This is a genomic window from Chitinophagaceae bacterium, assembly GCA_016717285.1.
In the GTDB taxonomy this organism is placed as follows: Bacteria; Bacteroidota; Bacteroidia; order Chitinophagales; family UBA10324; genus JACCZZ01.
This window is the reverse complement of sequence record JADKFU010000001.1, coordinates 288,358-346,028: the sequence shown is the minus strand read 5'-3', so window position 1 is coordinate 346,028 and position 57,671 is coordinate 288,358. Positions and strand designations below refer to the sequence as shown.

The window sequence follows — 57,671 nt, the reverse complement described above, 5'->3', positions numbered from 1 at the left end:
TGTTACTACCGTGAATGTGTTGCTATCCTTTAACCGGTTTATGTTCGTGCTTACTTTATCCGGTTCATTATTGTTGAGGAACGGCTGATATTGCTTGCTGAGTACACCGTGTAATGTTTCGCGGTGTAACGGAAACTCCTTTCTTCGATTTATTATTTGCAGAAAAGAATCTGGCTGAGGACTGTATTCATAAAATTGTTTAAGCTTATCGTTACCTTCTATATAATCGGCTACCGCCGTACTAAAATATCCGGTGGCAACATAAGGCAGTACAGATTTTTTCATGCACAAAATTAAGAATCGGAATTAAAGTGCTATTATGTTTTCGTTCCTGAAAAATACCTACTTCTCCATTAACTCATCAATTCAAGACTCCGGTTAATAAAGCCGGTAAGCTCTTCCCCTTTCAATAAATTTTGGGAGAGCATGGCAAGATCCAATGACTGCCTGATCAACTGATGTTGCTTCAGACCATCTGTTTCTAACAACACTTTTGAAATTAACGGGTGATTGGCATTTATCACCAGGTTATAACGATCTTTAAGGTCACCCATAAAGTTCATTCCTCCCATCGAACTCATCTCCCTCATCCGCCGCGTATACTCATCACGGGTAATGAGCATCGGCGCTTCTTTTTCATTCAGCGATTCAAATGCAATGGCAAACTTTTCTTTGTCTGTAATTTTTTCAATCATCTGCCTTAAAACTTCCTCTTGTTCTTTTGAAAGTTTAGAAGGCATCGCCTCATCCTTATCAATCAACTTATCTATAATATCTGCATCCACTCTCGCGAAAGTAGTCTCCTCCAGTTTCTGCTCCAGCATGCCTATAAAATGTGCGTCCACCGGACTATCCATCTGCAACACTTCAAATCCGCGCTCTTTTGCGGCAGCAACGTAAGAATGCTGCTGAACAGCATCTGAAGTATACAAATAGACCACCTTACCATTTTTGTCGGTTTGCAGCGGTTTTATTTTTACAGCAAACTCATCCAGTGTATAATATTTACCGTCTGTCGTCTTCAACAGGCAGAAGTTCTTTGCCCGCTCATAAAATTTGTCATCCGAAAGCATTCCATATTGGATAAATACTTTTACGTCATCCCATTTCTTTTCAAAATCTTCACGGTCCGACTTAAAAAGTTCTTCCAGTTTCTCGGCTACCTTTTTCGAAATGTGCGCACTTATCTTCTTCACACTTGCATCACTTTGCAAATAACTCCGCGAAACATTCAATGGAATATCCGGTGAATCAATCACACCTTTCATGAGCATCAGGAAGTCAGGCACTATGTTTTCAACAGCATCCGTTACAAAGACCTGGTTACTGTATAATTGAATACGATCCTTTTGCTGCTCGAAATTATTTTTGAATTTAGGGAAATAAAGAATGCCTGTCAGGTTAAAAGGATAATCCACATTCAAATGGATATGAAAAAGCGGATCATCTGCAAACGGATATAATTCACGATAGAATAAGGTGTAATCATTCTCAACAAGCGACGACGGTTTTTTGGTCCAGGCAGGTTGCGTGTTGTTGATAATATCTGTACCGAACTTAATTTCAACAGGTAAAAACTTACAGTATTTCTTTAGCAGCGTCTTGATCCGCAATTCTTCAAGAAATTCAATTGAATCCTCTGCAATGTGTAAAATAATATCCGTTCCGCGCTCCTGCTTTTCAACTTCTTCCATCGTATAATCAGGGCTGCCATCACATTCCCAACGAACAGGTTTCGAGTCTTCCTTATAGGATTTCGAAATGACTTCAACTGAAGAAGAAACCATGAAGGAAGAATAAAAACCAAGGCCAAAATGACCTATCAGTTGCGCGTCGCTCTTTTCTTTATAATGCTGCACAAATTCTTCTGCTCCTGAAAAGGCAATTTGTGTAATGTATTTTTCCACTTCCTCGCCCGTCATGCCAATTCCATGATCGCGGATCGTAAGCGTTTTTGCTTCCTTATCGAGCAGCACTTCAATAGTGAGGTTGTTTAATTCACCTTTAAATTCTCCCATTGAACTCAATGCCTTCAATTTTTGCGTGGCATCCACAGCATTCGACACTAATTCGCGGAGAAATATCTCGTGATCGCTGTAAAGAAATTTCTTGATGATGGGAAAAATGTTCTCGGTATGTACCTGAATGGTTCCTTTCGACATAAAAAAAATTTGTGCGAAGCTAACAAACCATTTGCCAACTGGGAGTTGACTGACAATGTGTCGCCGGTGTATTGCTGAAACACAAAACTTCGACACTGCATAAGGAATTCAATTTGTTTCTTTGCGCAGATAAATTTTTGAGGTATGATTCGATGTGCCAATGCGCCGGTAATTCGATTTGAGAATTGTTTGATTATGCGATGACTAATGACCAATGACCAATGACTATCTACTAACGACTCAGGACTAACGACTTTTCCTCACTACTCGCTACTCACTACTCACTACTTTTTAACATAATACCACACCCATAAAATATCCATCCGCTTTCAATCGTCAACACTCCCATACGATGGAAGCCATGACCTTAAATGCAACAATGACGACCCGCCAAAATTCAGAGATCCAGGAAACGGTCCGCAAGGAACGAAAAAGGCTACTTGATTTTATACGGCAGCGGGTTAACAGTGAGGAAGATGCGGAGGACATTCTGCAGGATGTCTTTTACCAGTTTGTGAATGCCTACCGGATGATGGAACCGATTGAAAAGGTTACGTCCTGGCTGTTTACTGTCGCACGCAATCGCATCACTGATTTGTACCGCAAGAAAAAAACAGAAACATTTTCAAGCCTTTTGCCAGTAAGTGATGAAGGCAGTGATGAAGAAACGCCCGGGTATTTCCTGGACGAACTGATGCAGGATATTTCTGAAACACCGGAAGCACAATATATGCGATCGCTGGTATGGGATACCTTGAACGCAGCGCTGGAGGAACTACCTGTGGAACAACGCGATGTATTTAACCTGCATGAATTAGAAGGATTAAGTTTTAAAGAGATTGCCGCTCAAACCGGTCAACCGGTAAATACATTGCTGTCACGAAAACGATATGCAGTGCTGCACTTGCGGGAAAGACTTCAAACATTGTACAATGAATTGTTAAACCTCTAAAAAAATAATTATGAAACGGTGGTGGATTTTGAAAGGAATTAAAATGTTTTTTTTATTTGTTCTGATAGGTGCAGCCATGACTTATCTTGTAATGACACTCTGGAACTGGTTAATGCCTGTAGTATTCGGATTGAGTGTGATTACTTTTTGGCAAGCTCTCGGAATACTCTTATTGTCTAAACTGATCTTTGGATTTGGTCGCGGAGGTTGGGGACACAAGGGCCACTATACTCAACATTGGAATAATCACCGATCTTCCGTCTGGAAAGAAAAGATGGAAGAAAAGCTTAAAACAATGAGCCCGGAAGACAGGGAGAAATTCAGGGAGGAATGGAAGAAACGATGTGGATGGAAATACCAGCATTTTGAAGATGAAAAGAAAAGCGAGTCTCAGGCAGAATAAGAAAAGGATTGCTTTAAAAAAGGGAAGCCGTTTGCTTCCCTTTTTTATTTAGTGAAAAATGTTGATTGAACTGACCATCTAAATTTTGCCTATTTTTAAATATCGGTTCAATGGTTTGTCCAACTCTTCATTTTATCTGCTCATGAAAAAATTGATCTTCTTTATTTTATTTCTGATTGGCGCATTGCAATTCTCTCTTGCGCAGCAAACAATAAAGGAGGGGAAATATTCCATGCAGAAAAGACAGCACAAACTGGAATATAGCAATCCGGGTGATGTTTCAATTCGAACATATACGCATTTAAAAAAAGAAAATCTTATTGCTAAACCCCATTCAAACAATAACTACAGCAAAAAAACTGCAGCTACTTACCGTGAAACTAAAAAATCACGGCAAGCTCGTTCCTATTAAACGGAATTTCATAAAATATTTAAATGCTGTCAACTACCAGCATGATAAAATAAAGTTTTTACTTTTATACTCCCATAATTTTAATTCACAAACTAAATCTTTAAGTATGAAAACATTTTACGCTCACACATTGCGCATCATTTCCTTAGCCCTCGTGTTCGTTGTGACTGGAATATTCAGCTCGCAGGCCACAAAGCATATTGTAACTGTTGCAAATTTTGTGTTTACACCGTCTTCCATGACTATCAATGCCGGTGATACTGTAGTCTGGACGTGGTCAAGTGGATCACATACCACCACCTCCACCACTATTCCTGCCGGTGCTGCCGCTTGGAGCAATGCAATTGATGCAGCGCACCTGAGTTTTAGTTACGTCCCAACTGTTTTAGGCACTTACAATTATAAATGTAATATTCATCCAACTACGATGCTGGCCAGCTTCACGGTAGTATGCCCGGCAGCGCCTTCATTAACTATTTCTGCAGGCGGAGCAACTACATTTTGTACAGGAAGCACTGTCGCACTTTCAAAAACCTCAGTGGGAACTTTCGCCACGCTTCAGTGGAAATTAAATGGTTCGAACATTGCCGGCGCCACTACCGTTACTTTTAATGCAGATGCAACAGGTTCCTATACATTAGCAGGCACCAATAGTTGTGGTAACTCATCTACGTCTAACGCGATAAGTGTGACTGTAAATAAAAAACCGAAAGCGAATATTACGCCTGCCGGTCCTTTAAATATCTGCGCCAGTCAGCCGGTTTTACTAACGGTAAGTTCTGCAAACAATCAAACATACCAATGGAAAAAAGGAAGTGCCAACATATCCGGAGCTACGGGTACTACTTTGTTGGTTACTGCTACCGGTGATTACAAATGCAAAGTGACTAAGACAAGTACCGGCTGCAACAAAACATCAAAAGCTGTGAGTGTAACTGTAAATCCGAATTGTAAAATTGAAGTTCCTGCAGTAACCGCCACCGCATTTCCAAATCCGACTCAGGATTATTTTGTGGTAAATACTTCATCGCTTTCATTACAGAATGGCATCATCAAAGTTTATGACTTAACAGGAAAAATGCTTGAAACTTATACTGTGATAAATGAGAATACAGCGATTGGAAATAATTTAACTTCAGGCGTATATTTCGCTAAAATTGAATCAGGCGGGAAATTAGTGCAGGTATTGAAATTGATGAAAAATTAATGTTTAAATGGTTCTCTCTAAAAAAAGCGCACAACGGGTGCGCTTTTTTTGTTTAAAACTTTACGCTGAAAAAATATGCTTCCCAATTAAAATTCTATCTCACCTGCATATCAATCAATGTGCGGGTAGAATAGTTATTTTTTCCTGAAAAACACTCCGAAGTTTTCTCCCTTATAATTCCAATGCCGTACGCTACGATTTGATATCCTTCACAGCTATCTGATATTTTGTAACAGGTTGAAGACTTCCATTTTGCGTCATTGCAGGATAAAAGCTTCACAATTGTTTTCTGTATCACCACATCTCCTCCGAATACATAATTAAAATTGCTTTCCTTCTCTGTTGGCATCATTACCGGAGAGGGAAATTTAAAACCAGTTCTTTGACGACCCAACTGATAAATGGTATCGCCGCTTTGAAACCACTCTTTTCCATCTGCAAAAACATAGGTGGTCTTTCCGTTCCAATCTTCAGTGCTCACGATTTTATCCGTATCATTGGACACCGTTGTGAGTTGACCATCCGTAAAAACAGAATCGCGATACACCCAGTAGTTGCCCATTGAAAGCGGGAGAATTCCCTTTCCGGTTGCACTTGCCTGCTGAGTACACGATGATTTATCAGCAAGCAGCAACACCAGAAAAAAAGCAGTAAATGAAAAAAGATATCCTTTCATAGCATTACGATTTTTTTGTACAGTTAATTGATGTTCGGGAAACCAGGATTTGACTTAATGACCAATGTCTAAATGACTAACCAATGACGAAAATAACATTAAAAAAAGGGAACTATCAGCGCATTTTCTCCGGTCACCCATGGGTGTATGCGAATGAAATCGGAAGTGTATCAGCCTCCATTGCTCCGGGAGAAATCATAGATGTCTTTGATTCCAGAAACCGATTTGCAGGGCGCGGCTACTACAATGCCAAATCTCAAATTACAGTGCGTGTGCTTACGCGTGACGAACAGGAACAAATTGATCAGCCATTTTTCAGAAAAAGAATTCTTGAATGCCTCGACTACCGACATAAACTTGGTTACAAAGAAAACTTCAGACTGGTCTTTGGTGAATCGGATTTTCTTCCGGGTTTGATCATTGATAAATTCGGAGATTATTTCGTGCTTCAAACTTTATCACTGGGAATGGATCGATGGAAAGATACTATCGTGAATGTGCTCCATGAATTGTTTTCCCCGAAAGGGATTTATGAACGCAATGATGTGCCGGTAAGGAAACTCGAAGGTTTGAAAGAACAGAAAGAATTTCTATCAGCACCATTTACCACAAAATTTGAAATCGAAGAGCAAGGTGTAAAATTCATGATTGATGTGGAAAATGGTCAGAAAACCGGCTTCTTCCTCGATCAAAAGAAAACCGGCAAGCCTTGCAGCATATTTCTGCAGGCGCAGAAGTGCTGGACTGTTTTTGTTACACAGGTTCATTCTCGCTGTTTGCTGCAAAGTTTGGAGCAAAGAGTGTTTTAGGAATGGATGTTTCTGAAAATGCGGTAGCTCAGGCCACAGAAAACGCTGCATTAAATGGTTTTGAAAACATCTGCCGCTTTGAAGCAGCCAATGCGTTTGATCTGTTACCGGTTTGGGCCAAAGAGAAAAAACAATTTGACATCGTAATACTCGATCCGCCGGCCTTCACCAAAAACAGGGCAGGTATCGAAGCTGCTGCAAGAGGTTATAAAGAGATTAACCTTCGTGCTATGAAACTTATCAGGAAAGGCGGTTTCCTGCTTACATTTTCCTGTTCACATTTTATGGAGCCGGGAATATTTTTCGATATGATCTCGCAGGCAGCTTATGATTCAGGCAAAATAATACGGCAAGTGGCCTTTCTTTCGCAGGCAAAAGATCACCCAATCGTTTGGAACATCGAAGAAACGAACTATCTGAAAGGATTTGTTTTACAGGTGATCTAACCGAAACAGCGGACGAAAACATGCCTTCCTGTTTTGTAATACCGTAGCATCTTCGTGGTAATAAAATCAGCTATCAATTGTTAGAGAAGCACGGAGAATTCTGGTGCTAAAATTCTGTCTTGCACCCATATTCGAAGATTAGGTCTTAACTACCCGATAAATTTCTATATTTGCAGCCTTAATTTTTTCTAAAACCCTCATAATCATGCGCGGAAAAGGCCTGGTCACGTTTTTCTCAATAGCGTTGATCCTGATTTGTATTTATCAGTTATCCTTCAATTTTGTAACAAGCAGAGTAGAAAACAGGGCAACCGGTTTGGCAGAAGCTGCAGTATTGCAAGGCAAATCACTGGAATCATTAACGCCTCCGAATACTCCTAATGCTGTCTTTATTAAAGACAGCGTTTTGATGGAAATCAGGAAAAAAAGACAAGCATACCTGGATTCTGTTTCAAACCAGACAGTCTTTAACCTTGGCATTGCAAAATACACTTACCAGGATTGCAAAGATCAACAGTTGAATCTCGGTCTTGACTTGCAAGGAGGTATGAACGTAGTGCTCCAGGTTTCTACTGAAGATCTGATAAAAGCATTGGCGGATAACAGCGCTGATCCTACTTTTAATAGCGCACTTCAGCTTGCGAAAGAAAAACAAAAGACGCAGGTACAAGCGGATTTTGTAAGCCTTTTCCAACAGTCCTGGAACGAGGTGGCACCTCAGGGAAAACTGGCCTCCATTTTTGGAACACGCGATAACCAGGATAAGGTAAAGTTTAACTCTACCAATGATGAAGTAATCAGCTTTATCCGCACGGAATCGAATGGAGCATTCGATCAAACGTTCAACATCTTACGGTCACGTATTGATAAATTTGGTGTTACGCAACCTAACATTACCGCTCAGCAATCAACAGGTAGGATTATAGTTGAGTTACCAGGTGTTGATAATCCGGTGCGTGTGCGAAAATTGTTGCAAGCGACGGCTGTACTGGAATTCTGGGAAACATATGATAACCCAACTTTCATACAATACCTCGATGCAGCGAATACTTCTTTAAAAAACAGATTGAATGCCATTGATACTGCAAACAAGGCAGTAGCTGACAACACAACAGTTACCACTTCAGCAGAATCTAATCCTTTGCTGGAAGAAACCGGTGATACAAGCAAACTCGCTTCCCTGGCCGATAGTAATCTGCTGACGCCGGATTCCAGCGCTCTTGCTGCACAATCTGCGAAAGATCAGGCGAAAGAAAATCCACTCACTTCTATATTACAACCAAATGTTTACCGGACGGCCGATGATAAGGTAGCTCTTGCACCTGGTCCCGTAATTGGTTATTCACTTGGAAAAGATACAGCCAAAGTAAATGACTACCTGTCAACAGATTTTGTGCGTGCAAATTTTCCAAAGGATGTGAAATTCCTTTGGGGTGCTAAAGCAACTGATGAAAAGAGTAATGTTTATGCTTTATACGCGATTAAAATGCAGGTGGGTACTACAAGAGCTCCTTTAGAAGGTGATAAGGTGAATGATGCCCGTCAGGATATTGATCAAAACAGCAGCCCTGAAGTTTCCATGTCTATGGACAATGAAGGTGCAAAGATCTGGAAGGTAATGACGAGCAAGAACATCAACAAAAGCATCGCCATTGTACTCGACAACTATGTTTATTCCGCTCCGCGTGTTAATGGGGAAATTCCAAACGGACGTTCATCCATTACCGGTGGTTTTGATATTAATGAAGCAAAAGATCTTGCTAACATTCTTACAGCAGGTAAGTTACCGGCTCCGGCAAGAATTATTGCGGAAGATGTTGTGGGACCTTCACTGGGTAAAGAGTCGATTGCTGCTGGTATACGGTCTATTGTAATTGCCTTTATCGCCTTGTTGGCATTCATGATTTTCTATTATAATACTTCAGGTATCATTGCCAACATCTCCCTGTTTTTTAACCTGTTCTTTATCATTGGCGTATTAGCTTCTTTAGGCGCAACACTAACGCTCGCAGGTATTGCAGGTATCGTACTTACCATGGGTATGGCTGTGGATGCGAACGTTCTTATTCATGAACGGATTAAAGAAGAATTGGAGAAGGGAAAAAATCTGGCAAAGTCTATAGCTGAAGGGCATTTAAAGTCCTATTCAGCCGTATTTGATACGCACCTTACTACACTCATTACAGGTTTGATACTTGCCTATTTCGGCCTCGGACCTGTGCTTGGTTATGCCACAACATTAAACATCGGCGTAATCATGACACTGTTTACGGCTGTATTTATGGCGCACCTTATTTTTGATTGGTGGCTAGAAAGATTCAAGACCATTAAATTCACTACCAGCATCAGCCGTTTCAACTTTACCAATTTTGATATCCCTTTCGTAAAATGGCGTAAGTACGCTTACGTGATTTCAGGAACACTCGCACTCGTTGGATTGCTGTCTATTTTCACCAAAGGATTTGAGTACGGCGTTGATTTTAGCGGCGGGCATTCCTATGTTGTTCAATTCGACCGCGAAGTAATTACTGAAGATATTCAACAGGAATTGACGAAGGAATTCGGTATTCCACCACAGGTTAAAACATATGGGAGCAACAATAAGGTAAAGATTACAACAGGTTATTTGGTAGAGAATACGACCTCAGTAGCAGATAGCGCTGTAAACTATAAATTATACACCGGCTTGAAAAAATTCCTTGCCAGTGATGTTTCCTTTAAAACTTTCCAGGAAAGAAATCAATTGAGTTCTCAGGTAGTTGGACCAAGTATTTCGGCAGATATTCTTGATCATGCTTACAAAGCCATCATCTTCTCGCTCATCGGTATATTTTTATATATACTGTTCCGGTTTAGAAAATGGCAGTTTGCATTGGGAGCTATCATCGCCCTCGCTCATGACGTGCTGATGGTAATGGGTGCTTATTCCTTGCTGTCAGGTATAATGCCTTTCGCACTGGAAGTAGATGAAACATTCGTGGCAGCTTGTTTAACAGTAATGGGTTATTCTGTTGCAGATACTGTAATTGTGTTTGACCGTGTAAGGGAATTCCTGGGAGAACATCCGGCCGCCGACATGAAACATACCATCAATGATGCTATTAATAAGACCCTGAACAGAACGGTAATCACTTCTTCAACTGTGTTGCTCGTACTACTCATCCTTTTTATTTTCGGTGGTGATGCCATTCGCGGATTCTCCTTTGCACTCTTATTGGGTATTGCTTTCGGAACATACTCTTCCATATTTGTGGCCACACCGATTGTAGTAGATCTAACTAAAATTAAACCGATCAAAGTAACGGAGCCAACTAAAAGGTCGGTAGCCGCCAAGTAACCTTTTAAAAAAGATTTATTGATTAAAGCGAAAGCCCTGCAGCAACCTGCTGCAGGGCTTTCACATTTTAGGCTCTATGGTTTTATGCAGACCTTGCCTTTGATGAATAAGGTAACCATATTATCAATTAACCTTACCGGCCACATCCTGAATATGCTCTTTCAACAGATATAGTATCCTGTTGAGTCAATCAAAATTGGAATGGCTTTGTTATCAAACTACTTTAGACTTGTCAAAATCATTATTCACCGCTAATCAGCAAATCATGAAAGCAACCGTCACCACTGAGCAACAACAATCAAACGGATCAGCAGCAACTGTTACCGTATGGCAAATGATCAATACCGCGATCATCGGTATCTCACCTCAACCGATAAAAGCAGCACATGATTTTATTGAGAATCGTGATTTAGGAGATGAAGACCAGGGGGACATATTTGAAGCCTGATTCCGGATTATAATAATTGATTGGCAGCAGGTATTCCGGCACCCATTTAATGGTTAGATAATGCTATCGCCATTCAGAACAAATTAAATATTCAATCAGATTGCTTAACAAACTTTCCTCTTGCAATTGATTCCTTATTGTGATTGACAATCTGAAAAGAATAATATCCGGAAAATAAACCTGCTGTAATTAATTGAATTCCTGTATTTGTGAAGGTTACCGGCACCTTTAATATGATACCGGTTGCATCATAAACCAACACATCAAATTTATCACCGTACATAAACTGTTTGGTTGATCCACTGCTAATAAAATCATCAACCTGAATAGTAAGGACATCCTTCACAGGGTTCGGAAAGACACTCACCGTATTGGCCATAACCGAACCAATTCCGGTAATCTCCGGCGACAATTTTACAACCCAGCAATCCTGCGTCGTTCCAATCGTGGTGGAGTGATTTCCGGAAACATCCCCATCATTTGAAAATGATAATCCGGCAATAATATAACCACCATCTGAAGCCTGCTGGACAGCGTATGCCTGATCGTAGTTGGTTCCACCCAAGGTTTTCTGCCAGCTTAAATTTCCAGAAGCATCCAGTTTCACCAACCAATAATCTGTGCTTCCATGATTGCCCGATACATCCATATCGTTTGAATGTATATAGCCAGCTACAATAAAACCTTGGTCAGCAGTCTGATTTATCGAATAGGCAAAATCATAATCACTGCCGCCTAGATTTTTTTCCCACTGAAGTTCCCCTTCCGCATTCAGCTTTACAATCCAATAATCAGTGTCACCATTATTACCGCTTATGTCACCATCGTTGGAGCTTGTCCAACCTGCAATTACGAATCCGTCATCTGTTGTACGCTTCACCATCCGTGCATAATCCACGCTGCTGCCACCATACGATTTTTCCCATATTAAATTACCATTCGCATCCAACTTCACAATCCAATAATCTCCTTCGCCGTGATTGCCTGTCACATCTCCATCATCAGATTCTGATTCACCCACAATTACAAAACCACCATCTGCCGTTTGTTGCACGTAATACCCTTCATCTTCATCGCTTCCTCCCAAAGATTTCTGCCATATCAGGTTGCCTGCCCCATCTAATTTAATGACCCAGTAATCCACCTCCCCGTGATTTCCGGTTACATCACCGTCATTAGATTCCGAATAGCCAGCAACTATAAAACCACCATCCATCGTTTGCTGCACAGAGTAGGCTTCGTCTTCACTGCTTCCACCAAATGATCGTTGCCAGACAATATTTCCACCTTCATCCAGACGCACAATCCAATAGTCCTCTTCTCCTTTGTTCAGAATTAAATCACCATCAGCAGACTTTGACTGACCCGCAATCACATATCCACCATCATCGGTCAGTTGAAAATCCCATTGTGCATCATGATCACTTCCACCCAATGATTGTTGCCAAAGCAGGTTACCGCTTTGATCCATTTTTACCACCCAATAATCAGTCTTGCCATTGCTGCCTGAAATATCTCCATCTGTAGACTTTGTGTAGCCTGCGAATACAAAACCTCCATCAGGTGATTGCAAAACAGAATTTGCCGTTTCACCAATCGTGCCACCAAAAGACTTTTGCCATTCAATGACAGGAACATTTTGAGCGCTCAAGGTGATGCTGGCTGCAAGGGCTGCAAAAAATAATATGCTGATGCCTGTTTTTTTCATCCGTTTCAATTGAATATATGTTGGTTTAACAACAAACTCCAAAATTAACACATCAAAGGATAAAATCCTCCTTCCCATTTGACATACCACATCGCCATCGCTTTTCCTGCTTTTAAATATTACCGGCTACAAAATCCACCGTTGGTTTTATAGATTATGCTGATCATTTAAATTACTTACCAATCTAAAAATAAATTTAGACTAATCTAAATTATTTTTATTTTTGTCCTAAATTCATGCTGTATGTTTTCACCCACCGAAGAAAATTATCTCAAGTGCATTTATCTTCAATCGGAGAAAAACGGAGTACAACCGGTTACTACGAACGAGATTTCTGAAAAGATGAGGACCAAAGCTGCGTCCGTAACAGATATGCTTAAACGGTTATCAGACAAGCGATTGATTCACTATAAGAAATACCAGGGCGTGCTCCTTACCAATGCAGGCGAATCCAAAGCGCTTTCAGTAGTCAGAAAACACAGATTATGGGAATATTTTTTGGTGGAGAAATTAAAATTTCAATGGGATGAAGTTCATGCGGTTGCTGAAGAACTGGAGCATGTAAATTCCGATCTTTTAGTTGACAAACTCGACGCTTTTCTCAACCATCCGAAGTTTGACCCGCACGGTGATCCAATACCTGATCAGCTCGGAAAGCTGTCTGCTTCCAAATTCAAAAACCTTTCTTCACTTAAAGTAAATGAAAAAGGAAAAGTTGCTGCTGTAATTGAGCAACAACCGGCTTTTCTTAAACACCTCGATAAACTGCACATTCATATGAGTACGCCGCTGAAAGTTATCGACTGCATCGAATTCGATAAAAGCATGACCATTTCCATTAATCACTCTTCAACCGTTAATATCAGTCACGACATTGCTAAAAATATCCTGATCTCAAAATGACAACTGTAAGTTCAATTCCTTCCAAATCACTTGAAGATGTACATTCTTCAGTGGATACAACTAAAAAGGTCGGCTTTTTCAAATCACTATTTGCATTTATTGGTCCGGCCTACCTGGTAAGTGTAGGCTATATGGATCCGGGCAACTGGGCGACAGATATTGCTGCCGGCAGTGGTTTTGGTTATTCCCTCATTTGGGTTTTGCTAATGTCAAACCTGATGGCTATCCTTTTGCAAAGCCACAGCGCTCGTCTGGGTATTGTTCGCGGACTTGATCTGGCACAGGCATCAAAAGCTTCCTATCCTGCTATTGTGAACATTCCGCTGTATCTGCTGGCAGAAATTGCAATTGCCGCCTGCGACCTCGCGGAAGTATTGGGACTTGCCATCGGACTAAACCTTTTGTTTGGTGTGCCGCTGCTTGTAGGTGTAACTATAGCAGTGCTTGATGCTGTCCTGCTGCTGGTAATTATAAATTTTGGCATCCGTAAAATGGAGGCATTAATTTTTTCACTGGTCTTCATTATCAGCGCTTCTTTTTTTGTGGAAATGTTTTTTGCAAAGCCCGATCCGATCGATATTATGAAAGGTTTTATGCCGGCCATCCCAAATGATATCGCCTTGTACATTGCAATCGGTATAATCGGCGCTACGGTAATGCCACATAATCTTTACCTGCATTCAGCATTAGTTCAGACACGGAAGATTGATCCTTCCAAAGCGGGAAAGAAAAGGGCGTTACGTTTCAACATTATTGATTCTACCATTGCATTGAATATCGCATTCCTTGTAAATGCTTCCATTCTTATACTTGCCGGCGCGGCTTTCTTTAATAACGGTTATTTTGAAATCACAGAAATACAGGATGCGCATAAGCTGCTTGCACCTTTGCTGGGAACACAACTGGCTCCTATTCTTTTCGCGGTAGCATTAATCGCTTCAGGTCAATGCTCCACCATTACCGGAACTCTTGCAGGTCAAATTGTGATGGAAGGATACCTTCACCTTCGCATCACACCATGGATCAGGAGACTACTAACGAGACTTATCGCTGTTATTCCTGCGTTTCTGGTGATCTGGCTTAAAGGCGAAGAAAACACCGGGCAATTGCTGATTCTGAGCCAGGTGATTTTAAGTTTACAACTTGGGTTTGCAATCGTACCCTTGATACATTTTGTAAGCGACAAAGAAAAAATGGGAGGTTTCGCAATTGGTACATGGTCGAAAATCGGATCATGGATAACAGCCGCTATTATCATTTCTTTAAATGCTAAACTGGTGTTGAATGAAGTGGTTGCAATGATTCAAAGTAGTGGAGAATATGTATGGGCTGTCTATTTCATCGTGATTCCAATTATAGCAGGAGCCGCTTTGTTATTGCTTTACATCATTCTTCATCCTTTCTTGTCAAAGAAGAGTGCAAAGCTGCGTGTTCCACACCTGGAACATCTGCCTGTTGATTTTTCAGTGAATGAAAAATTCAAACGTATAGCTGTTACAGTTGATTTTTCAGAAACAGATCAAAAAGCAATTTCACGCGCACTAACAACTGGTGGCAAACAAAGCGCTTATCTGCTGATTCATGTAGTAGAGTCTGCCAGCGCAATGTTAATGGAGAAAGATGTGGCTGACCTGGAGTCAGGCACCGACTATGAAAATCTGAAACAATATGCAGCGGCACTTACCAGGGAAGGTTATCAGGTAAGTTATGAATTAGGATTTGGCCGCCGCTATAAAACAATTCCTAAGCTGGTTAAAAAATTTAACGCGGATCTGTTAGTGATGGGAACACATGGACACCATGGAATTAAAGACCTGCTGTTTGGTGAAACGATTAATGCTGTACGACACAGCATTGGCATACCGTTACTGGCTGTAAAGTAAATGAGGTTAACGAAGTAACTTTCTTATAAGGTTGCAAATGATTTTCTCGCCAGAGATGAACGCAGCGTGAAAAAGTCGAAGCTTTTTTGGAAAACACAACAGATCAGCGCAGATTTTTTCACTTTTACAATATGAAGAAGCTATTCAAACCAGGTGATCAGAAAAAATTCAAGAGGGGCGTACAGGAAATTGATACAGCAGGTTTCTTTAATGGCATGGTACATCCTGTCTATTCAACCTTCAGCATTGCACGTGATGCTGAATGGAGTGGTCGTTTGTTTGTGCTGGATCTCCGTGAAGAAGATGAAGAAGGAATTGGAACTTTCATTTCTGTAAATCACCACGCCCCGGCATTTCCAGGTGAAGAAATTGTTTTTACAGCTACACTTAAAGAAATCCGGAATCATGAGGTAATTACTTCATTTGAAGCAAGATCAGGCACCCGGCTTATTGCAAGCGGAGAACAGGGTCAAAAAATTTTTAAACGTAAAAAGCTGGAACAATTATTTTCTTCGGCAAAAAACAAGAGCATCGATAATGAATAATAACATCAATATAAAAAACAAGAAGGCCTATTTCGAATTTGAATTCATTGATCAGTTTGTAGCGGGCATCATGCTGACAGGGACAGAGATTAAGTCGATCCGCGAAGGCAAAGTCAATATGAATGATGGCTGGTGCTATTTTCAGAAGAACGACCTATGGATCAAGAATCTAAACATTTCCACATATGACAAAGGCACCCATTACAACCATGAACCATTAAGACCACGTAAATTATTGCTGAATAAAAAGGAACTGAACAAACTGCAGGATAAAATTAAAGAAAAAGGCCTGACTGTAATTCCGCTTCGCCTGTTTATCAACGACCGCGGTTTCGCAAAACTGGAAATTGCACTTGCGAAAGGAAAGAAACTTCATGATAAGCGGGATACTATAAAAGAACGCGAAGCAAAGCGTGAAATGGGACGTGAAGGGAAAGGCGGGCGTTTATAAGCAATGGCAAAAAAAATCCTCCACAAGGGAGGATTTCAGTGATGCCGCTTATTGATTATTTTATCCTGCTAAGCGTATAAGATCTCTGGTAAGCTATACTAGTAAATGGATCGATAGTATCCCGTTCAAGTTTCATCTCATTGTTTCTCAGTTCGATAATATCAAACAACAATGATTTCTTGGTGTAAGGATCCAGAATATAGAGTTGCTCCTTATTCTTCAAGTCGCCTACATTGCTTGTAAAGTTCCAGGTAAGAATCGTTACAGTAGTTGAACTGTCCCTGTATAGTGAATCTTTACAAATAGGGGTATTATTTGCAATGTCATAAATGTAAGATGAATCTATAGTCAACTTTTCCTGAAAAACTCCATTCTTTTCAAATGTCCAGATGTATTTGTAATTCAATATCACCTTATCAATTTCACTTCCACAAAAACCAATATACGGTCCAATAGAATCACCTACACGGCGGAGGGAATCCTTATTATTGATTTTGTACTCAGTAATGTTCCAATTACCTGACACACGTGACAGGCGGGAATGAAAGGAGATAAATGGATCTTCAGGACCTTTCGCGCAACTTTGCCACAAATTGAGGATCGTAATTCCAAGAAGAATAAAAAGAATAAACTTCAATTGTTTCATTTTCTAAAATTTAGTTCTAAAAGGTTGCTGTTAAGGAGGTGGCCAAAGATAAAGTAATTTTTTATTGTTCCATTTAAAGTATCAAATTTTGGTATTTTCACCGTGATGGTGCAATGGAGGCAATAATGTTTTTTCCGGGAAATTATTGTGGTACTACTGTCATTCCATTCATTTTCATAAAGTCAACTATCGATTTCGGCAAATAAAAAATTTGATAATTTGCTAAAAAATCAAACTATGAAGCTGGATGCCGCTTATTGGGAAGCACGGTATAAAAATCAGGAAACCGGTTGGGATATCGGTACTGTTTCCCCGCCATTAAAATCCTATTTTGAACAGCTAAAAGATAAATCCGCGAGGATTTTAATTCCAGGTGCAGGCAATGGTCATGAAGCAGCCTTCCTTTTAGATCAGGGCTTCAATAATGTATTTATGCTGGACATTTCCAAAACACCGCTTCTGAATTTTGAAGAGAAATATCCTTCTTTTCCAAAAGCTCATTTGGTCCATGAAAACTTTTTTGAACATAACGGTATTTATGACCTGATTATCGAACAAACTTTCTTCTGTGCACTGGATCCGGCACTCCGGTCTGCCTATGCAAAAAAAATGTATTCATTACTGGCCACGCCGGGCACACTGGCAGGATTACTTTTTGATGATCCTTTGATGAAAGATGGTCCTCCTTTCGGAGGAACGAGGGAAGAATACCTAAAACATTTCCGGCCTTATTTTACCCTGCGCACATTCGAAAGAGCAACCAACTCGATTGTTCCAAGAGCAGGCCGCGAGCTTTTCATGATTCTAAAAAAAGAAAACGGAACCCTGTAAGAATTCCGTTTCCAATAATTTTAAGACTGATAAGGACTAACGTGCTACTTCCATGCTTTTGGTTATGCCCTGATTTGATGCATTTGCCAAACGATAGAAATAAACACCATTACTGAGTGAAGTAATGTTCACTGTAACTGTGCTGGCGTTTTTAGGTACCTGTTGGGAAATCAGGGTACGGCCCAATTGATCCATTACCGTTAAGGTCATGTCTTCAGTGAGACCAGAAACAGGAATGTACGTAATCTCGTTGCCGGGATTCGGGAAATTCTGTCCCATTTGTTCGTTTGCAGCTACAATATTTCCGGTTCCGGTAACACCATAAAACCAATCATAAGCTGTTTTAATGATGGCAGTTTTATTTGTTGGCGTACCCAGCATTTCAATGCCTGGTGCTATGTAAACTGTTTTATAAGTTCCATTATCTCCACGCACTCCGGCAGTTTTTGCTGTGTTGTTATTGTAATAAAAAATGGGTGTGCCAATTCCATAAGGTACAATCTGATCGGGAAAGAAATAGGTGCTTGTATAATAATAGTTGATCAGTGTTGAACCGAGGGCTCCGAATACCGGATCAGCGGTATTCGCGGTAAGCGGCTTGTTGGCAGTACTGCCATCGTCAATAAAATCTGCAAACATATAATCATTGAAAAACTGTTGGGAAAGTGGAGTGGCATGACCTAAATCTGCAGGGTCCGTCCAAACATCCCATCCTATATCCTGGCCGCTAATAAACAGATTTCCGCCATTATCCATAAAAGCCATCAGCTCCGTCACAAAATCATCTGTAAAAGCAGGAAAATACCATCCGACATTGTAATACATATTCTTTACACCAGTCAAAGAACTTTCCTGTGAAGCACGTTGCGCAAGTGATGAATTCAAAAATGCGTAGGAAGTAGAACCTGCACTGGCAAAAGCAGTAGTATAAGATGTTTGAAGAAAGGTAGCCGTTGCAGGAGCCATTGCAGCATTATTCACCACAAGCTCGGTAACACCTGAAAATACATACACTGATTTTACAACAGGATCCTCATTAGGGCTTGTGAGTGACTGAATGGAAAGCGTATAAATTCCCATTGCCGCTGTAGCACCCGGAGTAACGTTGATCGTTACGGGAACAACTGCTCCGGCAGCCATCGTAACGGTTGCAGTTGAGCTGTAAGTAGTACCGTTTGCTACAAATTCACCTGACCAGTCAAGAGGAGCAGTTGCAGTGAGTGTGTAGGAGTAATCCTGTAAAGCAGTACTGTTATTGGTGGCATCAAGAGTAAAAGTAGCAACAGATCCTACAGTGCCTGAGGAAGTAAGTGCAACAGGATCAGCAATGGCAGCACTGGGATCGAAAGATGCACCGCAGTTGTAAATTTCTTTCGTGGATTCGTTTTGAACAAAAGCAATCAATGCGATTTCATCCATATTCCAGGCAGCATTTTCATCATAGGTATAATTGAATACAACCGATCCACCCTGAGCAGCAAGAACGATAACATCACCGGCCGTGGAAGGAAGCATCTCACGAAATACATTCGGGAAATATTTTTCACCGTTATTTCCGGGAGGGCTTGTATAATTAACATTACGTTCCACAATTGCAGTGCGGATTTTCAGATTACCGGCTGGGGGTGTTCCAACAGAATACACCGTGATTGTTACATCATGCGATGTTCCATTGTCAACGTCTAAAACAGTAATTTTAATTGGACTTGTAGCAGCTACCTGATCATCAACATCCTGTTGAACAAAACCACCCGGTGAACTGACTTTCACATTTCCCAAAAGGTGAACTTCCGGAACTCCGCCTACATTATAATAGGTCACGCGTTCATCACTCTGGTTTGGATTAAGATTATACATAGGATCATATCCAGGCCAGGAAGTGTGGTAGGCGATGTGACGCACGGTGCTTGGGTTGGGATCAAGTATACTGGATTGAAATCCCGGATTTTGTTGGGCACAAGGTCCGCAACTGGCTTGTGTAAAATGCTCAAACATGGCATATTTTGGCGCCTGTGCCTGAGATGGCTGCAATGAAGTAAACATTGCTAAAACAACAATTAAGAGTGTAATTTTTTTCATGAAGCAAGTTGGTTTTTGAATGAAATTTTTGGAGGCTCCGCGAAGATACAATAATCAGGAAATCAGCAACATTTTATATAGCTCCCCGGGTGCATAGTTGCACAAAAACAATTGTGAACAAGCATCCATTTATTCCGACAATAATTTTTCCACCAATCCGCGTGTATCATCCTTCCACTGCTCATATTCGTTACCTGTTGCCGGGCCATTTATGCCTGAATAAATTTTACGCAGATTTCCCGTTTTGTCAATAAAAAAAGTAGTAGGATAAGCAAACATACCTGTAAGCATCGGAAGTGTTTTTATGGCATCGGCACCGGGCTCACCGGCCAGCAAAATGGTATAATGCACATTGAACCGTTGTTTGAGTCTTTCAATATTTTGAATGGCTTTCTCCCCTACTGCTTTTTCATATGAAAGGCCAATGATCTCTAATCCTTTTGAATGATATTGATCATACAATGGTGAAAAGAAAGCCACTTCATCCATACAGTTAGGACACCACGATCCCATCACCTGAACAATCACCGCTTTATTCTGAAACTGCTGATCAGCAAGTGAAACCATATTTCCTTTGGCATCAGGAAATGAAAAAGCAAGTTTATCATATCCCGCTTTCAATTGAAGTAAAGAAGCAGGATCCGGCAATTCAAATCCTTTATTCCGATGAGCTATCCAGGGTTCCTGCCAATGGTTTCCAGAATAATACATGCCGTTCAAAACACCGGCGGGATCAATTGTGGCTTTAAACAGAAACGCATGTGATCCGTCAAAACAGGAAAGCAACATTTCATTGCCCTGAACAGTGCCGGCTAAATACCGGTAGTCTCCTGATGTAGTGAGGAATGTGCCGGTCAGGTCGTTACCTGATTGAATAAAAATACCAACTGCCTTTGAACTATCCTCCGTGCCTTTGCTGAAATCAACTTCCCATTTACCAGATATATTATCAACCGGCTTCAAAGTTTCAGAAGTGAAACGATACGCCTTGCCGAATTCCGCTTTAAACGGAAAAACATTATTCACTTTGCGTGAATGATTGATCCATAAACCTGTTAAAGTTTGTGGCGTATACTTCAACCTGAATTCAGAATCGAATACTGGAAGCCGGATAAATACACTGTCATCTGCCATATTTATTTCATCCACTGCAATTCTTTCTTCACCATTCAGGATGATCAACTGAAGTTTACCTCCAATGTATTTTGTTTCGAAATTAAATGGCAACTCGCCACCGTTGGTAGTCAATATACCACGCCAAATTCCGGTCTGTATTCCGGCAGGTTTTATTTCTGCAATACTGAAAAATGATAGCACTGAGAAAAGTAATTGAAGGAAGAGCATGGTGTTTAATTATTAAATAAAGAGTTATTGCTACCGTGAAGAAAACAAAAATGGCGGTTAGTTTTTAACACAAATCATATTGGTGAGTTTGTCATGCCATGTTTGGTGGTAATCTGAAATGAAATAAGCAAGGCAGCTCAAAACAGCGGGCAATCCGGCAAGCACAACCAATATAAGGTAGATCCATGAACGGGCTGCACACATTCTGAAAACAGGTATCTGCCTTGTATTCAAATCAACCAACTTAATGCGCATGATACGCTTGCCAACTGTTCCTCCCGTGCTTTCCATAACAGGTGAATACAACAACACCCAAAGCATGAGCGCGAATGCAGGCATCGCCTGGCGAACACTCATGGTAATAAATTCAACATTGTAAGGATCGTCGCGGGTTATGAAATAGATCGATAAAGCCTGCAAACCATAAGCAGCTCCTGCTATTATAGCTGTATCAATGGTGCGAGCCACAGCACGTTGCAGAAACGAAGCGAGCAACTGCTCTTCTTCACGCTTCACTTCTTTAGTAATTTTATCCAGCAATTGATCGATGGGATCGGGCTGAGCAGATTGGGAAATCATAAGTCCTGATTCAATGAGCTAAATTCGGTTTGTTTATCCGAAAAAAGAAAAGAAGTTCGATCATTCGTGATTGCTTATGCTTTCGCGGCTTTTAAGCTTTCAAAAAATCAAAAAGTAATCACATTCACCGAATATGGTTTGAGTGAAACAGCACTTCCCTTGTTAACTGCTTCCTTCACATCATAACTGTCCAATGAGGATGCCGAAACAGAATTCATAGTAAAAATTTTTCCTGTTGTACTTGCACCGTTAATTTTTATACCGGCTAAATTTACTTCACTACCCGTTTCATTTATCAGCAACAAAGCATAATTGCCATTTTCACTACAACCCACACCACTCACACCATTGAAGCCGGTGATCTCAATGTCATCCACCTTTTTATTGCCTGTAAAAAGAAGGCCGCAGTTTTTCAATGTCTTATAAAAATTGTCTGCATCTCCTTTACCGCCATCTCCACGGTTCAGGCTTTTCAACGACATAAAGCAGGCGTAGCCAATCAGGTTATCATTTGCTTTATTGTAGCGAATCATGAATTCATAAAATTTACCTATATACAAGCATCCCGTCATATTATTGTGAATGCTGCTTTTCGCCTTAATTCCCCATTGACAAACAGAAACTCTCTTACCAGGAAAAGTGCTCTTGAAAATATCAAACCAATGCGGAATCGTTTGTGAAAACGCCTGGTTGATTTCAGCCATGCTTACCGCTGCATCATCCTTTGAATCCAATATGTCTTTATCCCAGAGATACAGTCTTGCTTCGTCACCCTGAATTCCTTTGAGTTGCGAGTTCCATGTTGCAAATTTTGCAGTTTGCTTATGAACCGGTGCAGCATCGACTACTGTAATGATACCGGGAAATTTATGCTCTACGGAATCTATCCACTGCGAAATTTTTTTACGGTAGCTTGTTCCATCCGGAAAAACATGCGCATTGCTGGTGAGATTTTGTTCCATGCCAAAGATCACGCGTTGTGCATTGGCGCGTTTTATCTTCCAATACAACTCAGGCAGCGTGCCGCTTTGTACGTTAGCAGCCACATCGCCGCGAACGTTTAATTTGTGAAGCAATGCACAATACTGGTTGAAAAAATCGACTCCGAATTTTACAGTAGCTACACCATCCAGTATTCCTTCATAAGATTCACCTCTTGCCTCAACATCTGAACGACGGATGTTGTATCCGTCTCCTTTGCCTCCGTTGATCAGGGTGTCATTAATAATCACATGCTCATGATCTGAAGGACTTCCACCGCTATATTGTAAAGAGTTAAGATTGAGCGCTTTCAGCCAGGAAAAATAAGGATCTGCCAACACATTGCGCGCGACCATTCCTTTAGTAAAAAAAATATCAATTACACAACCGGCATGTATTTGTTTATAAAGTGAAACTTCATGGGAAGTGGAAATGGCAATTTGTATATCAGCAGTGCCATTTGGAGTTGCAGCAGCAATATTTTCAGCATCTTCCGATCCTTTACCCGATGCTCCACGATGCTTGCCATGCCCGGTAGATTTGCAACCTATTGAAATAATCAGGATAAAAACAAGCGCTTGCATGCTCCTGATCATTGGCTGTTTCATTTTTTTCATATTAAAAAGTTGTTCAAAGTTAAAATAATGAAATTTTATAAAACCTACTTTTTAAATCCTGAATAGCAGTTTATCTGCTACCTGTTGGTGGTTTTAATCAAATTATTCCTTCGCGGCTAAAATAAGCAATCAACAGAGTAAGGAAAAAAGATTTTGAAGTGTTTGCTTCCCGCGTATTTCTTCTGAAAAATTAAATTCAGGAAATGATTTACATAAATAAAATCACCTCACAGTGTTGAAAATCTGTGAGGTGATTTTATTAAAAAGCCTATTGCAATTTATACTAAAGGCCAGAGCTAAATCCAAACCTTTTCAACTCAGATTTGCCTTTGTAAGTATTATTCTATACTTTTTGGATTGCTGCAACGCCGGGCAATACTTTACCTTCAAAATATTCCAGCATCGCACCTCCGCCGGTTGAAACATAACTCACCTGATCAGCCAATTTGAATTTATTGATAGCGGATACGGAATCTCCACCTCCTATCAATGAATAGGCACCATTCGATGTAGCTTCTGCCACCGCAAGCGCAATGCTCTTCGTCCCTTCCTGAAAATTGCTGAATTCAAAAACACCCATCGGTCCGTTCCACAAAATTGTTTTTGAATCGAGTATCACCTTTTTAAATTCTGCAATCGCTTTTGGACCGATATCCAAACCCATGTATCCTGTTGTGATGCTCATGCTTTCGCACAAACCACGGCTGGCTTCATTACTGAATGCATCAGCCGTAACAGAATCAACCGGCAATAAAATATTTACATTTTTTTCTTCCGCTTTCTTCAACAATTGAATAGCATGATCGAGACGGTCTTCTTCACAAAGGGAATTGCCGATATTTCCACCCATTGCTTTAAAAAATGTGTAAGCCATTCCACCACCGATGATAATGTTATCAGCTTTGTCGAGCAATTGTTCAATGATCAATATTTTATCTGAAACTTTCGCACCGCCTATAATTGCAGTGAAAGGTTTGGCAGGATTCAGAATGGCTTTGTCTGCGTTCTCCAGCTCTGAAGCCATGAGGAAACCAAACATTTTTTTTTCCGGAAGAAAATAATTGGCAACAATTGTAGTGGAAGCGTGTGCACGATGTGCCGTTCCAAAAGCATCATTCACATACACATCACCTAACTCCGACAATTGTTTTGCAAAAGCTTCATCGCCCTTTTCTTCCTCCGGATGAAAGCGAAGATTTTCCAGTAACAATACTTCTCCGGGTTTTAATGCTGCCGCTGTATTTGCAACTTCTTGTCCAACACAATCCGTTACAAACTTCACCGGACGATTCAATAAATTGGAAGTGGTTTCGACAACATGGCGCAGTGAATATTTGTCTTCCGGTCCGCCTTTCGGTCTGCCTAAGTGCGACATCAGAATCACTGATCCGCCATCACTCAATATTTTATTGATTGTTTTTACTGCACCACGAATGCGTGTATCATCCTTGACTACAAAAGTTACTTTGTCAAGCGGCACGTTGAAGTCAACACGAATCAATGCGCGTGTGTCTTTGAAGTTGTAATCGGCAACTGTTTTCATCTTTTACAAGTAATTGAGCCTGATGATTAAAATGTTTGTTTGTAGCATCACATTGATAACAATTTAGGAGGGTGCTACATGGTTAAATGGATAAATGGTCAAACGACTCAATCATTTGAGCCATTTAACCATTCTGCCATTCAATGATTTTATTTACTGATTAATCCGGCGAAAAACTTCACCGTCCGTACCAACTGAGAGACATAACTCATTTCATTATCGTACCATGAAACGGTTTTCACCAATTGTTTATCACCGACAGTCATCACTTTTGTTTGTGTGCCGTCATAGAGTGAACCGAACGTGATGCCAATTACATCTGTGCTTACAATTTCATCTTCCGTATAACCGAACGATTCGTTGGAAGCTGCTTTCATGGCTGCATTCACTTCCTCCACTGTTACTTTTTTATTCAGGATGCTGGTCAGTTCTGTCAATGAACCGGTGATGGTTGGAACACGTTGCGCGTTGCCATCCAATTTACCTTTCAATTCAGGAAGTACAAGTCCAATTGCTTTTGCGGCACCTGTGCTGTTAGGGACAATGTTGGCAGCAGCAGCACGTGCCCTGCGCAAATCACCTTTCGGATGCGGCGCATCTTGTGTATTCTGATCGTTGGTATAAGCGTGAATGGTAGTCATGATGCCCACTTCAATGCCGAATTTATCATTCAGAACTTTTGCCATTGGAGCCAGGCAGTTGGTGGTACAGGAAGCACAGGAAATGATGGTTTCGCTGCCGTCTAATATCTCATGGTTTACATTGAATACTATGGTTTTCAGATCACCGGTTGCAGGTGCAGAAATCACTACCCGTTTTGCGCCGGCAGTAATGTGTGCAGCAGCTTTGTCTTTATCGGTAAAGAAGCCGGTACATTCCAGCACCACATCCACTTCATGACTTTTCCAGGGAATTTCAGCCGGATTTTTATGGGCGTATATTTTTACTTCATCGCCATTTACTGTGATGGAGCTTTCACCGGCAGTTACATTGGCATTAAAACGACCTTGTGCAGAATCGTATTTCAAAAGATGCGCAAGCACTTTAGGGCTGGTTAAATCATTGATGGCTACTACATCTATACCTTCCATTTGGTAAATCTGGCGATATACAAGGCGGCCGATGCGACCGAATCCATTGATGGCTACTTTAACAGTTGACATTTGTGAGTACAAATTTTAGTGAGGAAGAATGAAAATTGAGCGGCAAAGGTAAGGAAAGAAGTGCTCAACAGAAATGAAAAGCCAAAAATTTTAATGGCCGTGTTGTTCTAAAAGAACCAAAAAAATTTATCTTTGCGACCTGATTTTCAAAACGGCGCGTTGGTCAAGGGGTTAAGACGCCTCTCTTTCACGGAGGAATCAGGGGTTCGATTCCCCTACGCGCTACTTAAACCGCCATGGCAAATGCCTGGCGGTTTTTTTATGCGGTATTGGCAAAAATTAACCTGTTTTAATACTCCATAAGTGTTAATAATCCTGTCCAATCCTGATCCCCGAAACCTTTTCTATTTTACTAAGCTGATGGTAAAGTTCCTGCAATGAATACTTAACAGGAATGTTTACATACAACTTCATCTGCGAACTCCTGGCATCGAGTGAATGAGAAATGTTCACCGATTGAATGTTAATATTTGCCTTAACGATCAAATCGAAGACAGCTTCGGTTTCAATTTTTTCCGTATTGAAATCAATCTCTAATATTTTCAAATGCATATCCGGAAAAAATCTGTTCTCCACCCTGTCAAGAATGATCAATACAAATAATATCAGGGCAGTACAAATAACAGCACCTGAATACATACCTGCACCTACAGCAAGTCCGATAGCCGCTACCGTCCAGATAGTGGCTGCAGTGGTGAGTCCGCGAACATTCGATCCCAATTTGAAAATAGCTCCTGCTCCCAGGAAACCAATTCCGGATACTACCTGCGCAGCAATGCGACCTGGATCCCCATTCTGAAAATTCTGGAATGTTTGCGGAATGTAAATTGACAGCAACATGAGAATGGTTGATCCGATAGAAATTAGAATATGTGTTCTGAAACCTGCATGCTGCCGTCTGCTTTCGCGTTCCAATCCTATAAGGCTGCTCAAGGTTAAGCTGAGAATTAACCGAACTAAAATTATCTTATCATCAATCATCGTCTGCGCTAAAAGATCATTCATTCCATGCGTTTTTCATAAAAATATAACTCTGTCAATAAATGCGGAAATTTTTATAGTACGACAAATATGATCGTAATTCCAGGTGCGATCTATCCCAACTTACAAGCAATAATATTTAAGGCGAAGAAATTCCATTCAATTCATTATTGCAATCACAATCACACATTCATCAATTGTGATCCTGAAAAAATTTTGTATGCTGCTGCTATTCCAGATTATTTCCTGTAATTGTCGCAGCATAATTTTATACTTTTCAGCTTTACAAATAATAATCTCATTAGATTATGACACTCATACAAGACAAAGAACTCTTACAAGATTATCATCGAGCCATTGAAAATGAATGGATCGAAACCAATGGATTGGGTGGATACGCAAGTTCCACTGTGATTGGTTGTAATACGCGCCGCTATCATGGATTATTGATAGCAGCGATTACGCCTCCAACTGAACGCATGGTGCTGGTGAGTAAACTGGATGAAACAATTGTATTCAACGGAGAACGGTTTGAACTCGGTTGTAACAATTACGGCGATGCCATTTCACCAACAGGTAACCATTATCTTACTTCATTCACTAAAAATTTATTTCCTGAATCTATTTATGAAGCACACGATGTACAATTGAAAAAAAGTATCGTGATGCTGCATGATGAAAATACAACACTTGTAGTTTATGAAGTGTTGAAATCATCAGCACCTTTTGTGCTTGAATTCAATGCACTAATTGCTTCAAGAAATTATCATGAACTACTAACAGAAACCGATGTAATCAGTCAAACAATCTCTTTTGAATCAGGAATGCTGTCATTGAAAATGAACGCTGACAGTCCCGAAATTTTTATTCACCTCAACGAATGCTCTTTCAATCATGCACCAGACTGGTATCGCCATTTTGAGTACGCTGCTGAGAAAGAACGCGGACAAGACTATCGTGAAGATCTTTTTTCTCCAGGCACATTCAGCATTACATTAACAGAAGGACAAAAAATAACAGTCCTAATTTCTACAGCACCAACCGAAGGCAGAAATGCGAATGAACTGTTGGAAAAAGAAATGCAACGCAGACATTCCATTACAGCTTCCGCCAAAGGCAATGAAGTGATGCAACAACTATTGCTCGCTGCTGATCAGTTTGTAGTTCAACGGGATGAAGACCTGAAAACCATTATTGCGGGCTATCACTGGTTTACCGACTGGAGCCGCGATACGATGATTGCATTAACCGGTTTGTGTTTAATTACCGATAGATTGAAGGATGCCAAAAAAATCCTGCTGGCATTTGCAAAAAATATCAGCAACGGCATGTTGCCCAATCGCTTCCAGGATCACCATCTTCCACCGGAATACAATACAGCCGATGGAACACTCTGGTATTTTATTGCCATCAATAATTATCTGGAAGCAGGTGGTAGTAAAAAATTTGTGTTGAACGAAATGCTTCCTGTCCTGACAGAAATAATTGAATGGCATTTTAAAGGCACGCGTTTTAACATTCATGTTGCTGACGATCAATTGCTTTTTGCCGGTGAAGCAGGAACACAACTGACATGGATGGATGCTAAAGTAAATGATTGGGTGGTTACACCGCGCATCGGAAAAGCAGTGGAGATCAATGCCCTCTGGTACAACGCGCTTCGCATCTATGCACGATTGTTGAAATTAAATGGCAACAAAGAACTGTCAGAACGATTTCGTAAAAAAGCAAAATTCACGAAGAAGAAATTCATTGAAATATTCTGGAATGAGGAATTGCTTTACCTGTATGATGTGGTAAATGATGATATCAAAGACGCTTCCTTACGACCCAACCAATTGCTTGCACTCGGGCTTTCTTATCCGCTGATTAAAGGAAAAAAAGCGAAAAAAATTCTTGATGTGGTTAAAGAAAAATTACTTACACCATTCGGATTACGCAGTCTTTCACCTGATGATGAAAATTATAAAGGAACGTACGACGGCAACATCGTTCAACGCGATGACGCTTACCACCAGGGAACGGTATGGAGCTGGCTCATCGGTCCATACATTGATGCACTTTTCCATTGTTATGGAAAGGCAGCAAAACCAGAGGCTCAGCAAGCGATCCATCAACTACTCCTTCATCTGAACAATGCCGGAATCGGATCCATTTCTGAAATATTTGATGGTGATGCTCCTCATAAACCGCGTGGCTGCATTGCGCAGGCATGGAGTGTTGCCGAACTGCTTCGTGTGATCAGGCAGTACCGGCTCTATGATTTCAAAAGTAATCATGAAGACTTCACGATTGATAAGTGATCTTATTTAAACCGGAATTTACCTGGTTTGAAAAGACAAGTTTCAGGCTATTGCCTCCCAATCTTGAGGTTTACATTTTCGCCTGCAGAAGTGATGAGGTGTGCAAAAAAAATATTTCCCGGTAGGTTAGCTGTTTCAAAAAAAACCACATTATTTCCGGCTTCCTATTTTTTTTCAGAACAGCTTCTCTCGGTTTTTCCAGATACCAGCGAAAGCGAAAGAGCATGCAATTAAAAAATCGGAAGACCATTTGGTTTTCAATTCTACAAACATCAATAATGTGACATACTATTGTTTCACAAATTTTTGCACGAAATTTTGTGTGGGTGTTTTAAACTCAGCAATGTAATAGCCATCAGGTAATCCGGCTACATCAATTTGTTGTGATGATTCACCTGCAATTGCATCGATGTTTTTTTCCATCATTTTTTTTCCGGTGAGATCATAAATTGAAAAGGCTATCATTTCTTCTTCAACCGTAGTAAGCTGAAGGTTCAATATACCGGAAACCGGATTCGGATAAACCATAACAGTAGTAACCGGCACCGGCAAAATCAACCGTTGTGCTTCTGTAGCAAACGTATCGAGTTTCGACCAGTCGGAAGTATAACCATTCGAGCAATTAGTCCGAATGTGAAATTCATAACCACTTTCAGGTTTCAGATTGATAAGCTTTTTAGTGTTGATGGTTGTGCTTTGAAACTTCCACTTTACTTTACCGAGTTTTCTGTATTGCAAATCATAGGAAACAGCATTGTGAACCTGATTCCAGGTAACTTTTACTGAATTATCGGTAAGCTTACTCAATGTTATCAGGTCAGGATTTATGATCTCACAGGGCTTCCAGCTATATTTATGAACCCTGTAACCTCTTTGTAAACCATCCTCAAATTTAAATTCCCAGACTATATTGTTATTCGTATCTACTTCGGTATAGTTCGGAATGTTGGAGGTAGAGTTAATTGTTTTTCCCCATGAAATCAGAGTGTTTCCATTTTCAAGACGTTGCACGCTTCCAGAGCCTGTTCCAAATACATGTGCATCGCCAATCGGTGGATGTTCGTAGTGCCAGATCAAAGTAGCTACTTTATTTATTTCATCCAGTTGATATTCTTTAGCTTCCGAATGCTCCACCGGCAAGTCTACTGCATTATTGAAAAGTGTAACGTTACCATTTGCGATTCTTCGGATATCATGCTGGTAATTCCAATGCTCGGGAATGTTATCGTTTACAAATGTGAACTGGTTATTTTTTCCACCCATTCTCCATACAAATTCTCCTGTTTCCAGGTTAATCTTAGAGATCTCCGACATATTTCTACTTGATATCAAGATATTGCCATCGTTGTCCCGCTCCACTGCATTGCCATGCACATAGTCAATGATTGCTGCGGTAAGATTTTGTGTCGGGTTGATGTCTGTGATTAAGAAATGATCCCAGCTTCTCCACTGAAATATTACCTGCTTTTCCGCGTCCAGTTCCTGAATGATCAAACCCTTCACCAGCGCATTTGTGTTGCCACCAGTAACTAGCTGGCTCATGTCAACTGTTTGTGGATCGAATGCAATTACAAAGGTGTGACCATCAGGATACATCATTATTTCGTGTCCGTTGGTTTCATCCTCATATCCGTTGCCGCATTGTACAGAATCAATCACCGCATAATTGGAATCCATCACTACCCATCCATCAAATTCATAGTTGAAATAAGTCATATACCCATTCTTATTAACTTTAAAATCATGTCCGTTGAGGCTTTGATCACAAGTCCAAACCAATGATCCATCGTTGTTGATGATGGTTGGAAAAGAATTCGTATCCTTTTTATCATCGGATTGATTGTTATGAAAAATCTGGCCGGGAGCGGGATTATTATTGATGGTGACCATGTAGGAGGGCAATGAATCAATGCTGCATCCTTCTCTGAGAACTGATGAAGCTCCATACACGACACCAGCATCAGGCATATCATCATCAGTACTGGTTTTGAGTAGTGCCTTTTGTTCGGATGATAGTTCGTTCATGATATCAAATGAAAATGATGTACCTGATATGGTCGATCCATCTGTTCGCTTGAACAGTGAATGAAAAGTCACTTGCACCGTTTCTCCCCAGTTAAATGACTCTTTCGGTTTTATGATGATCGTTCTTCCCTCAGAAAGATGAGCGGTCCATTCATGCATTCCACTTTTGGACCCTTTTATCTCGAGCAGGTTTCCCTGAAGAATAGAAGATTCATCAATCAATCCTGAAGCCCTGAAGACCAGGGTGGTTTGTGGTTTGTGATACTTTGATCCCGGTACAGGACTAATATTTTGGAATTGGGCGCTGAGTTGAAGTGAAGCTGTGATAAAAATCAGAATCAGGAAAGCAAAAAATGTACTTTGTTTTTTCATGCCGATTGTTTTGAATGCATTGATGTCCTTTTTAATCATGATGAAAACCTTGCTGCTCCGTTGGCTTCCAACTCAATTTAATTTTTGTGTGTGAAGTTTCAGCTTATCTTCTTCATTTTCAGTAGCGAGTGCCAAATGTAGTATTAATCGGAAAAAACTTTGGCCATTCCGATGAAGAAGTTCCCAACAACATTTATGCATTCCGCCGTACAGATGAAGCAATAAATTCAGCAAGCAGTAATTAGGGACGCATGGACATGCAGTTTGGCTGACAAGTAGCTTAAATTATGTTGCATATCATGCAAACAGGTCAGTGTTTCAAAACAATTTTTTGTTCTCCACCATGCATTTATTAGTTTTAGTTAAACAATTCAACCTTACTTTTTTAACATGAAAAAATTTATCCTCTTCACATGTTCCATCGCCATTTCATTTCAGCTATCAGCACAGCAGGCTGACAATTGGTATTTTGGAATTTTTGCCGGGTTAAATTTCAGTGCTTCTACACCTGCTGTGCTCACCGATGGAAAAGTTAACACGCCGGAAGGTTGTTCTTCAATTTCTGACACCTCCGGTGCTCTTCTCTTTTATACAGATGGAAATAACGTTTGGAACAAATTGCACTTCCTGATGCCAAACGGATCCGGACTTGATGCAGGAAGTTCCGCAACACAGGCTGCGCTGATTGCGCAACAACCCGGCAGCAACAATTTGTATTACGTGTTTACACTGGATGAAATTGGCGGACCTCTTGGATTTCGCTACTCCATAGTTGATATGAGCTTGCAAAGCGGCCTTGGTGATGTAATTGAAAAAAATATACTCTTGCAGAATTCCGTCACTGAAAAGCTCACGGCCGTAACCACTTATGATGGCAGTAAAATTTGGGTGGTTGTTCATGAATGGGGATCTAATGCATTTTATTCATATGCACTTACTACTTCAGGAATATCAACACCAGTCATCAGCAATGCAGGAATCATTCACTCGACCGCTGAAATCCAGAATACGTACGGGCAAATGAAATTTGCAAGTTGCGGCGGGTTGCTGGCATTGGCAATAGGATATCAGGACACTATAGAGATTTTCGATTTCAACCTTGTGGATGGTACTGTTTCTGATCCTATCACTATTCCAATTGGATATCACGTTTACGGAATAGAGTTTTCGCCGGATGATTCAAAACTATATGTGACGAATTATAATCCGGAAGCAACCTTACTTCAGTTTGATTTAACTCAAGGCAGTGCCGACGCAATTATCAACTCCAAAGTAACGCTCAACTCAACCGAAGACTTATACGCACTGCAATTGGCACCTGACGGAAAAATATATGTAGTAAAATCTTTTAGCACATATCTCGGCATCATCAATGAACCGGATATTGCAGGAAGCGGTTGTGATTTTGTATTGAATGGAATCAACCTTGATCCAAACTATACCGGTGCATCCGCTGCATTAGGGCTTCCTGATTTTGTTCAGTCTTATTTTGATTATGTTCACAAAGGCTGCGCATTGTCCACTTCCATTGATGAACCATTATCTGAAAATATTGTGGACGTATTTCCAAATCCTTCAAATGGTTTCCTCATTTTAAATACGGCTTCATTGGAAGCAGGTCCTTTTAACATCCTTCTTACAGACCTGGCTGGCAGAACGTGTTTCCTGTCAACAGAAATAAGTTCTTCAGCAACAACAAAAGTAAAATTGGCTTCGCTCAATAATGGCGTTTATATTTTGAAGGTAACACAAGGCAAAAAAGAATTCGTTCAGAAAATCCTGGTAAGTAATTGCAACTGAGTTTACCTGCACCTGGTAAAAAAAAAGCTGCTCCGATCATGGAGCAGCTTTTTCATTCAGTTTCAAAGCGGTTATTGCTTCACCAATTTTATAGTTTGTTCTGTTCCATTCATCACTACCCTTACAAAATAAATACCCGGACTCAACGTGGCCAGATTCAATTCATAACTGAATTCACCTTGTTCTGATTGCAATAATCCGGACTGAATGTTTCTGCCCAATGCATCAAAGACACTCATCAAGGCTTCTCCACCTGTATCATTTTTAAATTGAAGTGTGGTAGTTGCTGATGCGGGATTCGGATAAAGACTAAGCGTTCCGGTAAATTCATTTAATACTTCGCCAACCAACTTGGCCGGAGCTGTAGTAAAAGTTACTAAACCGGAATATTTGCTTGTTGCTTTACTACCCAATGTATCCACTACGTGGGCCACTTTCCATTCGTAAGTGGTAGCTGGTGTCAATCCTTCCAATTTGTAACCTGAATTGTTTGTTCCGGTTTTTATTTTGTTCCAGGTGGGATTACCCTGCACTCGGTAATAAATACTGTCATAGTCAATGCAAACAAGTGTATCCCAATTCAGGGTTGCTTTCGTTGATTTGATATTGGTAGTGGACTTGTTGATAGGCACCGGAACGATTGTGGTTGTTTCACTCGTTCCTTTACCCTGACCGGTAGCTCCATCACCATACACAGTAGTATAATATTTACCGGGAGGAAGTGAGCTGATGGTAAATGGAGTCGTCTTATTTACTTTAATAGGATCACCATACTTCTCACCAAAACGATACAGTTGCACCGTGTAGGGCTTGCTGCTCTTCGCGCATTTATATTCTAATGAACCATTTGAACAGTCAGCACCAGCAACTGATGATTGAAGCGTAATAGTTGCTTTTTCTTTCTGTGAAAATGTCGGTACAAGGTTATAAGCTGTATAGTTGGTTGTATAATACATTATTACCTGCACATAATAATACTGCTTTGGCAGTCCGGTAAAATTTGCAGTTAAACTACCTGCGCTGCTGTATGTATTAAAAATGGGTGCAAGCGCCGTGTCTGAATAAACTATTAGATAGACCAATGGATTTCCGCAGCAAAACATGGGTTCCCATGTGAGCGATACTGTAAGATCACCGCTTCCGGTATAGTTGATTTTCCACCAGTCTTTCAAGTCAATTGCACCACCATTTGAACGGAATCCGACATGACCGGTATTCCCAAAATTAGCCGGCAGCGTGGCCGCCTTTTTTGCTATTTCATTATTTATTCCATCATTGGCATTGGCATATTCTGTAAGAGAGTTTGATAAAGTGTAAGGAATGAAACCGTTTGAATAATAGGCAAACACCTTTACATAATAAGTTCCAGCCGCCAAACCATCTGTATTGTGAGTTAAAGTTCCATTGGTATAATTTGATTTCAATAAAGTAGTTCCATCATTGTCATACAGTTGCAGATAAACATACTGACTATTTTCTGAAGTAATGGTAAGGTTGATTTGTCCGTCTTTCGGTGTTACGATCTTGTACCAATCTTCCACATCTGTTACCAGGTCGTAATAGTAGTTTGTATGTCCTGTGACCGTGCTTCCAACTGCAAAATCCAATGCCTCAGATTTTCCATTGTTAGGTTCCGCATCATTGGCAACAGGGGCAGCAATCAAGGTATCAGAAATTGTATAAGCTATAAATCCACCAGTATAAAAAGGATAGATTTTTACATAATAAGTACCTGCTGCAAGACCGTCTTTAATGTAAGATTGATTACCGTTTGTATAAGCGTTTTGAAGAGACGTGACACCATCATTATCAAATAGCTGATAGTAAACATATTGACCATTTTGAGATATTATCGTGAGTTTCAGCGCACCATCACCTGTGGTTGTAACCTTAAACCAATCCTCTACATCTGTTACACCATTATAATAATAGCCAACCTGGCCTGTTTTGACATTGTTTAAAGGAAGATTTTTTGCTTGTGACTTGCTATTATTGGGCTCAGCATCGTTGGCTACAGGTGGCGCGGTAAACGTGCTGGTGAGTGTATAAGGTGCAAAACCAGAAGAGGTAAATGCAAATATTTTTACATAATAGGTGCCAGCTGCCAGACCATCCTTAGTGTAGTTAGCGGTACCATTAGTGTAGTGACTTCCATCAAGTATAGTGGAACCGTCGCCATCATACAATTGGTAGTAAATGTATTGTGCGTTTTCTACTGCTAAATTTAAATTAAGCGCACCATTTCCCGTGGTAGTTATCTTAAACCAATCTGTAGTGTCCCGAACCAGATTATAATAGTAACCAACCTGACCGGTAGCGCTTCCATTTAATGGTAGCGTGTTGGCTTGTGTGAATAAGCCATTAGGTTCAATGTCGTTGCCTGCAACAGGTGCTGTGAAGGTTGATGTTAATGTATATGGCGCAAAACCACCGGCTGAAAAGGGATAAACATTTACATAATAAGTCCCTGCTGAGAGTCCGTCCTGATCATAACTCACTATACCATTCGTATAGCTAGATTTCAGTACCGTAGTGCCATCGTGATCATACAGTACAAAATAAATGTATTGGCCATTAACAACACTGAGCTGCAGATTGATCTTTCCGTTTCCGGTGGTTGTTATGCTCCACCAATCTGAAACATCATATACACCATTATAGTAATACCCTATATGGCCCGTTGAGCTGCCGGTAGGTGCGAGCACATTGGCTTGCGTGTAAAGCGCATTTGGTTCGGGTTCATTGGCAAGAGATGCAACATTGAGGAAGTTTGATATGGTATAAGCCGGTAATTGTCCAGCCGTGAAGGCATAAATGTAAATGTAATACGTTCCGGGTGCAAGGCCATCCTGTGAAAAAGTAGCCGTTCCATTAGTATATGAACTCTTCAACAAAGTTGTGCCATCGAAATCATACAATTGATAGTAGCAATAAAGACCATTGCTAACAATAAGCGTAATATCCAACTTGCCGTCCGATGTCGTGGAAACTTTCCACCAGTCAACATCTGTAGCGGTTCCAATGGCTCCTGTATTGCTATTGTTTAGCAATAATTTATTCGCTGTATTCCTTGTATCATTGGATTCTGTTTCAGCAGCATGGAGCCAACCTGAAGTAAAAATTAATAATGTGAGCAAAGCAAGTAGTGACCTTTTCATTGTGTGGGATTTTAATTGTGAAATTGGAGATATGAATTAATTTAATTCAAAAGGATCGTGTACAAAATTTGAATTGATCTTGGAAACTTTATTTAAATCAAGAATAAAATTAGGAAAATTCAGCATTGAAGTATATACCACAATCAGGTGATGTGCATACAATTCCTGTTTTCATAACATCTGACCTCTTCATTCTTATTTTTGGAAAAAACCATTCCTGATTGCTTCCAGTGATCATCATGACTAAAATAAAAAGAGCTCCTCCGTTACCAAAGCAGCTCTTTTCATGCAACTTCAAAGTGATTATTGCTTCACCAATTTTATGGTTTGTTCTGTTCCATTCATTACGACCCTTACAAAATAAATACCCGGACTGAACGTGGCCAGATTCAATTCATAGCTGAATTCACCTTGTTCGGATTGCAGTAATTCGGACTGAATGTTTCTGCCCAATGCATCAAAGACACTCATCAAGGCTTCTCCACCTGTATCATTTTTAAATTGAAGCGTGGTAGTTGCTGATGCCGGATTCGGATAAAGACTAAGCGTTCCGGTAAATTCATTTAATACTTCGCCAACCAACTTGGCCGGAGCTGTTGTAAAAGTTACTAAACCGGAATAACTGCTTGTTGCTTTATTGCCCAGTACATCGACAACATGGGCCACTTTCCATTCGTAAGTGGTTGCAGCTGTCAGTCCTTCTAATTTGTATCCTGAATTGTTTGTTCCTGTTTTTATTTTGCTCCAGATTGAAGTGTTTTGCACCCGATAATAAATACTATCATAGTCAATGCAAGTAAGTGTATCCCAATTCAATGTTGCTTTCGTCGACTTTATACTGGTGGTGGAAAGGTTCGTCGGCACCTGTACAAGCACAGTAGTTTCACTCGTTCCTTTGCCCTGACCGGTTGCTCCATCGCCATATACCGTCGTATAATATTTGCCGGGAGGAAGTGAGCTGATGGTAAACGGAGTCGTCTTATTTACTTTAATAGGATCACCATACTTCTCACCAAAACGATACAGTTGCACTGTATATGGTTTGCTGCTCTTACCGCATTTGTATTCTAAAGAACTATTGGAACAATCAGTACCAATAACAGATGATTGAAGGGTTATACTTGCTTTTTCCTTCTGTGAGAATGTCGGTACCAGATTATAAGCTGTATAGTTGGTTGCATAATACATTACTACCTGCACATAATAGTACTGCTTGGCAAGACCTGTAAAATTCGCTGTTAAACTTCCTGTGTTGTTGTAGGTATTAAAAATAGGTGCGAGTGCAGTATCTGAATAAACTTTTAAATAGACATATGGACTTCCGCAGCAGTACATAGGTTCCCATGTTAGCGATACTGTAAGATCACCACTGCCTGTATAGTTGATTTTCCACCAGTCTTTAAGATCAACCGCCCCGCCATTTGAACGGAAACCAACATGACCTGTATTACCGAAATTAGCAGGAAGCGTTGCTGCTTTTTTTGCAATCTCATTGTTGATGCCATCATTAACATTCGTGTACGTTGTGAGTGAATTTGTGAGTGTATAAGGAATAAAACCAGTTGAATAATATGGATACACCTTCACGTAATAGGTTCCTGCAGCCAATCCATCTGTACTATGACTTTGGGTTGAATTGGTATGGTTCACCTTTAATGAGGTAGTAGCATCTTCATCAAGTAATTCGTAATAAACATATTGGCCATTTTGAGAAGTAATCGTAAGGTTGATCTGACCATCCAGCGTAGTTACAATTTTAAAATAGTCAGCATCGTCGCGTTTCAAATCATAATAATATCCCGAATGTCCGGTAATAGTACTGCCTACCGCAAACTCTGTTGCCTGTGATTTTCCATCATTAGGTTCAGGATCATTGGCAACAGGTGCAGGAATCAGGGTGTCGGAAAGTGTATACGGAATAAATCCACCAGCGTAATAAGGATAGATTTTTACATAGTAAGTGCCTGCTGCAAGTCCATCGGTGGTAATGGATTGGGTGGAATTAGTATGGTTAACATTCAGTGAGGTGATTCCATCGTTATCGAAAAGCTGATAATAAACATACTGACCATTTTGAGAGATGATAGTTAGTTTAAGAGCCCCATCACCTGTGGTGGTAACTTTAAACCAATCTTCAGTATCACTAACTCCATTATAGTAATAACCAATCTGACCGGTTTTGACATTGTTTAAAGGAAGATTTTTAGCCTGCGACTTGGTATTATTGGGTTCAACATCATTGGATACAGGCGGAGCAGTAAATGTTGAAGTAAGTGTATAGGGTGTAAAACCACCGGCGTAATATGGATAAATCTGTACGTAGTACGTGCCCGCAGCAAGACCATCCTCAACATAACTTGCGGTTCCATTTGTATGATTGGTATTCAATACCAAAGTGCCGTTATTATCGTAAAGCGTCCAATAAACATATTGACCGTTATTTGAAGCAAACTGAAGGGTCAGTGATCCATTGCCGGTGGTGGTTACACTCCACCAATCAGAGTCATCAGTTAAACCGTTATAATCATATCCAATATGACCTGTCACGCTGCCGGTTGGTGCAAGCACATTTGCAAGGTTGTACGTATCATTGGGTTCAGGTTCATTGGCAAGCGGTGCTACATTAAGAAAGTTGGAAACAGTATAAGTTGGAAGTTGACCTGCAAAATATGCGCTGATATGAATATAGTATGTACCCGGAGAAAGTCCGTCCTTAGAAATAGTCAGTGTTCCGTTGGTGTGATTTTCAACCAACAATGAAATGCCATCATTATCGTATAACCTGAAATTGCAATAAAGTCCGTTCCCTGAGGTAAGGGTAATATCTAACTTACCGTCAGATGTGGTTGTAACCTTCCACCAGTCCACATCGCCTGAAATATCCATGGCGCCTGTATTGCTCGCATTCAGGTTGAGTTTGTCAGCATCATTCCTGACATCATTGGGTTCAGATTCCAAAGCATAAAGCCATTGCGCTGAGAGCATCAGGAATGCTAGTAGTGTAAGTAATGTCCGCTTCATAGTGTTTGATTTTAAGTGAATTTGCATGAGTAAAATGTACTTTAATGAATGAATATGCATCCAATCCATTTCAGGCAGGTGATTGAATTATGCATAAACAAACGAATTTTAAAATTATTATTAGCGCTAAAAATTACCAATACCACAATCGGGTGATACGTAAATCCAATTTTTGTTATGATTTAACTTCCGCCTGCTCTTCTTAAAAACACCATTACAACTTCATTAAAACTATTCCGGGGCCTTTTAAAATACTATAACTTACCAGCAAAATCATTAAGCAATTTATTCTTTTAATCTGCTTCCTTTGAAAGTATAATTCACAGGATTCTCAACTTTTCTTGTCCATATGCAAGTGCCTTCCATTTTGTCATGAATCACTTTGCCTTCCCAGGTCATCACACCGTTTTTTGGACTTTTAACAACGCACAGAAATGTAAGTGTTGAATCGTTTTTCTGTTTCCATTTATATTCATCTGCGACAAACCCATACTTTTCTGCTTCAGAAAAAGTCATTTTCCCTTCGTTAAAAGAAAGTGTTTGATTCGAATCATGTTCCTTTCCAACATATAAGGAAACATAAAATTTAGCACTGTTCAATGGCTGAATCGCAACTTGTGCCATAACACATTGCCCTAAAAGCAACAAAAAAATCAGCGATATTTTCATCAAAGAACCGGATTTAAAAAAAGAAATGGTTTTCATGTTGATCAAAACAAATGGCCCTATCGTAATACCGTTACATTACCTGTTTTCGAAACCGCTTCTCCGCTCACAAAAGAACCTTTCAGCACATACACATACACGCCGATAGGCTGTGGCTTTCCTTCATAAGTACCATTCCACCCAACGTGAAGATCATTTCCAATATACGCATACACTTCTTGTCCCCACCGGTTGAATATTGTTAATGAATAGTCAGCGAGCAAACTACCTAACGGGTGCAGCAAATCATTAACGCCATCACTATTCGGCGAAAATGCTGCCGGCAACAATAACAAACAATCGGGAGTTATCAATACACTGTCAGTTCCCTTACAACCGTAATTATCAACTACCACTGAGTAATAGGTTGACGACTCAGGTGCAGCAATTAATATTGACTCGGTATTTTCCCCTGTTGACCAGGCGTAAGAAGTTCCGTCCGCATCTGCATCCAGCACAAGTGGTTCATTGGGGCAGAGCAAAGTATCTTCCCTTAGTTTTGGATCAGGAACAAAATTAACTGTGATGGAAGCAGCCGATTCACCTTCACCACAAAATGCATCAGCTATAGCAACATGAATGTCATAATTCCCGGGATTACCGTATGAATGCGATGGATTCTGTACATCAGATGTTCCTCCATCACCAAAATCCCACGACCATGAAGAGGGGTTTGCGGAAGAATTATCCGTAAACTGAATCGGGGAACCAACACAATAAGGAGGATCCTGTATTGAAAATCCAACTACAATATTTGGTTGAACAACAATTTGTTGTTCGAATGTATCTGCGCAGCCACCTCCGGCCGTTACAATCAATTGAACTTTGTATGTGCCTGCTACATAGGAGTGCATAGGATTTTGCTGGGTTGAAGTGGTGCCATCTCCAAGGCTCCAGAAGTATGATCCGATGGTACCCACTGAAAGATCTGTAAAGAAGACAGGCGCATCAGCACAAAGGACAGACGGACTCACTGAAAATCCTGCACTGAATGGCGGTGGGCCGATGGAGTAGGTATGGGTGATGAAACATCCGATGCTATTGACGATGATAACTATATACTGTCCACCATCGAGCAAATCGAGGTCATCAGCATCTGCATTGCCGGTGACTTTCAGCGTGTCGCCATTGCTGTCAAGCCAGACAAAAGTACTTGGCCCGAAATTACCTGTTGTGGATGCAGCTATACTGCCGTCTCCACTCGTCGGACAGGATGGATCGACCTGCGAGTAGGTTCCATTAAGTGTATCAACAACAATAGTTACTGTATCAGCTACGTCAAAGCAAGACGAAATTTTCGCATAATAAGAAGTGGTAAATTCAGGGTTTACTGTTATTTCACTTCCGCTTCCAAGAAAGTTTCCCGCTGCATCATACCACTGAGGAAGTCCGGCGGCAAAAGGAATTGTCTGATATGGAATATCTGTCATGTCATAAGAATTTCCGTTGGGTGTAAAACGGATGCCTTCATCTTCAACTTCCCATTGTTCCGGATAATTTCTGCCAGGAACCACAACAGCCACTGTACCATCTTCATTATGTAATCCTTCTATGGCATATCCATTATTCCAGGTTGGGCAAAGCACCTTATGCCCAAGATAGATATCTATGTTGTTTGTGGTTTCATACAGTATCATCTGGCCTGTAAAAGTGAGTGCGTTACACACTGTTGAATACATTGGTACCTCCGTAAAATTATATATGAAATAACGGTTTGGGGCTTCTCCAAATTTACCATAGGAAACACATGGATCAGTAATAACTGATGGATCAACATCATGCCAGGGACCCATAATCGCATTCATTGGATTGAGTGGTGACGGTATTGGATTGGCAATAGTCCATGGAGAATATTGAAGTGCTTTAGTTGAATCAAAAGTGATGTATGCATTGGTGGAAAGAACACATTTTGTATAGGTATTTCCAAAAAAAGTAAAAGAAAATCCCAGGTCAATCAACTGGCTGTGTGTATCATCCAATATCGACAGCAGGTCTCCATAATAGCTTGAGTCTGTAACTGCTGTTAAATGTACATCTATGCCAGGTTCGCAAATTGTATCGTCACAACATACCTGGATAATATCCTGCGACTGAACTTTGTACGATACCATACAAAATATAGCGATGCATGCAAGGAGAAATTTTTTCATGAAAGGAAGATTGAATGGCGTTAAAATTAAAGATTTTCAAACTCAGCAAGCCGCTCCCTTTGCAAAGTAAACTTTTTTGCCATCAGTCAAAAACTATTGGTCGTTTTAAGCATTATTAAAAGTATCATTCCTTCAATCCAAGTGCTCCCCATTGATTTAAATGGAACAATATTCGTCCGTCAGTTCACAACCACAACATCAAAATATTGAATTAACAAGTATTTAATTCCGCTTAGGCCATTTTTTAAATTAGAATTTCACTCAGATTTCAATGCTTCAGTTTTAAAAAAACAAACTTCTCATGTTATAGGATTTTAATGATTTCTGCATGATGGAAGTATTAAACATCAAAGCAGCTTTAGAGGAAAACCTTTCTAAAAGTTATAACTTGGCAACGTAATCACTCCTTGACTCGTCTTGTGGCAATCAACCGGCTTCGTTTCAAATATCGATCACTGGTGCCCCGTTGGGCCATCTTCACCATAGATACGTTAATTGTATCCACGGCACTGCTATTTGCTTTTCTGCTACGATTTAATTTTCAGATCCCGCCACATGAACTTCAATACATGTACCTGTCAATGCCGCTATTGCTGACAATACGGGTAATTGGGTTTTTACTTTTTCGGATTTATGCAGGCATGATTCAATACACCGGTTCTGAAGATGCACAACGTGTGGCCATTATGCTCGCGCTGGGGACCTTAATGGCTGGAATCCTCAACTTTATTTCCTTAGAAATTAGCGGCATTTACCTCGTGCCGTTTTCAGTTATCATCATCGAATTTTTCATTTCTGTTTTTGCCATGTCGGCTTACCGCTTAGGTGTTAAATTGCTATATGAAGAACTTGTCCAGACAAGGAAAGAAAAATCAAACGTAATCATTCTCGGTGCGAATGAATATGGGCTCATTACTAAAAAAACACTGGAGCGTGATCCGAAGAAAGATGTGCAGGTGATTGCATTTATTGATAATAAAAGTGATCTGTTGCGTCAAAAGATGGAAGGCGTTTCTATCTACGATTCTAAAAATGATCTGGAAGAATTGCTGCAGGAGCAACCTGTTGACCTTTTGATTATTGCCATTCCTAATATTCCCGCCAGTCGTAAAAAACAAGTGGTAGATACATGCCTGAAATATAATGTGAGGGTATTGCATGTACCACCTATGTCGAAATGGATCAATGGTGAATTGAGTATGAATCAGATCAGAGAAGTGAAGATAGAAGAGTTACTCGAGCGGGATATTATTCAGTTGGACAATGATCGCATCAGCAGCCAATTATTGGGAAAGCGAATTCTGGTTACCGGTGCAGCGGGTTCAATTGGAAGTGAAATCGCAAGGCAGGTAGCCAGCTTTCAGCCTGAAAAACTTTTTCTACTCGACCAGGCGGAGACGCCATTGTTTGAGTTGCAACAGGAGTTAAAGAATGAATTGAGCGCTGAAAAATTTGAAGTGGTAATCGGTGATGTGCGAAACCAGGAACGCATGGAAAATGTGATCGCCTCCTTCCGGCCACAAATAATTTACCATGCAGCAGCTTATAAGCATGTGCCGATGATGGAGGATAATCCATCAGAGTCTTTGCTCACAAATGTATTGGGAACAATTATTTGCGCTGACCTGGCTGTAAAATATGAAGTGGAGACTTTTGTTTTCGTATCGACTGACAAAGCGGTAAATCCGACCAATGTAATGGGCGCGTCGAAACGCATTGCGGAAATTTATGTGCAATCGCTCAATAAGTTTCTGACTGAAAAGGAGATCGAAACCAATACCCGTTTTATAACAACCCGATTCGGAAATGTGCTGGGTTCCAACGGATCTGTGATTCCTCATTTCAGAAAACAGATTGCTGAAGGAGGTCCTGTTACTGTGACAGATCCGGAAGTAACACGATTTTTTATGACGATTCCTGAAGCCTGCCAATTGGTGCTGGAAGCCGGCGCGATGGGCAACGGCGGTGAAATTTTCATCTTCGATATGGGTGAACCTGTCCGCATCGTTGATCTCGCAAAAAAAATGATTCAGCTTTCAGGGTTGGAATTGGGGAAAGATATACAGATCACTTTCACCGGTTTGCGGCCCGGCGAAAAGTTGGTCGAAGAATTATTGAACACCAATGAAAATACCATTCCTACACATCATCCAAAAATTATGATTGCAAAAGTGCGGGAATATACCTTTGAAACAGTTAATAGAAATATCAGGGAACTGATTGGTCTGTTCGACAATCAGGATAATGTGGAGATCGTATCAAAAATGAAAGAACTCGTTCCGGAATTTATCAGCAATAACTCGGTGTTTGAAAGACTTGATCAACATTCGGTGAGTCAATAAATTGGTCATTAGTCATTCGACAAAGGGAGCGTTTCTCACTTCTTCATCCTTTGTAAGCAACTTCAACTTACGGCAAGGAAATTACTGAATATATTGAATTAAATTCAGGCGATAAAATTCAAACTATGCTCACTAAATCACTATTGATTGCTGCGATGAGTCCTGGTAATTCCACTATGTCTTTCCTATTCCTTTTTATGATTGTGCTCAATTTCAGCAGCTACTCACAGCCAGTACTTTTGAAAGACATCAACAAAGGCAATAGCGAATTTAATAGCAATCCTGGTAACCTTCTGCCCTACAAAGACGGGATACTGTTAAGTGCAACTCCTTATCTATATGGCGAAACGCTTTGTTGGTTTGATACATCTGCTCATTCAATCACACCTCTTGTAAATAGTGATCTGATCCCCTTAAAGTTTCCAGGCCACTTAAGACAACTCGACTCATTGGTAATTTTTGTTGCAGCGAGTGATTTTACAGGATATGAATTATATATTACAGATGGAACATCACCCGGCACTTACCTGTTGAAAGATATTAACCCCGGTACTCCTTCATCCGAAATTGAACGAATAGCTGTATGTGGTTCTTCGATTTTTTTGACGCGAATGATAGTATCCATGGAAAAGAACTCTGGAAATCAAATGGCACTTCTTCAGGAACTCAACTGGTGAAAGACATTAATCCGGGTACTGAAAATTCTATAGTTAATTCTTTTCCAGGTTCGAATAGCAAAATTATAGCAGCTAATGATTCTCTCGTTTACTTTTTTGCCGATGATGGAATTCATGGAAATGAATTATGGAGAAGTAATGGAACTTCCGATGGAACTTATCTGGTAAAAGATGTTTATCCTGGCAGTGGCAGTTGTGGAATAATGGATATCATCACCATAGGCAACCTCCTGTTTTTCTCCGCTGATGACAGCATACATGGTACTGAATTGTGGATCAGCGATGGAACCGCAGAGGGAACTACTCTGCTAAAAGACATAAGACCAAATAAATCCTCAACTCCTCAGGCTTTTAATGTAGTGAATGGCAGGCTTTTCTTTTCAGCATTCAGGAAAAAAACCGGCAGAGAATTGTGGGTAAGCGATGGAACACCCGAAGGAACTAAACTGGTAAAAGATATTAATCCCGGCGAGGACGAATCCGAAATCCAAAGCATTACGGATCTGAATGGGAAGGCTTTGTTTGCAGCGTATGAACCTGCTACAGGAAAAGAACTTTGGATGAGTGATGGAACAGATTCTGGCACTTACCTGATTGCGGATATATACTCTGGCTCAGAGGATGGTATGGGCGATATTTTTCCCATGATTTATGTACTTGACAACACTGCTTATTTCGCCGCTAAAAAATTCTTCTGCAGGACTTGAGTTTTGGAAAAGTGATGGAACCACTTCAGGAACTTATATGATTAAGGATATTTATCCAGGAGGGTTAGGCTCAATGCCTCAGTATTTTGTAATGTCAGGAAACCGGATTTATTTTTCTGCCCATGACGATTTTAATACGAATATTTGGATTTCAGATGGCACTTCCCTGGGCACTTTTGAGAGCAATTCTTTAATCAGGCCGCTTGGATCAGGTCCAAAATACCTGACCAAATCTCATGATAAAATCTTTTTCAATGCCATTGATACTTCCCTCAATTATGAACTTTGGGTGACAGATGCAACAGAAAGCGGTACAAATAAAGTGAAAGAGCTGACGCCTGGTATTGCTGGTTCAAATCCTAATCATCTATTTGATTTTAATGGTAAGCTGCTGTTCAGCTCATACAATGTGGATCCGGGATTCAACGACCTTTTTATTACGACGGGAACAGATTCATCTACTATACTTCTTGGAAAATTTTATGATCCTGATCCTGTTGGAATTAACCCGTTGCAGGAATTTATAGTGTACAATAATGAATGTTACTTTTCAGGATCAACTCTTACTAACGGATTTGAGTTATGGAAAACAGATGGCACTGTTAATGGCACTGTGATGGTAAAAGATATTAATCCCGGACCTGCAAGTTCCTATCCGGGTAACTTTATAATTTATAATGGATACATTTTTTTTAGTGCAAGTGATGGGCAGCATGGCGGAGAACTCTGGCAAACAGACGGAACCGAAACAGGAACAGCCTTGCTTGATATTATACCTGGAAATAGTGGACTCAACCCGGGCCAATCAGTAATTTACCATGATTCTCTTTTTTTCACTGCTACCAGTTCTGACTATGGTCTTGAGTTATGGAAAAGCGACGGAAGTGTTGAAAGCACACAACTTTTTTATGACATAAATCCTGGAGTCTCCGGTTCTTATCCATCTATCATTGGCACCTGCGGGTCCTATCTTTATTTTATGGCCACAGATGGAACATCGGGCTATGAAGTTTGGCGCACTGATGGATCACCCTCCGGCACAATGCTCTTAGCAGATATGAATCCCGGAAGTGCAGACTCTTTTTGGAATCCCGAAATCTTCAATTGCTTTGATTCGTTGCAGTTTTTTTGGGGGAATAATGGGCTGTGGCGTTCAGACGGAACAACAGCAGGCACTTTTCTTCATGCCGAAGATTTCTGCCATAAAAATTGGTGTTACAGCGTTAGCAGCCTCGCTTCTGACAGTAGCTATCTTTATTTTGTTGCCGAAAACGATTCAATCGGATCCGAACTATGGAGAACAAATACCAATGCAAACAGTGTGGAACTTGTAGCCGATATTTATCCGGGATATGTTAGCTCCGTCCCAAACGGACTTTTTTATTTTTAACAATCAACTTTTGTTTACTGCCGAAGACAGTGTATATGGTTATGAATTGTTCAAGATGGATTTAGAAAATACTACAGGCATAAATGCATCATTCCAAAATTCTTCAGACAACAAAGTACTAGCGATTCCCAATCCTTTTATTAATGAAACTGAATTAACAGTAGAAAATGAATTGCATCATGCTATAAAACAGATAACTGTTTTTGACCTCTATGGAAGAGTTTGCTCATCTCTTTCATGGTCTCAGGATATTGCAATAGAAATTGGTAATGATCTTAAACCAGGAATTTATTTTGTAAAAGTCAGCACACCGGAAGAGAATTACCTGGTAAAGATTATCAAAGTGAAATAACATTCTGACTCTACTCACTACTCACTACTCAACTCAACTCCTTCATCATCCTGCTCTCCACCAAATGATGAATGTGAAACGGTTTCACAACCCTCCAATTCACATCATTCAGGTTCTCTCCCATTTGCATATAATTTGACAACCGCGCTTTTTTTCATTTCATCCAACACATGATCGCGGAAATTGAGCAAGGCGATCCAGCCTCCGGCGTCGCGAACGTCTTCATACCATTCTTCATAATAGCAATCATCTGAAGCATGAAAATTAAGCACGTTTTCACCGATCAAAACAAACTTGGTGATACCGTGTTCCATAAATACATCCGCCACTTCACGCTTCAGAAACATGATGTCGTTGTTAATGGTATCATTCCATTCACCAATCAATTCAATCACTACAAAATGATGCGAATAGTCAGCATATAGAACTTTCACGTAGAGTGTGGGCGAACCAATACTGTCCCACTGCGGATGAATAAAGAAATTGTAAATGGTATTTGAATATTCAAACTCGCTGTACTCCTGTCCGAAAAATGGCGACAACTTATCTTCTTCCGAAAGATAGATATCCTGCCAACTGTAGAAAGGTTCAATCTCATGCATAACCAGACTCCTTCAATTTATTATTTGCTTTAAAAATCATTTGGACTTAAACTGAAAATCCACCTCGGATGTTTCTTCAAACTTTGGGTTTTCTTTTGTGTAAGTCCATCACCTTTCGAACACTGCCGAATTCCTGCAGAATACCGCGGGCGCGTTTATAATCCCAGGCAAACTCGCGCATCAGCATTTTTGCGCCACGGTCAATCAATTTCTCATTGGTCAATTGCATATCCACCATCTTGTTATCAAGCACATGGCCAAGCTGAATCATTACTGATGTACTGATCATATTCAAAATTAATTTCTGAGCAGTACCGGCTTTCATCCTCGTGCTGCCTGTAATAAACTCAGGACCTGTAATTACTTCAATCGGATAATCTGCAATCCCTGCAAGCGGCGTATCCGCATTACATGTTATACATGCTGTAGTGATCTGATGTTCTTTACATTTTTTGATCGCGCCAATAACATAAGGAGTAGTTCCTGATGCGGTAATGCCGATTACCACATCCTTCTCACTTATATCATTCGCCTGCAAATCAAGCCAACCCTGCTCCAGATTGTCTTCTGCAAATTCAACGGCTTTCCTGATGGCTCCATCTCCACCCGCAATTAATCCTATTACCAATCCTGTTGCAACACCAAAAGTTGGTGGACATTCCGAAGCATCAACCACTCCTAACCTGCCACTTGTTCCGCTTCCGATATAAAACAGTCTTCCTTCGTCTTTCATTTTTGCTACGATCACATTGATCAATAATTCCAACTGCGGAATTACTCTTTCAACGGAATCAGAAACAGACTTGTCTTCCCTGTTGATGCCAGTCAGTAATTCACGAACGGTCATTTGTTCGAGGTGGTTATATTTTGAAACCGCTTCTGTAGTTTTCTTAAATAGCTCCATGGATTGCGAAGGTAGCGCACGCTTGCGAGATTTGTTATTGAAGAGTACAAATCAAAAAAAATCTCCATGATTTTGTCGAATACGAAAGTTAACTTATCCAAAAGGAACAAGATGGTATGTTTCAAACAGCTTAACTTCATTAGTAAAAATTCCCGGTGCATCTCCATCACGAAAAATCGTTTCTTTACTCCCGCAATTTAATTCATGAACAGAAAATTCAACATTTGGTTACCTATCATTATGGCTGTGATACTGGCAGCCGGAATACAAATAGGTCTCGTATTAAATGGTGCAGATAAGCCTCCCATCTTCAGCAGATCCAAAGCCGGCACATTGGACCAGGTACTTGACTATGTGAGGGCAAAATATGTTGACACCGTAAATTTAAACAACCTTCAGGAAGGTGTTATTGATAAAGTGCTGGAAAACCTCGATCCGCATTCTACTTTCATTCCTGCCAGCGATCTGAAAGAAGTAAACCAGGAACTCGAAGGAAATTTTGAAGGGATCGGTATTGAATTTTTTATAGTGGCTGATACAATAATGGTGGTAAATGTTATTTCCGGCGGCCCCGCTGAATCTGTCGGAATATTGTCGGGGGATAAAATCATTACGATTAACGATTCACTTTTCGCAGGAAGGAAAATTAACGACCGTGATGTGGTGAACCAACTCAGGGGTAAGAAGGGAACAAAAGTAAAAATTGGTGCCCTCCGGAAAATACGGGGACCATTACTCCAATTTACAATAACCCGTGATAAGATTCCAATGTATAGTATTGATGCATCTTATATGATTGATGCGCAAACGGGATTAGTAAAAATCAACCGCTTCAGTGAAACAACTTATGATGAATTTATGAATGCACTGAAGAAACTGAAGCAACAGGGCATGAGCAGGTTAATCATAGACCTTCGTCAAAATGGTGGTGGATATCTGAATGCAGCCACTGATATTACTGATGAACTGCTCGACCAACCCAAACTGATGGTATATACCAAAAGGACGGGTCTATTCAAGAACCGATTACAAGACACGCGTTCTGGGCCAGTTTGAAGAAGGTGCCCTGGCAATTCTGATTGATGAAGGATCTGCTTCGGCAAGTGAAATTGTAACCGGTGCTATCCAGGATTGGGATCGTGGGATAGTTGTAGGACGGCGTTCCTTTGGCAAAGGGCTGGTACAGGAACAATATGGACTGAACGATGGCTCAGCACTTCGTTTAACAGTGGCAAAGTATTACACACCTTCAGGACGTTGTATTCAGAAACCTTACCACTATGACCTGAGCGCATATTACAATGACCTTGCAGATCGATACAGAAATGGCGAATTCTCCAGCAAAGACAGCATTCACTTGATTGACACCACCAAATATTACACAGCTAAAGGCAGATTGGTATTTGGTGGTGGAGGCATCATGCCTGATTTGTTCGTACCTATGGATACTGTAAATAATGGTAATTCCTATCTGAATGCAATCTTAAATCAGGGACTCATACAACAATTTTCCTACAGTTATTTTCATGACAATCCTGACCTTCTTAATAACTACCATGATGTGGATGCATTCCGCTCAGATTTTGAGGTAACCAGGGAGATTATAAATTCCTTTACTGCATTGACAGTAAAAAATAGCATACAACCCAAAGCAGGAGAATTGAACAATGCAAACCACTATATCAAATTGCACATAAAGGCATTTTTAGCAAGAGAGAAATTTTCGCAGGATGCCTTCTTTGCCGTGCTTTACGATGACGATCCAACGGTATTGAAAGCTGTTCAATCAATAAATAATGAGGTAACTGCCTACCATCCATATGAATAAACACGAATTTTTCAATTACCCGGACAGCATACTGCAATGCTAGAAATCAATGTTGTTGGTTTTCCTGCAATTAATACTGAAAGGCTGCGACTTCGCGCAGTTAATCAGGCTGATGCTGAACAAATACTTGCCATCAGGTCTAACGAATTGGTTCTGCAGTATATGGATACAAAAAGAATGGAACGTCTGGATGAAGCATTCGCATTTTTACAGTTCATTGAAACAGCTTATATAAACAAAACCGGCATCACCTGGGGCATTGCGCTACATGAAAACGATAAAATTATTGGTACCATCGCCTATTGGCGAATCATGCGTGAGCATTATCGTGCAGAGATAGGCTATTCATTACTTGCTGATTTCTGGGGAAAGGGAATTATGCTCGAAGCAATGAAATCCGTCCTGCAGTTTGGATTTCAGGTGCTGAAACTACACAGCATTGAGGCAAATGTGAATCCTGCGAATCAGCCATCCATTAAACTCCTGGAGCGTTCAGGATTTGTGAAGGAAGCTCACTTTAAAGAGAATTATTATTTCAATGGCAGATTTCTGGATAGTGCTATTTATTCACTTATAACACCCTCATGACGTATGTAATTTTCGAATACGCCTTTCTCAGCTCCACTAAAAAAGAAAAGCCTCCTGAATCAGGAGGCTTAATTTTTTTAAGTAGCACATTTCCAATTAAGGAAAAAAACCGCGGTCAAACGCGGCCGGTATGCATTACTTCTTAGCAGAATCAACAACAGCTTCCATCGCTTTGTTAGCCGAATCAGCAATCTGTCCCATATCAGATTTCACTGAATCCAATACTTCATTGACAGCCTCCTTAACTTGTGTAGAATCCATCGTTTCAGTTTTGTTTTCGCCGGATGTGCAAGCGGTGAATGACAGGGCTACTGACGCAAGAAGAACAAAAAAAACATTTTTCATTTGATTTAAAAATTTAAGGTTAGAAATTGCGGGGGCAAAGGTAACAAAATATTTAACATTTCGTTAAACTGCCTATTTTTTCTGAAAAACAGGTTTAAGGGTACACCGGTGAATTTAAAATGTGCCCTAAGCTGGTTATCGAGAAACTGACGGTAGCTGGCCTTCACATCATTGGGAAAGTTGACCCAGAATATGAACGTTGGAGTGGTTGCCGGTACCTGAACCACACTCTTTACATCCAGAAATGCCCCACGAATAGAAGGATGCGGAAACTGTTCAATAACCTTTTGCATCTTATCATTCAATTCCTTTTCATTGATCACCCGCTTCCGGTTATCCTGCACTTCCAACGCCGTTTCAATTACTTTGAATACCCGCTGTTTTTCTATTACGCTGGTGAAAATGATCGGAATATCTTTGAAGGGTGCAACTTTTTTACGGATATCATCTTCCATCATTTTCATGGTATTGGTTCCTTTGTCAATCAAATCCCATTTGTTCACCACTACAACCACCCCTTTTCTTTTCTTTTCTGCCATTGAAAGAATGCTCAGGTCTTGCTTTTCTATGCCCATTTGCGCGTCAAGCATCAACACGCAGATATCTGCTTCATCCAGCGCTTTGACTGCCCTGATCACAGAATAGAATTCCAGGTCCTCATTTACCTTAGCTTTCTTTCTTATGCCGGCTGTATCAATCAATATGAATTCTTTCTGAAACAACTTGTAATGAGAATGAATAGAATCACGGGTGGTGCCGGCAATATCTGTTACGATGTTTCGCTCCACTCCCATCAGCATGTTCACCATCGACGATTTGCCAACATTAGGCTGACCGAGGATGGCAATCCTCGCAAGATTTTCATCGAGACTTTCCGCCGGAACTTCTATGTAAGGCACAATTTCATCGAGCAATTCACCGGTGCCACTTCCACTGATAGCAGCGAGAAAAAAAACTTTATCAAAGCCAAGCCCATAAAATTCACTCGCCTGGTACATGCGTGAGGGATTATCCACTTTGTTAACCACGAGAAGAACAATTTTGTTGCTCTTACGGAGCTTTTCCGTGATGTCCTGTTCAAGATCTGTTATGCCGACAACTGCATCCACCACAAATAAAATCACATTCGATTCTTCTATTGCAAGATTCACCTGCTTGCGGATTTCTTTTTCGAATGTTTCATCTGAGTTGGTTACAAAACCACCGGTGTCGATTACATTAAATGTTTTTCCATTCCATTCAGAAATACCATAGATGCGGTCGCGTGTAACGCCGCTGACATCATCTACAATAGCTTTGCGCTCTCCCACCAAACGGTTGAACAGTGTAGATTTTCCCACATTCGGGCGTCCGATGATGGCGACAGTATTATTCATGACTTTTCGTACCCGTAATATTTTAATTGCAGAGGATTATTCCTCCAGTTGGCATTCACCTTTATAGTGAGTCCCAGGAATATTTTTTCTGAAGAAATGCTTCAATATCCTTTCGCGCAGCCATTCCTAAGTTTTTAATCGCGCTTCCGCCTTTTCCAAGCAGAATTGCTTTTTGAGATTCACGCTCCACAATTACTTCAGCCCGGATGTGAATAATATCAGGTTGATCTTTCCAATCAACTACAATTACCTGGCATGAATAAGGAACTTCCTTGTTGAATTGTTCGAATATTTTTTCCCTGATCAGTTCAGAAACAATAAATCTTTCAGATCGATCTGTCAGTTCTTCTTCCTGGTAAAAAGCAGGTTGCTCTTTCAGATGCATCAGAATTTCAGCAAGTAATATTTCAAGCTGCAGATTTTGCAATGCAGAAATATTCAATATTGTTGCTGACGGAAAACTAACTGCACAAATCGTTTCAAAGTCTTTCAGCTTTTCTGGTGTAACTGCATCAGATTTATTGATCGCTAAAATCACCGGCATTTTAATGCCCTGAATTCTCGCCGCAACTTCCTGTAATTCTGTTTCCGGTGCAGTTGGATCAACAAGAACAACCAACACATCGGCATCTTCCAGTGATTCATCCACCATCCGCATCATGCTGTGGTGCAAACCGTATTTCGATTCGATGAGGCCGGGCGTATCGGAGAATACAATCTGGTAATTCTTAGTTGTGAGTATGCCTTTTATCCTGTGCCGTGTTGTTTGCGCTTTGCGGGTAATGATAGAAATTTTTTCACCCAACAATGCATTCAGCAAAGTCGATTTGCCTGCATTGGGTTTGCCGATAATGGTTACGAAGCCGGAGCGAAAAGTCATTGTATTTTTACGGGAATTTCGAAAGCGAAATTTGGAAAGTGGAAAGTTAAAATGAATGTCAGATTCGCTGAAATAAAAAATCCTCCAGCAATAACTGAAGGATTTCTTTTTGTTGCGGAGGCAGGACTCGAACCTGCGACCTTTGGGTTATGAGCCCAACGAGCTACCGCTGCTCCACTCCGCGATGTAAATTAATCTCCTATTTTGAACCCGCCGGTCTCAGATTTAGATCATAACCCCAAACCCGCTTCCTTTATTCCAGGTCTTACCGGCGCGGGTGCAAAAGTAACCCTTAACTATGAGATTATCGCTATCTAATTAAAGATTGACCAAGAAGGACTGCTGATCACTTCAAAATCTCCCGGGCAATTACCAGTTTTTGTATCTCTGAAGTGCCTTCACCGATCGTACACAATTTTGCATCGCGATAAAATTTCTCTACCGGGAAATCCTTCGTATAGCCATAGCCGCCAAATATCTGTACTGCATCATTTGCAATTTTCACCGCGATTTCAGAAGCATAATATTTTGCCATGGCGGCTTCCTTCGTCATTTTTTGATGCCGGTTTTTTAAATCTGCAGCATGATGTGATAGTAATTCGGCCGCATTGATTTGTGTAATCATGTCCGCCAGCTTAAAACTGATGCCCTGGAAATTCGAAATAGGTTGATCAAATTGCTGACGTTCTTTTGAATATTTCACGGAAGCATCATAAGCACCTTTTGCAATACCAATGCTCAATGCAGCAATGGAGATTCTTCCACCGTCCAACACCTTCATAGCCTGCTGAAATCCGTCTCCAACATTTCCCATCATGGCTTCTTTAGAAACCCTCACATTATCAAAAATCACCTCTGTAGTTTCAGAAGCACGCATACCCAACTTGTTTTCTTTCTTACCTGCAGAAAGTCCGGGTGTATTTCTCTCCACTATAAAGGCGGAGCAATTATTTTTTGTCCGCGGAGCACCTGTTCGTGCAATCACGACTAATACGTCGCCTGACTTACCATGAGTGATCCAGCACTTTGTTCCATTAATAATCCAATTATCACCAACCTGAACAGCCGTACATTTCATATTGCCTGAATCGCTGCCGGTGTTAGGTTCTGTCAATGCCCATGCACCTAACCAGTCTCCACTTGCCAGTTTCGGAAGATATTTCGCTTTTTGCTCAACATTGCCAAACGTTAAAATATGACCGGTGCAAAGCGAGTTGTGAGCGGCTAATGATAAACCAATTGATCCACAGACACGTGCAACTTCTGAAATGACCGTGATGTATTCGTGATAACCCAATCCGGCTCCGCCAAATTCTTCTGGCACTAAAACACCCATTAGTCCCAACTCTCCCAGGGCTGTAAAAATCTCTCGAGGAAATATTTGTGCTTCATCCCATTCCATCAGTTTCGGACGGATATTTTCTCGCAGAAGTCACGTACTGTTTGAGCTATTAACTGCTGGCTCTCTGACACTTCAAAATTAAGATTGGTTTCGGCGGCTACAGAACTCATGGATGATTTTTTTGCAAAAATAATCAGATTCCTTTAGCGCCGGATTGGATTTTTATAATGGTTGCATAACAAAATTTAAACAACCTATTTACAGCCCAAGAGATTACAAATTACATTCAGCTGGCGCAGCAGCTTCCTTTAGTGTCACGGGATTTATAGCCTGAAACCTGATAAAACCTGAAATTGAAAGAAATTGAATGATGCGGGCAGACCAATCATCCGTGCAATCCGCGCCTCCGTGGCAAAACATTTCTGAGTTTGCGGTCACAGGTAGTACCAAAAAAAAACAGAAGTCACAAAACTTAGATGAAATAGGATGCACACAAATTTTAAGTAGCCACTATTTTCCGTGTCTTCCGTGCGTCCGTGGCAAAATACTTATGAGGTTATTGGCCCGCAAAGCCGGGTCCAAAACCAATGAAATGCGGCCAAAACTAATGAAATGGTGCACACAAATTTTAAGGAGCCCACTATTTTCCGTGTCTTCCGTGCGTCCGTGGCAAAATATTTCTGAGGTTATTGGCAACGAAGCCCGAAAAAGCACGGAAGTCACAAAACTTAAATGAAATAGGATGCACACAAATTTTAAGGAGCCCACTATTTTCCGTGTCTTCCGTGCGTCCGTGGCAAAATATTTCTGAGGTTATTGGCAACGAAGCATATAAAAGCACGGAAGTCACAAAACTTAAATGAAATAGTGTGCACACAAATTTAGGGCCCCTTTCCGTGTTTCCGTGGAATTCGGGAAAGCGAAACTCCGCACTGAGGTTAAGCAAGCACGAAAAAGCACGGAAGTCACAAAACTTAAATGAAATAGTGTGCACACAAATTTTAAGGAGCCCACTATTTTCCATGTCTTCGTGCGTCCGTGGCAAAATATTTCTGAGGTTATTGGCAACGAAGCCCGAAAAAGCACGGAAGTCACAAAACTTAAATGAAATTGAGTGCACACAAGTTTTAAGGAGCCCACTATTTTCCGTGTCTTCCGTGTGTCCGTGGCAAAATATTTCTGAGATTATTGGCACCGAAGCATGAAAAAGCACGGAAGTCACAAAACCTAAATGAAATAGTGTGCACACTCTTCCGTGCCTCCGTGGCATATCATTTCTCAAAAAAGTAAATAAGGAATGATCTTTTTGTAGATCGAATCAGTTATCACTTCCACATTTTTTAAATCCTCCGGCTGCTGAAAGTGTCCGTGCTGATCACGATAGTTGATGATCATCGTTGCTATCGGATACCTGAAATACGGATGCATTTTCAGATCATTTATAGAAATAAAATTAATACTTAATTTATGCACGGCCGATTCATCAATTGTCAACTGATCCTTAATTATATCAAATGATTCAGGTGACAATCCATATATCTCCTGCAATTGTTCCAACGATACAAAACCTCCCAATTTATTTCTGTATTTAATTATCCTCGAAGATAATACCGGACCTACTCCCCGGAGCAAATCCAATTGCGCAGAATCCGCCGCATTCACTTCGAGCAAAGCCCTTTTCATAACAACTACCTCTTT

Annotated in this window: 42 protein-coding genes, 2 tRNA genes and 4 pseudogenes (2 of these 48 only partly in view); 23 read left to right on the top strand and 25 right to left on the bottom strand. The window is 40.5% G+C overall.

Annotated elements, in window-relative coordinates; translation table 11 throughout:
• Together bshC and htpG are read right to left on the bottom strand one after the other, a co-directional pair.
• On the bottom strand, positions 1 to 285 hold the 5' portion of the coding sequence (gene bshC, locus IPO83_01515) for a bacillithiol biosynthesis cysteine-adding enzyme BshC (GenBank protein ID MBK9729959.1). The gene continues 1,314 nt to the left of window position 1, outside the view; only the first 285 of its 1,599 coding nucleotides appear in the window; it begins with the start codon at positions 283 to 285; its stop codon lies off the left edge, out of view.
• Positions 286 to 353: 68 nt separating this feature from the next.
• Positions 354 to 2,162 carry a molecular chaperone HtpG gene (htpG, locus tag IPO83_01510; GenBank protein MBK9729958.1) on the bottom strand — a complete coding sequence of 603 codons (1,809 nt, stop codon included), beginning with the start codon at positions 2,160 to 2,162 and terminating at the stop codon, positions 354 to 356.
• Between the two features lie 379 nt (positions 2,163 to 2,541).
• Here htpG and IPO83_01505 point away from each other — a divergent pair, with 379 nt between their 5' ends.
• The 4 genes from IPO83_01505 to IPO83_01490 all read left to right on the top strand — a co-directional run bounded on the left by IPO83_01505 (position 2,542) and on the right by IPO83_01490 (position 5,136).
• Positions 2,542 to 3,114: an RNA polymerase sigma factor gene (locus IPO83_01505; protein MBK9729957.1), complete on the top strand. Its 573-nt coding sequence runs from the start codon at positions 2,542 to 2,544 to the stop codon at positions 3,112 to 3,114.
• Positions 3,115 to 3,124: 10 nt separating this feature from the next.
• Complete coding sequence (locus IPO83_01500; protein MBK9729956.1) at positions 3,125 to 3,517, top strand: hypothetical protein; 393 nt, start codon at positions 3,125 to 3,127, stop codon at positions 3,515 to 3,517.
• A gap of 142 nt (positions 3,518 to 3,659) precedes the next feature.
• Complete coding sequence (locus tag IPO83_01495) at positions 3,660 to 3,929, top strand: hypothetical protein (protein MBK9729955.1); 270 nt, start codon at positions 3,660 to 3,662, stop codon at positions 3,927 to 3,929.
• 106 nt (positions 3,930 to 4,035) lie between these two features.
• A complete protein-coding gene (locus IPO83_01490; GenBank protein MBK9729954.1) occupies positions 4,036 to 5,136 on the top strand; it encodes a T9SS type A sorting domain-containing protein in 1,101 nt (366 codons plus the stop codon).
• A 94-nt stretch (positions 5,137 to 5,230) separates the two neighbouring features.
• Here IPO83_01490 and IPO83_01485 read toward each other — a convergent pair whose 3' ends face one another.
• Positions 5,231 to 5,812, bottom strand: a complete 582-nt coding sequence (locus IPO83_01485; protein ID MBK9729953.1) for a hypothetical protein — start codon at positions 5,810 to 5,812, stop codon at positions 5,231 to 5,233.
• An 83-nt stretch (positions 5,813 to 5,895) separates the two neighbouring features.
• Here IPO83_01485 and IPO83_01480 point away from each other — a divergent pair.
• The 3 genes and pseudogenes from IPO83_01480 to IPO83_01470 all read left to right on the top strand — a co-directional run bounded on the left by IPO83_01480 (position 5,896) and on the right by IPO83_01470 (position 10,852).
• Positions 5,896 to 7,067 (top strand): annotated as a pseudogene (locus tag IPO83_01480) (class I SAM-dependent rRNA methyltransferase).
• A gap of 205 nt (positions 7,068 to 7,272) precedes the next feature.
• Positions 7,273 to 10,404, top strand: a complete 3,132-nt coding sequence (gene secDF / locus IPO83_01475; protein MBK9729952.1) for a protein translocase subunit SecDF — start codon at positions 7,273 to 7,275, stop codon at positions 10,402 to 10,404.
• A gap of 265 nt (positions 10,405 to 10,669) precedes the next feature.
• Positions 10,670 to 10,852, top strand: a complete 183-nt coding sequence (locus IPO83_01470) for a hypothetical protein (GenBank protein MBK9729951.1) — start codon at positions 10,670 to 10,672, stop codon at positions 10,850 to 10,852.
• Between the two features lie 91 nt (positions 10,853 to 10,943).
• On the opposite strand, the gene IPO83_01465 is transcribed toward IPO83_01470, so the two are convergent.
• Complete coding sequence (locus tag IPO83_01465) at positions 10,944 to 12,560, bottom strand: T9SS C-terminal target domain-containing protein (GenBank protein ID MBK9729950.1); 1,617 nt, start codon at positions 12,558 to 12,560, stop codon at positions 10,944 to 10,946.
• Between the two features lie 243 nt (positions 12,561 to 12,803).
• On the opposite strand from IPO83_01465, the gene IPO83_01460 reads away from it, so the two are divergent.
• From IPO83_01460 to smpB, 4 genes are all read left to right on the top strand, one after another.
• The gene (locus tag IPO83_01460; GenBank protein MBK9729949.1) at positions 12,804 to 13,463 is read left to right on the top strand and encodes a metal-dependent transcriptional regulator; all 660 of its coding nucleotides are present in this window, start codon (positions 12,804 to 12,806) and stop codon (positions 13,461 to 13,463) included.
• Positions 13,460 to 15,346: an Nramp family divalent metal transporter gene (locus tag IPO83_01455; GenBank protein MBK9729948.1), complete on the top strand. Its 1,887-nt coding sequence runs from the start codon at positions 13,460 to 13,462 to the stop codon at positions 15,344 to 15,346. The genes IPO83_01460 and IPO83_01455 overlap by 4 nt, the downstream gene beginning before the upstream one ends.
• A gap of 131 nt (positions 15,347 to 15,477) precedes the next feature.
• Entirely contained in the window at positions 15,478 to 15,891 is a 414-nt protein-coding gene (locus IPO83_01450) for a hypothetical protein (protein MBK9729947.1), read from the top strand.
• Complete coding sequence (gene smpB / locus IPO83_01445; GenBank protein ID MBK9729946.1) at positions 15,884 to 16,342, top strand: SsrA-binding protein SmpB; 459 nt, start codon at positions 15,884 to 15,886, stop codon at positions 16,340 to 16,342. Before IPO83_01450 ends, smpB begins: the two co-directional genes overlap by 8 nt.
• Before the next feature lie 55 nt (positions 16,343 to 16,397).
• On the opposite strand, the gene IPO83_01440 is transcribed toward smpB, so the two are convergent.
• The gene (locus tag IPO83_01440) at positions 16,398 to 16,988 is read right to left on the bottom strand and encodes a hypothetical protein (protein ID MBK9729945.1); all 591 of its coding nucleotides are present in this window, start codon (positions 16,986 to 16,988) and stop codon (positions 16,398 to 16,400) included.
• A gap of 237 nt (positions 16,989 to 17,225) precedes the next feature.
• Between IPO83_01440 and IPO83_01435 the strand changes: the two genes are divergently transcribed.
• Complete coding sequence (locus IPO83_01435; GenBank protein MBK9729944.1) at positions 17,226 to 17,819, top strand: SAM-dependent methyltransferase; 594 nt, start codon at positions 17,226 to 17,228, stop codon at positions 17,817 to 17,819.
• Between the two features lie 36 nt (positions 17,820 to 17,855).
• Here IPO83_01435 and IPO83_01430 read toward each other — a convergent pair whose 3' ends face one another.
• From IPO83_01430 to gap, 6 genes are all read right to left on the bottom strand, one after another.
• Entirely contained in the window at positions 17,856 to 19,898 is a 2,043-nt protein-coding gene (locus IPO83_01430) for an Omp28-related outer membrane protein (protein MBK9729943.1), read from the bottom strand.
• A 129-nt stretch (positions 19,899 to 20,027) separates the two neighbouring features.
• A complete protein-coding gene (locus tag IPO83_01425; protein ID MBK9729942.1) occupies positions 20,028 to 21,242 on the bottom strand; it encodes a TlpA family protein disulfide reductase in 1,215 nt (404 codons plus the stop codon).
• A 57-nt stretch (positions 21,243 to 21,299) separates the two neighbouring features.
• The gene (locus tag IPO83_01420; GenBank protein ID MBK9729941.1) at positions 21,300 to 21,821 is read right to left on the bottom strand and encodes an RDD family protein; all 522 of its coding nucleotides are present in this window, start codon (positions 21,819 to 21,821) and stop codon (positions 21,300 to 21,302) included.
• Between the two features lie 107 nt (positions 21,822 to 21,928).
• Positions 21,929 to 23,419: a hypothetical protein gene (locus IPO83_01415; protein MBK9729940.1), complete on the bottom strand. Its 1,491-nt coding sequence runs from the start codon at positions 23,417 to 23,419 to the stop codon at positions 21,929 to 21,931.
• A 343-nt stretch (positions 23,420 to 23,762) separates the two neighbouring features.
• Positions 23,763 to 24,962: a phosphoglycerate kinase gene (locus tag IPO83_01410; protein ID MBK9729939.1), complete on the bottom strand. Its 1,200-nt coding sequence runs from the start codon at positions 24,960 to 24,962 to the stop codon at positions 23,763 to 23,765.
• 149 nt (positions 24,963 to 25,111) lie between these two features.
• The gene (gap, locus tag IPO83_01405; protein MBK9729938.1) at positions 25,112 to 26,125 is read right to left on the bottom strand and encodes a type I glyceraldehyde-3-phosphate dehydrogenase; all 1,014 of its coding nucleotides are present in this window, start codon (positions 26,123 to 26,125) and stop codon (positions 25,112 to 25,114) included.
• A gap of 153 nt (positions 26,126 to 26,278) precedes the next feature.
• Between gap and IPO83_01400 the strand changes: the two genes are divergently transcribed.
• A tRNA-Glu gene (locus IPO83_01400) sits at positions 26,279 to 26,350 on the top strand.
• An 81-nt stretch (positions 26,351 to 26,431) separates the two neighbouring features.
• Here IPO83_01400 and IPO83_01395 read toward each other — a convergent pair.
• Entirely contained in the window at positions 26,432 to 27,130 is a 699-nt protein-coding gene (locus tag IPO83_01395; GenBank protein ID MBK9729937.1) for an MgtC/SapB family protein, read from the bottom strand.
• 284 nt (positions 27,131 to 27,414) lie between these two features.
• On the opposite strand from IPO83_01395, the gene IPO83_01390 reads away from it, so the two are divergent.
• Entirely contained in the window at positions 27,415 to 29,409 is a 1,995-nt protein-coding gene (locus IPO83_01390) for a glycogen debranching enzyme family protein (GenBank protein MBK9729936.1), read from the top strand.
• A 288-nt stretch (positions 29,410 to 29,697) separates the two neighbouring features.
• Here the strand turns inward: IPO83_01390 and IPO83_01385 are convergent, their stop codons facing one another.
• Positions 29,698 to 31,806: an aryl-sulfate sulfotransferase gene (locus IPO83_01385; protein ID MBK9729935.1), complete on the bottom strand. Its 2,109-nt coding sequence runs from the start codon at positions 31,804 to 31,806 to the stop codon at positions 29,698 to 29,700.
• A gap of 390 nt (positions 31,807 to 32,196) precedes the next feature.
• Here IPO83_01385 and IPO83_01380 point away from each other — a divergent pair, with 390 nt between their 5' ends.
• Entirely contained in the window at positions 32,197 to 33,606 is a 1,410-nt protein-coding gene (locus IPO83_01380) for a T9SS type A sorting domain-containing protein (GenBank protein ID MBK9729934.1), read from the top strand.
• Positions 33,607 to 33,677: 71 nt separating this feature from the next.
• Here the strand turns inward: IPO83_01380 and IPO83_01375 are convergent, their stop codons facing one another.
• From IPO83_01375 to IPO83_01360, 4 genes are all read right to left on the bottom strand, one after another.
• The gene (locus IPO83_01375) at positions 33,678 to 36,764 is read right to left on the bottom strand and encodes a T9SS type A sorting domain-containing protein (protein MBK9729933.1); all 3,087 of its coding nucleotides are present in this window, start codon (positions 36,762 to 36,764) and stop codon (positions 33,678 to 33,680) included.
• A 303-nt stretch (positions 36,765 to 37,067) separates the two neighbouring features.
• Entirely contained in the window at positions 37,068 to 39,785 is a 2,718-nt protein-coding gene (locus IPO83_01370) for a T9SS type A sorting domain-containing protein (protein ID MBK9729932.1), read from the bottom strand.
• A 285-nt stretch (positions 39,786 to 40,070) separates the two neighbouring features.
• Positions 40,071 to 40,490, bottom strand: a complete 420-nt coding sequence (locus IPO83_01365) for a hypothetical protein (protein ID MBK9729931.1) — start codon at positions 40,488 to 40,490, stop codon at positions 40,071 to 40,073.
• 20 nt (positions 40,491 to 40,510) lie between these two features.
• The gene (locus IPO83_01360; protein MBK9729930.1) at positions 40,511 to 42,640 is read right to left on the bottom strand and encodes a PKD domain-containing protein; all 2,130 of its coding nucleotides are present in this window, start codon (positions 42,638 to 42,640) and stop codon (positions 40,511 to 40,513) included.
• Positions 42,641 to 43,047: 407 nt separating this feature from the next.
• On the opposite strand from IPO83_01360, the gene IPO83_01355 reads away from it, so the two are divergent.
• The 5 genes from IPO83_01355 (at position 43,048) to IPO83_01335 (ending at position 48,108) form a co-directional block, all read left to right on the top strand.
• Complete coding sequence (locus IPO83_01355) at positions 43,048 to 44,982, top strand: polysaccharide biosynthesis protein (protein ID MBK9729929.1); 1,935 nt, start codon at positions 43,048 to 43,050, stop codon at positions 44,980 to 44,982.
• Between the two features lie 125 nt (positions 44,983 to 45,107).
• A complete protein-coding gene (locus tag IPO83_01350) occupies positions 45,108 to 45,659 on the top strand; it encodes a hypothetical protein (protein ID MBK9729928.1) in 552 nt (183 codons plus the stop codon).
• Positions 45,566 to 46,366 carry a hypothetical protein gene (locus tag IPO83_01345; GenBank protein ID MBK9729927.1) on the top strand — a complete coding sequence of 267 codons (801 nt, stop codon included), beginning with the start codon at positions 45,566 to 45,568 and terminating at the stop codon, positions 46,364 to 46,366. Before IPO83_01350 ends, IPO83_01345 begins: the two co-directional genes overlap by 94 nt.
• The gene (locus IPO83_01340; GenBank protein MBK9729926.1) at positions 46,311 to 47,756 is read left to right on the top strand and encodes a hypothetical protein; all 1,446 of its coding nucleotides are present in this window, start codon (positions 46,311 to 46,313) and stop codon (positions 47,754 to 47,756) included. The genes IPO83_01345 and IPO83_01340 overlap by 56 nt, the downstream gene beginning before the upstream one ends.
• Positions 47,757 to 47,766: 10 nt before the next feature.
• Positions 47,767 to 48,108 carry a T9SS type A sorting domain-containing protein gene (locus IPO83_01335; protein MBK9729925.1) on the top strand — a complete coding sequence of 114 codons (342 nt, stop codon included), beginning with the start codon at positions 47,767 to 47,769 and terminating at the stop codon, positions 48,106 to 48,108.
• 28 nt (positions 48,109 to 48,136) lie between these two features.
• Here the strand turns inward: IPO83_01335 and IPO83_01330 are convergent.
• Positions 48,137 to 48,710 (bottom strand): annotated as a pseudogene (locus tag IPO83_01330) (hypothetical protein).
• Between the two features lie 76 nt (positions 48,711 to 48,786).
• Positions 48,787 to 49,614, bottom strand: a complete 828-nt coding sequence (locus tag IPO83_01325; GenBank protein ID MBK9729924.1) for an N-acetylmuramic acid 6-phosphate etherase — start codon at positions 49,612 to 49,614, stop codon at positions 48,787 to 48,789.
• A gap of 204 nt (positions 49,615 to 49,818) precedes the next feature.
• On the opposite strand from IPO83_01325, the gene IPO83_01320 reads away from it, so the two are divergent.
• Genes IPO83_01320 through IPO83_01310 form a run of 3 tightly spaced genes read left to right on the top strand, consistent with a single transcriptional unit; the run spans position 49,819 to position 52,030 of the window.
• A complete protein-coding gene (locus IPO83_01320; protein ID MBK9729923.1) occupies positions 49,819 to 50,670 on the top strand; it encodes a PDZ domain-containing protein in 852 nt (283 codons plus the stop codon).
• Entirely contained in the window at positions 50,609 to 51,442 is an 834-nt protein-coding gene (locus IPO83_01315) for a hypothetical protein (GenBank protein ID MBK9729922.1), read from the top strand. Before IPO83_01320 ends, IPO83_01315 begins: the two co-directional genes overlap by 62 nt.
• A gap of 36 nt (positions 51,443 to 51,478) precedes the next feature.
• Positions 51,479 to 52,030, top strand: a complete 552-nt coding sequence (locus IPO83_01310) for a GNAT family N-acetyltransferase (protein MBK9729921.1) — start codon at positions 51,479 to 51,481, stop codon at positions 52,028 to 52,030.
• Between the two features lie 135 nt (positions 52,031 to 52,165).
• Here the strand turns inward: IPO83_01310 and IPO83_01305 are convergent, their stop codons facing one another.
• From IPO83_01305 to IPO83_01280, 6 genes and pseudogenes are all read right to left on the bottom strand, one after another.
• Positions 52,166 to 52,375, bottom strand: coding sequence for a hypothetical protein (locus tag IPO83_01305; GenBank protein MBK9729920.1), 210 nt, complete (start codon positions 52,373 to 52,375; stop codon positions 52,166 to 52,168).
• Between the two features lie 5 nt (positions 52,376 to 52,380).
• A complete protein-coding gene (gene der, locus IPO83_01300; GenBank protein MBK9729919.1) occupies positions 52,381 to 53,751 on the bottom strand; it encodes a ribosome biogenesis GTPase Der in 1,371 nt (456 codons plus the stop codon).
• Positions 53,748 to 54,631, bottom strand: a pseudogene (era, locus tag IPO83_01295) (GTPase Era). Before era ends, der begins: the two are co-directional and overlap by 4 nt.
• 112 nt (positions 54,632 to 54,743) lie before the next feature.
• Positions 54,744 to 54,815, bottom strand: a tRNA-Met gene (locus tag IPO83_01290).
• A gap of 162 nt (positions 54,816 to 54,977) precedes the next feature.
• Positions 54,978 to 56,143 (bottom strand): annotated as a pseudogene (locus IPO83_01285) (acyl-CoA dehydrogenase family protein).
• Positions 56,144 to 57,251: 1,108 nt separating this feature from the next.
• Positions 57,252 to 57,671, bottom strand: partial view of a helix-hairpin-helix domain-containing protein gene (locus IPO83_01280; GenBank protein ID MBK9729918.1) — the 3' portion only. The gene runs 186 nt beyond the window's last position; 420 of the gene's 606 nt are visible here — the last part of the coding sequence; its start codon lies beyond the right edge, outside the window — the gene reads right to left on this strand; the stop codon is at positions 57,252 to 57,254.

Bases quoted from the DNA above. Each gene is read 5' to 3' on its own strand.
- htpG (MBK9729958.1), bottom strand. From the start codon at position 2,162: ATGTCGAAAGGAACCATTCAGGTACATACCGAGAACATTTTTCCCATC.
- IPO83_01505 (MBK9729957.1), top strand. From the start codon at position 2,542: ATGACGACCCGCCAAAATTCAGAGATCCAGGAAACGGTCCGCAAGGAA.
- IPO83_01500 (MBK9729956.1), top strand. From the start codon at position 3,125: ATGAAACGGTGGTGGATTTTGAAAGGAATTAAAATGTTTTTTTTATTT.
- IPO83_01495 (MBK9729955.1), top strand. From the start codon at position 3,660: ATGAAAAAATTGATCTTCTTTATTTTATTTCTGATTGGCGCATTGCAA.
- IPO83_01490 (MBK9729954.1), top strand. From the start codon at position 4,036: ATGAAAACATTTTACGCTCACACATTGCGCATCATTTCCTTAGCCCTC.
- IPO83_01485 (MBK9729953.1), bottom strand. From the start codon at position 5,812: ATGAAAGGATATCTTTTTTCATTTACTGCTTTTTTTCTGGTGTTGCTG.
- secDF (MBK9729952.1), top strand. From the start codon at position 7,273: ATGCGCGGAAAAGGCCTGGTCACGTTTTTCTCAATAGCGTTGATCCTG.
- IPO83_01470 (MBK9729951.1), top strand. From the start codon at position 10,670: ATGAAAGCAACCGTCACCACTGAGCAACAACAATCAAACGGATCAGCA.
- IPO83_01465 (MBK9729950.1), bottom strand. From the start codon at position 12,560: ATGAAAAAAACAGGCATCAGCATATTATTTTTTGCAGCCCTTGCAGCC.
- IPO83_01460 (MBK9729949.1), top strand. From the start codon at position 12,804: ATGTTTTCACCCACCGAAGAAAATTATCTCAAGTGCATTTATCTTCAA.
- IPO83_01455 (MBK9729948.1), top strand. From the start codon at position 13,460: ATGACAACTGTAAGTTCAATTCCTTCCAAATCACTTGAAGATGTACAT.
- IPO83_01450 (MBK9729947.1), top strand. From the start codon at position 15,478: ATGAAGAAGCTATTCAAACCAGGTGATCAGAAAAAATTCAAGAGGGGC.
- smpB (MBK9729946.1), top strand. From the start codon at position 15,884: ATGAATAATAACATCAATATAAAAAACAAGAAGGCCTATTTCGAATTT.
- IPO83_01440 (MBK9729945.1), bottom strand. From the start codon at position 16,988: ATGAAACAATTGAAGTTTATTCTTTTTATTCTTCTTGGAATTACGATC.
- IPO83_01435 (MBK9729944.1), top strand. From the start codon at position 17,226: ATGAAGCTGGATGCCGCTTATTGGGAAGCACGGTATAAAAATCAGGAA.
- IPO83_01430 (MBK9729943.1), bottom strand. From the start codon at position 19,898: ATGAAAAAAATTACACTCTTAATTGTTGTTTTAGCAATGTTTACTTCA.
- IPO83_01425 (MBK9729942.1), bottom strand. From the start codon at position 21,242: ATGCTCTTCCTTCAATTACTTTTCTCAGTGCTATCATTTTTCAGTATT.
- IPO83_01420 (MBK9729941.1), bottom strand. From the start codon at position 21,821: ATGATTTCCCAATCTGCTCAGCCCGATCCCATCGATCAATTGCTGGAT.
- IPO83_01415 (MBK9729940.1), bottom strand. From the start codon at position 23,419: ATGAAAAAAATGAAACAGCCAATGATCAGGAGCATGCAAGCGCTTGTT.
- IPO83_01410 (MBK9729939.1), bottom strand. From the start codon at position 24,962: ATGAAAACAGTTGCCGATTACAACTTCAAAGACACACGCGCATTGATT.
- gap (MBK9729938.1), bottom strand. From the start codon at position 26,125: ATGTCAACTGTTAAAGTAGCCATCAATGGATTCGGTCGCATCGGCCGC.
- IPO83_01395 (MBK9729937.1), bottom strand. From the start codon at position 27,130: ATGAATGATCTTTTAGCGCAGACGATGATTGATGATAAGATAATTTTA.
- IPO83_01390 (MBK9729936.1), top strand. From the start codon at position 27,415: ATGACACTCATACAAGACAAAGAACTCTTACAAGATTATCATCGAGCC.
- IPO83_01385 (MBK9729935.1), bottom strand. From the start codon at position 31,806: ATGAAAAAACAAAGTACATTTTTTGCTTTCCTGATTCTGATTTTTATC.
- IPO83_01380 (MBK9729934.1), top strand. From the start codon at position 32,197: ATGAAAAAATTTATCCTCTTCACATGTTCCATCGCCATTTCATTTCAG.
- IPO83_01375 (MBK9729933.1), bottom strand. From the start codon at position 36,764: ATGAAAAGGTCACTACTTGCTTTGCTCACATTATTAATTTTTACTTCA.
- IPO83_01370 (MBK9729932.1), bottom strand. From the start codon at position 39,785: ATGAAGCGGACATTACTTACACTACTAGCATTCCTGATGCTCTCAGCG.
- IPO83_01365 (MBK9729931.1), bottom strand. From the start codon at position 40,490: ATGAAAACCATTTCTTTTTTTAAATCCGGTTCTTTGATGAAAATATCG.
- IPO83_01360 (MBK9729930.1), bottom strand. From the start codon at position 42,640: ATGAAAAAATTTCTCCTTGCATGCATCGCTATATTTTGTATGGTATCG.
- IPO83_01350 (MBK9729928.1), top strand. From the start codon at position 45,108: ATGCTCACTAAATCACTATTGATTGCTGCGATGAGTCCTGGTAATTCC.
- IPO83_01345 (MBK9729927.1), top strand. From the start codon at position 45,566: ATGTGGTTCTTCGATTTTTTTGACGCGAATGATAGTATCCATGGAAAA.
- IPO83_01340 (MBK9729926.1), top strand. From the start codon at position 46,311: ATGTACTTGACAACACTGCTTATTTCGCCGCTAAAAAATTCTTCTGCA.
- IPO83_01325 (MBK9729924.1), bottom strand. From the start codon at position 49,614: ATGGAGCTATTTAAGAAAACTACAGAAGCGGTTTCAAAATATAACCAC.
- IPO83_01320 (MBK9729923.1), top strand. From the start codon at position 49,819: ATGAACAGAAAATTCAACATTTGGTTACCTATCATTATGGCTGTGATA.
- IPO83_01310 (MBK9729921.1), top strand. From the start codon at position 51,479: ATGCTAGAAATCAATGTTGTTGGTTTTCCTGCAATTAATACTGAAAGG.
- IPO83_01305 (MBK9729920.1), bottom strand. From the start codon at position 52,375: ATGAAAAATGTTTTTTTTGTTCTTCTTGCGTCAGTAGCCCTGTCATTC.
- der (MBK9729919.1), bottom strand. From the start codon at position 53,751: ATGAATAATACTGTCGCCATCATCGGACGCCCGAATGTGGGAAAATCT.